The organism is Lentzea rhizosphaerae (assembly GCF_042649515.1).
Classification (GTDB): domain Bacteria; phylum Actinomycetota; class Actinomycetes; order Mycobacteriales; family Pseudonocardiaceae; genus Lentzea; species Lentzea aerocolonigenes.
Genome location: NZ_JBHRZI010000011.1, coordinates 1,277,838 through 1,333,652 on the forward strand (window position 1 = coordinate 1,277,838; position 55,815 = coordinate 1,333,652).

A 55,815-nucleotide genomic window follows, 5' to 3' on the forward strand; every position below is an offset into this window, starting at 1 on the left:
TCGACTTCACCGTCTCAGCCCCCTCCTGGGCAAGCCCCGGCTCGTGGTCCGCGGTGGTGAAGGTGGCAGCAGGCGACCTGGTCAGGACCAGTCCGCCGATCCGCATCGATGTCGCTCGTTAACATGGATCACCGTGACTGATCTGGTGCTGGCACTGGACTTCGGCGGCACCAAGATCGCCGTCGCCCTGGTGGACCCCACAGGCAACGTGGTGCGCTCCTCACGCGTGCCGACTCCTCCGGCTGATCCCTGGGACGCCGTGGAGTCCCTGCTGTCCTCAGTGGTCCAGGGTGCGACCATCGCGGGCGTCGGAATCGCCTCGGCGGGCCCGGTGGACACAGTCGCGGGCACCGTCTCCCCGATCAACGTCCCGTCGTGGCAAGCCTTCCCCTTGCGCTCAGCCGTCTCGTCGCTGTTCCCAGGCGTGCCGGTGGAACTGGCAGGTGACGGCGTCTGCATGGCCCTCGGCGAACACCGCCGAGGCGCAGGCCAGGGCAGCAAGTTCATGGTGGGCCTGGTCGTCTCGACGGGCGTAGGCGGCGGCCTGGTCCTGAACGGCCACCCCTTCGGCGGCCGAACGGGCAACGCGGGCCACATCGGGCACGTAGTCGTGGATCCCGACGGCCCACTCTGCACCTGCGGCGGCCGAGGCTGCGTGGAAACCATCGCAGGAGGCCCCCGAATGGTCGCCTGGGCCCGCCGAGCGGGCTGGCAAGCCCCAGACGACGCCGACGCCGCCGTACTGGCCGCCGCAGCCCTGGCCGGTGAGGAAATCCCGCTGGAAGCGTTCGACCGCGCAGGCCAAGCAGTGGGCATGGCCATCGCAGGCGCAGCAGCCGTGTGCGACCTGGACCTGGCAGTGATCGGCGGCGGCGTGGCCCAAGCAGGCGAGCTGCTGTTCGAGCCGGTGCGCCGCACGCTGAAGACCCACGCAGGCTTGTCGTACCTGGAGGGCCTGGAGGTGCGCGCAGCCGAGCTGGGCGGCGAGGCGGGCCTGGTAGGGGCAGCAGCGCTGATCCGATAGGCAGGCTCGCGCAGGCGTCCCCTTGGATTTGGAGTCCCCCGCAACCCAACGTACAAGGCGGGTCTGACAGTCCCGCGAGTTCGACAGGCGAGGCGACGCGGCGGCGCGGCGGGGCGAGGCGACGCGGCGAGGCGGGGCCAGGCGGCGAGGCGGGGCGAGGCCGCAGGCGAGCCGACGCGATGGCGAAGCCGAGCAGTCTTTGGCAAACAATGCTGGTGGGGTGGGTCCCGTCACGAGTCGTGCCCGATCGTTCGCCGCGCCCGAGAGGTCAGGTCAAGTCGACACGCTCTTCGTCGACTTGACCTGACCTCTCGGGTGTGGCTCGCTCCGGCGCGACTCGTGACGGGACCCACCCCACACGCCGAACACCTACGCAACAGCAAGCCGCCCAAAGCAACAGGCGTGCCATCAACCCGCGCGCGGCGCTGGTGGGTCTTTGATCAGATTGGCGGGGTCTGGGGCGGAGCTCCCAGAAATGAGGAAGCACGCAACGGGCACGGCAGCACGCAACAAGACCACCCCTCGGACGCGGAACAGGAAGCCGCCGACGCAACCGGGGGACGACCACGAAAACCCAAGCGTCACCCAGCCCGAGAATGCCGAAGCGGCGACTCAACCCGCCCCACCACAACCCCAGCCGCCTCCAAAGCAGCCCGAACCGACCGAGCGATCTCCACAGCATTCGGCGTATCCCCGTGAACACAGATGGAATCCGCCTGAACCCGCACCGGCCGCCCAGAAACGCTGCGAACCCACCCCTCAACAGCCAACTGCACACACCGAGCCGCAATCTCAGCCGGATCCCGCAGAACCGCCCCAGGCTCACCCCGAGGCACCAACGTCCCAGCAGCCGTATAAGCACGATCCGCAAAAGCCTCGTGCCAGACCCGCAACCCAGCCACAGCAGCCCGCTTCAACCACACAGCCCCAGGCGGCCCGAGCACAGCAAGCCCGGGATCGAACATCCGAACCGCATCCACCACCGCGTCAGCCTGGGCCTCATGCCGAACCAACGCGTTGTACAGAGCCCCATGCGGCTTCACGTAGGACACCCGAGTCCCAGCAGCCCGAGCAAACGCCGACAACGCCCCAAGCTGCCCAAGAACCTCATTGGTCAACGTGTCCGGAGCAACGTCGATGAACCGCCGCCCGAACCCAGCAAGATCCCGATACCCGACGTGCGCCCCCACAGCCACCCCAGCCGAAGCCGCCGCAGCACACACCGACCGCATCGTGTCGGCATCACCGGCGTGGTAGCCACAAGCAACGTTTGCGCTGGTCACGACCGACAGCAGCGCACGGTCGTCGCCCAGCGTCCAGTGGCCGAAGCCCTCACCGAGGTCCGCGTTCAGATCCATCGAAGCCCCCAACACACGCCGGTTTGTTGGATTGTGGGATTGTTGAACGATTCTACGATAGTGCAATCGGACGATCCTGCAAATAGACTTGGCAGGTGACCGAGACGTGGGTGTCGACGCTGGCGCAGGGCAAGGCCGACCTGGAGCGCGCTAGCACCGCGCAGAAGGTCGCCGACATGCTGCGAGAGCGGGTGCTCGACGGCGAACTGGCGCCTGGGCTGCGACTCAGCGAGGAGGCGATCGGCGGGGCGCTCGGAGTCAGCCGCAACACCCTCCGTGAGGCCTTCCGCCTGCTGACCCGCGACCGGCTGCTGGTCCACGAGCACAGCCGCGGAGTGTTCGTCCGCAGCCCGAGCGCCGACGACGTGCGCGACCTCTACGCCGCCCGGCGCGTGATCGAGTGCGGTGCGCTGCGGCTGTGGAACGACGTCACCGAGGCGCAGCGCGAGGCCGTGCGGGCGCCGGTGCGGCAGGCCGTCGCCAGGGCGGAGAAGAACGACTGGTCCAAGGCCGGTCAGGCCAACATCCAGTTCCACCGCGGCATCGTCGGGCTCGCGAGCAGCCCCCGCCTCAGCGAGGAGTCGGACCGCCTGTTCGCCGAGCTCATGCTCGCGTTCCGGGTGGCCCAGGAGATCAACGACTTCCACCAGACGTACGTGCCGTGGAATCGTAGGATCGTTGAATTGTTGAACAATGGTGCGGTGGACCAGGCCGTGAGCCAGCTGCTGGAGTACTTCGATACCGCTGAACAGGATCTTGTCGGACGCCTTGAGGCTGAATAGTCCAAAGAGAACGTTAAGCGAAGTGCAACGATTCCGATCACCAGGCTGACGACACGTCCTATCAGGCCTAACATCCGCGCAACACCGCGTTCACGGAGGGCCACCATGCCGTCGGATCACAAGACCGGCTTGCGCTGGAGCAACTGGAACCTGTTGCTGGTAGTTCCGCTGCTCATGCTCATCACGCCGTGGTTCAACCAGGACGAGCCCCGACTCTTCGGGATGCCGTTCTTCTACTGGTACCAGTTCGCGTTCGTGCCGCTCGGAGTCCTGGCCGTGGGCATCGTCTACGTCAAGACGAAGGACAAGCCGGTGGTCACCGGCAAGCCGGACAAGCTCGGCGTCGACGACCTGGACGAGGGAGCCAAGTGATGCAGTGGACTGAGCTGATCGTTTTCAGCGCCCTCTTCCTTCTCGTCACGGTCATGGGCTTCGTGGCCGCGCGGTGGCAGAAGGGCGAGACCCTGGAGCACCTGGACGAGTGGGGCCTCGGCGGACGGAAGTTCGGCAGCTGGATCACGTGGTTCCTGGTCGGCGGCGACCTCTACACCGCGTACACGTTCGTGGCGGTGCCGGCGCTGATGTTCGGCGCGGGCGCGACCGGCTTCTTCGCCCTGCCGTACACGGTGATCCTCTACCCGATCGTGTTCCTGCCGCTGGTCCGGATGTGGTCGGTGAGCCGCGTGCACGGCTACGTCACGCCCGCCGACTTCGTGAAGGGCCGCTACGGCTCGCACTGGCTGGCGCTGCTCGTCGCGATCACCGGCATCGTCGCGACCATGCCGTACATCGCGCTGCAGCTCGTCGGCCTCGAAGCCGTGCTGCGCAGCATGGGCCTCAACGGTGGCGGCATCCTCGGCCACCTGCCGCTGTTCATCGCGTTCGTGATCCTCGCGCTCTACACGTACCAGTCGGGTCTGCGGGCGCCGGCGCTGATCGCGTTCGTGAAGGACATCCTGATCTACATCGTCATCCTGGTGGCGATCGTCTACCTGCCGTCGAAGTTCGGCGGCTGGGGCGAGATCTTCAACGACGCGCAGGCCAAGTTCGACGCCACGCCGGCCAAGACCGACGGCATCCTGCTCAACAGCAACAACCAGCTCCAGTACGCGACGCTGGCACTGGGCAGCGCGCTCGCGCTGTTCATCTACCCGCACTCGCTGACCGGCATCCTGGCCAGCCGCGGCCGCAACGTCATCAAGCGCAACATGGTCGCGCTGCCGGCGTACTCGCTGGTGCTCGGCCTCCTGGCGCTGCTCGGCTACGTCGCGATCAGCGCGGGCACCAAGCCGATCGTCAACCAGGCGACCGGCCGTCCCGACACCAACACGATCGTGCCCGAGCTCTTCGGCGCGAACTTCCCGTCGTGGTTCGCGGGCATCGCGTTCGCGGCCATCGGCATCGGCGCGCTGGTGCCGGCGGCGATCATGTCGATCGCGGCGGCGAACCTGTGGACGCGCAACGTCTACAAGGAGTACATCAAGAAGCACGCCACGCCCGCGGAGGAGGCCAAGCAGGCCAAGCTCGCGAGCCTCGTCGTGAAGTTCGGCGCGGTCGCGTTCATCGTGTTCGTCGACCCGCAGTTCTCCATCGACCTGCAGCTCATCGGCGGCGTCATGATCCTGCAGACGCTGCCGGCGGTCGCGATCGCGTTGTACACGCGCTGGTTCCACGTGTACGGCCTGGTGGCGGGCTGGATCGGCGGCATGGGCTACGGCATGTGGCTGCTCTACAACATCGGCAACCCGGCCATCAACAAGGCGCACTTCGCCGGTTCGGCATTGCCGCTCGGCAAGCTGTCGATCTTCGGCTGGCACCCGTTCGGCGCGTCGACCGTGCAGATCTACGTGGGCATCGTCGCGCTGACGGTCAACCTGCTGGTCGCGGTGGTCGTCACGCTGATCGCCAAGAAGGCCAAGGTCTTCAACGGCACGGACCAGACGGACCCGTCGGACTACCACGTCGACGAGGACAGCCCGAGGGTCAAGCCGGTCGCGGCGCACTGAGACGCGGCAGTTAACGCCAAGGGCCACCCGTCGGTTACGGCGGGTGGCCCTTTCCGTTGAGATCGAAGGCGTGAAAACCATCGCCGGACTTGTCGGACTGACCGCGATCGCACTCACCCTGAGTCCTGCCGTCGCCCAGGCGCAGGACGCGAACTGCTACGACACCGCCGTCCCGCTGACCGTCGAGGAGCAGCGGCTCGACGACACGCTCGTCACCGGCGGCCCCGCCGTGGGGCCCGCGCTGGTGAAGCTCGCCGGCTTCGACGGCCGTGTCACGGACTTCACCGCCAGACTCTGCCGCCAGACCGTGCCGAGGCAGGCGCAGCAGTTCGTGGAACGCGAAGGCAACGCGCTGTGGAAGGCGGCGGTCGCCCGTGCGCAGAGCACGACGCCCCTGGCGCACGACGCCTATGACGACCGCCCTCTCTACTGGGCGCGACTGCAGCTCAGCAGCGCGCTCCGCCAGTGGAAGCCGCGGTTCGCGATCTCGCCGAACGAGCGCGCGAAGCTCATCCAGCAGTTCGACTGGGCCTCACGCGGCCTGAGCGACTCGGCGTTCCCCGCGAAGCCCGGCGTGCGCAGGGTCGCCGTGACCGGCTTCGACCCGTTCCAGCTCACCGGGACGAACGTGCGGCGCGCCAACCCCGCAGGAGCGGCGGCGTTGCAGCTCGACGGCCGCGAGATCACCACGCCGAACGGCAAGGTCGTGCTGCAGGCCGCGGTGCTGCCGGTGCTGTGGGGCGGGTTCGACGAGGGGATCGTCGAGCAGTTCTACGGAACCGCGCTGAAGCAGCAGAAGCCCGACGCGTTCGTGACGATCAGCCAGGGCAGGCCGGGCCGCTTCGACGTCGAGCGGTGGGCGGCGCGCTGGCGCGGTGGCTTCGCGGACAACAACAACGTCGGATCCACCGGCAGCGTCCCGGACGCGGCGGGCTGGCCGCAGCCGGCCGCCGAGTTCATCGAGACCACGCTGCCGTTCCAGAAGATGATCGACGCGGGCACCGGGCCGTTCGCCGTGAACTACAACCGGAGCTTCTGCGAGTGGGTCGTCGTCGGCTCCCAGCAGTCGTGCCGCACGGACGAGCCGACGCCGGGCAGGGTCGCGGCCAGCGGTGGCGGCGGCGACTACCTCTCCAACGAGAGCATGTACCGGGCCAACCGCGTGCGAATCGGTTACGGCGCAACGAATGTCCTCGGTGGACATCTGCACACGCCGGTGCTCGGACAGCCCGCCGACCCGGCCGCGTTGACGGATGCAACCTTCGAAAGTCAGCGTCGGGCCATCGCCGATCAGGTCAAGGCCCTAGTCTCTGTGGTGTGACTCGTGTGCGGCTGGCGGTGGCAATCTTCCTGAGCGCGTGGGCGCTGTCCGCGTGCGCGATTCAGGTCGGAGGGCAAGCGGTCCCAGGACCCATGCCGTCCACGGCCTCCGCCTCCGCACCCACGCTGCCCAAGGCCGGGCAGTGCATGAACGCCTACGAGCTGAAGGTGCTGCAGTGCACCGACTCGCACGAGGCCGAAGTCATGAGCGTGGGCGAGCTCGCCGGTCTGCCGTCGACCTATCCGGACACCCAGGCGCTGCGCAAGGCCGCGCTCCCGCCGTGCCGTCAGGTGCTCACCGACTACCTGGGCAGCGCGGACGCGGACTCCACGCGCCTGCGCGTCTGGGCGTTCTGGCCCAACGAGCAGGGCTGGAAGGACGGCCAGCGCTGGCGGCTGTGCACCGTCGTGGAGATCAGCCCGGACGAGAAGCCGCTGGCGCGCAAGGGTTCCGTGAAGGACGCGCTCAAGGGCAACGGCTTCGGCACGTTCCAGACCTGCACGCAGAGTTCGCCGTCCAAGGACCAGGAGGTCAAGGTCGTCGCCTGCAACACCTCTCACCTGGCGGAGGCGGTGCCCGGTGGTGTCGTGTCGCTCGGCAAGTCGACCGACCCCGCTCCGTCCAAGGAGCAGATGAACGCCATCGCGAACGACAAGTGCACCAAGGCCGTGCACGACTACCTGGGCTCGTCCAAGCGCACCGACGTGTTTCCGGCGTGGCGGAACCCCGGTTCGCAGGCCTGGTCAGAGGGTTGGACCAACGCCGTCTGCTACGCGGAGGCCACCAAGGCCTTCAGCAGCACTCTCCTCGGCATCCGGGACAACCCGCTCCCGAACTGATCCCGCGATCACGACCATCAGCACGGCGGCCAGGGACAGCACCAGCATCGCGATTCCTGCGATCCCCACGGCACACCTCCCCTTCCGCCTTGGTGGCGATCTTTGTGACCGCCATCACGTACTTAAGACGTTCCCGGAAGGTGCCAGGTTCATTCCTGGAGCAAGACCGTTTTTGCGAACCTGTGGAGAAGTCCCCAGCGCTGTCCACAGCCGTCCACAACATGTGCACAAGTCCGTCCACACCTGTGGACAACTTCGTCTCAAGTGGACCATGAGCTGCGCTGACTCAGAGAAAATTGCTGCACAGAACGACGCCGGCAGCGGTGCCGATCGCTAAACCGAGCACGAAGACCAGGGTGTAGCGCCACCACGGCGTGCGGGCCGGTGGGGCGGGTGGCACCGGGTAGTAGCGCACGATGCCCGTCGTCGGGCCGACCTCGACATCGCGCTTCGAGCCGTCGTAGTGGAGTCCGCCGAGGAAGTCCTCGTCCTGCATCACACGTCAGTGATACCTCACTCGTACACCCCAGTCACACACCGCACTTGCTTGGAATGCACGCGGGGGCCCCGCGTTCCCTCCAGGGAAACGTAGGGCCCCCGCGTGCCGAAAAATCAGCCCAGGCGCTGCTTCAGGGCCTCCAGCTCGTCGCGGAGCGTGGTCGGGACCTTGTCACCGATCTTGGCGAACCACTCCTCGACCAGCGGGATCTCGGCACGCCACTCGTCGGCGTTGAACTCGAGCGCGGCCTCGATGTCCGCGATCGGCGTGTCCAGGCCCTCGAGGTCCAGGTCAGCGGCCGTCGGGACGTGACCGATGGGGGTTTCGGTAGCGGCGGCCTTGCCCTCGATGCGCTCGATGGCCCACTTCAGCACGCGCGAGTTCTCGCCAAACCCGGGCCACAGGAAGCGCTTGTCCTCACCGCGGCGGAACCAGTTCACGTAGAAGATCTTCGGCAGCTTGTCGGCGTCGGCGCGCTTGCCGAGGTCGACCCAGTGCTGGAAGTAGTCGCCGGCGTTGTAGCCGATGAACGGCAGCATCGCCATCGGGTCGCGACGGACGACGCCGGTCTTGCCGACCGCGGCGGCCGTGGTCTCCGACGACAGCGTGGCGCCCATGTAGGTGCCGTGCTGCCAGTCGCGCGACTCGGTGACCAGCGGGATCGTCGTGGCGCGGCGGCCACCGAAGAAGATCGCCGAGATCGGCACGCCCTTGGGGTCGTCCCACTCCGGCGCCTTGATGTCGCACTGCTCGATCGGCGTGCAGTAGCGCGAGTTCGGGTGCGAGGAGAGCTCCTCGCTGTCCGGCGTCCAGTCCTGGTGCTTCCACGAGGTGAGGTGGGCAGGGGGCTCGCCCATGCCCTCCCACCAGATGTCGCCGTCGTCGGTCAGCGCGACGTTCGTGAACAGCGAGTTGCCCTTGGCGATGGTGCGCATCGCGTTCGGGTTGGTGTGGTAGTCCGTGCCGGGCGCGACGCCGAAGAAGCCGTTCTCCGGGTTCACCGCGTACAGGCGGCCGTCCTCACCGAAGCGCATCCACGCGATGTCGTCGCCGAGCGTCTCGACCTTCCAGCCGGGGATGGTCGGCTCGAGCATCGCGAGGTTGGTCTTGCCGCAGGCCGACGGGAACGCGGCCGCGATGTAGTACGCCTTGTTCTCCGGCGAGGTGAGCTTGAGGATCAGCATGTGCTCGGCGAGCCAGCCCTCGTCACGCGCCATCACGGACGCGATGCGCAGCGAGTAGCACTTCTTGCCGAGCAGGGCGTTGCCGCCGTAGCCCGAACCGAAACTCCAGATCTCGCGGGTCTCCGGGAAGTGCGAGATGTACTTGGTCTCGTTGCACGGCCACTGCACGTCTTCCTGGCCGGGCTCGAGCGGCGCGCCGAGCGAGTGCAGCGCCGGGACGAAGTCGGCGTCCTCACCGAACAGCGCGAGGGCCTTGGAGCCCATGCGGGTCATGATGTGCATCGAGACGACGACGTACTCCGAGTCGGTGATCTCGACACCGAGCATCGGCTTCTCCGCGTCCAGCGGGCCCATGCAGAACGGGATGACGTACATCGTGCGGCCGCGCATGCAGCCCCGGTAGAGCTCGGTCATGATGGCCTTCATCTCGGAAGGGTCCATCCAGTTGTTGGTCGCGCCCGCGTCCTGCTCGCGCACCGAACAGATGTAGGTCCGCTCTTCCACACGAGCCACATCGCTCGGGTCCGAGGCCGCCCAGAACGAGTTGGGCTTCTTCTTCAGGGGCACGAAGGTGCCGGCGTCGACGAGCTTCTTCGTGAGACGGTCCCATTCGCCCTGAGACCCGTCAGCCCAAACAACCTCGTCCGGGCAGGTCAGCTCAGCGACTTCCTGAACCCATGCGAGCAAGCGCGCGTGGTTGGTAGGTGCCTGTTCGAGACCGGGAATGGTCACTGCCGTCATCTCGTCTCGTCTCCTGACTGAACGCCTCGGCCGCCCGAGGACGTGGTGGTCCGGTGCAGGACTTCGTCGTCCTCGGGAATAGCTCCAGACGCCCGGTGGGGCCGGGCGTACGTGGAAGGGGATGGATCGAGGTTAGCCCGGTTAATGGTGGGTAAAGCACCCCCAGCCTGTCGCTTCCCTCACAAAACCGATTCTGGAATCGATTCAGCACTCGGACGGCGTTAAGGCGCGCTTGAGGTGGGAAAAACACAAGAGGCCTCGGTGCGGTTCTCACCACACCGAGGCCTGTGACCTGCGCTTCAGTTCAGACGTCAGTTCGGGCTGATCCACTGCCCGGTCGTGGAATCGATTCGGACGACACCCTCGAACCGTTCTTCCTCGAACCAGTCGTCCGACTCGTCCAGAATGCCGCTCTTGGAGTCGGTGACGTACCGGCCGTCGGAGTCGATGTGCCCGTGCTCGACCTCGACCCAGTCGTCACCTCGGTGTTCCTGCATCGTGACCTCGCCGGATCGTGTGATCTCGGTCGCCACGTCGGCCCGTCCGTCACCGTTCTTGTCGGTGAACAGCCAGGTGTCACCGTCGTCGTCGCGCACCACCGCGGTGTCGGCCTTGCCGTCCCCGTCGGTGTCCTCGGTCGCCTGCCCGACGTTTCGGTCGCCTTCATCGGTGTCCACGACAATCGCCTGCTTGGGCGAAGAATTTGTTTTTTCTTGTTGGGAGTCGTTCGGGTCGACGGCAACCCACTCACCGGAATTCTCCTCGAACCGCGCCTGGCTCAGGAGATTGCCGTCCTTGTCGAACGTGCTCATCAGATCGGCGTCACCATCGCCGTTCGTGTCGGTGAACGCGAGGTGACCACCGTCGTCGGTCTCGACCACGGCGGAGTCGTTCACGCCGTCGTCGTTGAGGTCGAAGGTGACGTCGGCGGTGTACTCCTCGTCCTCGACGGTCACCTTCAGCTCGGCGTCGGCCGCACCGTTCTCGTCGATGTACACCGGGACACACCTCCTACTGCTCATGTACCGGTATGACCCACGTTATGCCGGTTCGGTTCCGTCGCCAACCGCCTGGCCCGGTTCGGATGACCTTCGACGGCGGTAGGCGGCCTGGCGGCAGGCGTCGGAGCAGTACTTGCGTCTGCGGCCGTACTGGCGGAAGGCCAGCGCACAGGGACAGCCGACGCAACGGGCCACGTCTGGTCCCGACTCACTCCAGCCGTGACGATCGCAGTGAACGAGTGGACCAGGCTCGGTGCTGAGAGCTCCCAGCAGCTCTGCGCGCACATGCCCGGGAAGCTCGACGAACTCGCCGTCCAGGAAGTCACGCAAGACCATTGATCGTAACGGGTGGCGCAGCTTGGACATGACCTTCGACTCGATGAAACGAGCACGGCTGCGGTCGATCCCGTAGATCCGGCCGATTTCGTCCAGAGTGCGCGGGCGACCGTCCAGCAGTCCGAACCTGTGCACGATCACGCCTGCTTCCCGTTCGCTGAGGCTGTCCAGCACCCCGCGAAGCAGCCGCACGTAGGCATCCGCGCCACCGCGCTTCCCGGTCGGATCGACGAAGCCGAGCTGCCGACGCGTCATGCCTCCTCCTCGTTCCGTCGGCTCCTCATCGCTCGGGTGCGGGGGAGCCGGTGGACCAGCGACTTGAACACGTTGACACAGTCGGAAAGCACGATGGGCACGTCGTCGCGATTGGCCCGGCAAAGAGCAACGACCACCACGACGCCGAAGACCAGCACCAGCAGCGCGAGCAGGGCGGCGAGGGCTAGCACCACCAACACGGACAGGGACATCGGCGGCCTCCGGGTACGACGAAAAGCCCCTGGAGCGGGAGCACCGGGGGCTGGCGGTCTGGAAACGAAAAAAGCCCCCGGTGAGATGACCGGAGGCGTGTCGTGGGCACGGATGTCCGCGACCTGACCACCATGAGACCACGGCGAGATCGCCTGGTCAAGACATGTTCGCGCTGGTCAGGCCTCAGGTGGTATGGGGCGCCGAGTTTCGTAACGCTTCAGGCTCTGTCGCGGACGGACCGGATCCGGCCCAGCAGCTCCTCCGCCTTCGCCCGCCCCGACTCCACCTCGGCCAGCTGACGCGTCACGGACTGCAGCTCGCGGCCCCGTTCGCCGGCCTCCATCCGCAACGCGCGGTCGACCTCGCGCAGCTCAGCCTCGATGGCCTCGATCCGCTTGGCCAGGGCCTCGTCCAACGCCAACGAGAGGGCCTGCTCAGCTTCGATGAGCTGCTCGGCGGCGATCTGGTCCACTGTGGACCGTGCATCGGCGATGGCGTCGGAGAGCCACTGCTTGACGTGCTGTTTCTCGGCGGTGTGGGTGCGGGTGCGGGCCATCCACCAGCCCGCGCCGAGGCCCAGGGCGATCGTGACGGGCAGGACGATCGGGTTCAGGGCGGCTATGCCCAGGCCTGCCAGGGGCATGACGGCCAGTTTGCCCGCGCCCAGGCCGCCGGAGACTCCCATGAACACCAGGAGTTTGTCCTCGGCTGTCGGTGGGCGCTTTTCCTTGGGGCGCAACACGACCGGTGGTTGCTCGCCGCGGGCGAACTGGCCTCGGATCAGGGTCAGTTCTTCCGGGGAGAACAGGGTGGCCAGGACTGCGTCCGTCACCTGGGCCAGGCGGACGGACAGTGCGGTGGAGATTCGGCCGGAGACCACCTGCAGTGCTGTGTCGACCTGTTGGGGCAGGGTGGCCAGGGCGGTGCGGTCGGCGGCGTCGATGGCCTGGCGGTACCAGGTCTGCAGGTCACGCATCTGGCGGGAGATCTCGTGCGAGTTCTCGACGCGGGCACGTTGGATCTCGCCCCGCAGGCGGACCTGCCAGCCTCGGGTCGAGGAACGGCGTTCGGTTTGCAGTTCTTCGCGGCGGGCCCTCAGAACAACGGCTTCGTCTTCGCCCACTGACAGAGCGCGCTTCTCGTGTTCAAGGCGCACAACGAGTTCGTCGAGCACTGTTGAGAGGGCGCGCAGGGCGTTGGCTTCGGCGAGCATTCCGGCGCGCCCTGCGACGAGTTCCTGCAGTGCGGTCTGCAGAGCGGCCACGCCCGACCTTTCGCGGAGCATCGCGGCGGCATCCGGGTTCGGGGCTTGGGCGGCCATGCCGAACATGCGGGACGACACCGGGTAGAAGGTCGCGTCGGCGAAGCGCGGGGCGTGCTCGGCCAGCAGGGCGCGGTCGGCGTCCAGGACCTGGCGCCAGCCGCGGTACTGGTCGGTCTTCGTCAGGGCGAAGACGACGGTTTCGACGCGGTCGCCGACCCGTTTGAGGAAGTCGAGCTCGCCGCGGGTGAACGGGGCCGAGGCGTCAACGACGAAGACCAGGGCCGTGGCCGAGGTGACGGCTTCCAGGGCCAGCTCGCCGTGCACCGACTCGAGGCCGCCGACACCCGGAGTGTCCACAACGGACATGCGTTCCAGCAACGGGATCGGAGCGTCGACCTCGACGTAGCGCGGGGGCAGCTCGCCCTCGGGCAGTTCGTGGGCGGCGGAGACCCAGTTGATCAGCGCGGGCAGCGGGAAGCTGACGGGCGCGAGCAGGCCGGGGTAGCAGGCGCGGGCCGCCCAGGACGGGCCGTGCTGGAAGACGAGGTACGTCGAGGTGGCGACGTCGGCGTCGACAGGGGACAGGCCTGGCGTGGCCAGCAGGGCGTTGACCAGCGAGGACTTGCCGCGGTTGGTCTCGCCGACGATCACCACCGACGAGACTTCTGGTGCCGCCCTGCGCGCCACCCAGTCGGCCATGGACGGGTCGAGCTCGCGCACGAGAGAGGTGAGACGTTCGCGCGTCTGCCGGACTGTCTGGGAGAGGTTGCTCATCGGGCCGTGTAGACCGTCACGATCGGGGCTCGCAGAACACGTCCGCGATCGCAGAAGCCGGGTACCTCGGTCTCAGCGACCAGGCCTTGCAACGACAGGTCGTCCGTCGGCACGGTGCCGCCCGCTTCGTGCAGCGACGGGTCGAAGCGCTCACCGTCGGCCCGCAGCGCCACGACGCCTATGGACGACAGGCCCTCCTCGATGCGCTCGACGACGCCGGCACTGGCGCGGTCCAGCGCGTACAGGCACAGCTGCACCAGTGCGCGGCGTTCGGCCAGCGCCTGGTCGAGCAGCTCGTCGGCAATGGTCTCCACACCGTCGTCCGACGCCACTCCGGTCGGATCGGTTCCGTTCACGCTCATCGGTGCCCCCCAGCACGTAGTTGCTGCCAGATGAGGAAATACGCCCGGTGGACGACGTGCGCCACTCGAGCCTGGGCCGGCGTGGCGCCGAACGACGCGAACGAACGCCACCAGCCGGCACGTTCCAGCGAGTACGCGACCAGTTCCTCGGCGGGACGGCCACGAAGCCCCAGCTGACCCGCCACGTCCGGGGTGCTGCCGACGCGCAGCACCTCGTCGGTCAGGTCCTGGGCCAGTGTGACCGCGCCGGACGACACCAGCGTGAGCGCCTCCAGCAGCCGCAGCTGGTGCGCCTCCGGCCTGGCCAGCAGGACCTCGATCGCGTCGTGCACGCGCTGCCGTTCACCCGGATCGACCGAGGCCAGCGAGGTGACCGATGCGAGCGCGGCCGCGGCCTTGATGCCGTCGGCCCGCGCACGGAACACCGCGTCCAGGCGTCCTCGGACGGCGGCGAACCCGGAGGCGTCGAACAGCACCCGCCGCAACGCCCCCGCCGTCAGGCCCGGCTCGGCGTCCAGGGCCTCCAGCGCGCGGCCGATGCCGTAGAGGTCGAGCTTTTCCAGCAACCGCGAGCGCACGCCGGACGCGACGTCGCAGTCCCACGACGTGAAGAGGTCGCCGGACATCAGCATCATCGTGCGGGTGTCCGCGTCCAGCGCCGCGAGCTGCCGCAACGCCTCAGCGTCCGCCGACGTGAACTCACCGGTCTCCGCGGACTCGGCGAGCAGGCTGATCACCGGCAGCACGTCGGCCACCCGCGGCCGCAGCAGCTGGGCCTGCTTCGACGCCAGGATCTCCGCCGCCCGCCACACCTCACCGTCCGAGCCCTCAACGGTTTCCGGTGCGACGGCGTCGACCTTGTTCAACGCGGCGATGGCGTTGACCGGCCCGGCGTCACGAGACGCGGTCGCGGCGGTGAAGGCCGCGATGGTGGAGTGGTCGTCCGCACGCACGCCCTGCGTCACGACGTAGAGAACGGCTTCGGCGCCCGCGACCGCGTTGCGCGACACGGGATCCAGCAGTTCCTCGGTGCGTGCGACCGATGCCGCGTCCAGCGAACCGAGTCCAGGAGTGTCGATGACGGTGAAGTCGCGCAGCACGGCGTTCGTCAGGTACGCCTCGATGTGCGAAACGCCTTCCACGCCCAGAGAAGCGGGAATCATGCCGTTCGCGTCGAACGGCAGCACCTGCCGCCGTCCGTCCTGGAGCACGACTTCGATGCGGTCGACTGTTCCGTACTGATAGCGCGTGACCAGCCGTGTGCACTCACCGACGTCGGTGGGCGCGACCCGCCGACCGATCAACGCGTTGACCAGTGTCGACTTCCCGGACTTGATCCGACCGGCCACCGCGACCTGCAACGGCGCGTGCAGACGGCGCAGCACCTCCTGGAAACCGGCGGCGGTCTGCTGGGAGACCTGTGGTTGCAGGGCAACGCACAAATGGGCCACCGCAGCACACAGCGGTCCGGCCAGTTGTTGTCCCTGCAACGCCGTCACGAGCACTGATCGTGCCACGGTTTGTACGCGTGCGTGCGCGGGTAGCCACAGCTCATGGGTGACAGCTACGTGACGTTCCTAGTGCTGGGGATCGTCCTGGTCGTGGTCGACGGCCAGCTGATCTACCACAGCGGCAAGGGATACTTGAGGCGTGCCGCTGCGTACGACGACGAGCAGGTCGGCGGGATGATGAAGCTCACCGCCGTGCTGTTCCACCTCGTCGTGCTCGGCCTGTTGGCGCTGGTGTCGATCATCAACGTCGAGACCGGCGACCCGGTGAAGAACGTGGTCGTGAAGCTGGGCATCGTGCTGCTGCTACTGGCACTGGCCCACGGCGTCACGATGGCGATCCTGGCCAGGATTCGGGATCGCCAGCTCCAGCAGCAGCTCGCGGACCAGATGGCCGAGGAGCACCGCATCTACGAGGAACGCCACGCGCACGTAGGCGAACCGCGACCCGCGCCCAAGATCGAGTCGCCTTACTCAGCCCCGTAAAGGGCACGCACGGCGTTCAGTGCCTCCCCCTCACTGGCGCCGAGCGACCGAGCGACGGCGACGAACTCCGCCGCGGCGGCGGAGAGCGGGTCCGGTGCATGCGAAGGCAGGGCAGCCACCACGGTGCCCTGCCTTCGTCCTGTCGTGAGGACCCCCGAGGTCTCCAGCTCCCGATACGCCCGCGCGACCGTCCCCGCCGCGAGCCCGAGGTCCGCGGCGAGTTGCCGGATGGTCGGCAGCCGGGATCCGACGGGCAGCACACCACCGCTGATCAGCAGGACCAGCTGGTCGCGAACCTGACGCCAGGGTGCGACGCCGTTGTCGACGTCGACGACGATGCGGGGACCGGTCACTGGTTGATCTTCGTCGGCCGCGGCTTGGTGTGAGCCATCGCGATCCACACCAGGATCCCGAAGAACCCGTACTTCCCCGGTATCAGCACGGCGGCCACCGCCGCTCCGAGACCGGCCGAGACGTGCACGCTGCGAGTGCGCAACGCCATGTCGACGCGCTCATCGCCAGTGGCTGGACGGGCGACCGCCGCCCAGGTGATCACCGCGACCGCCGCCGCGGACGCTCCGAGCCACAACATTCGTTGCCATTCCTGCTGGATGCCGAGGTGGACCAGAACGCCGATGACGATCACGGCGTACGAGAGCAACACGGCCTTCGACGCGATGTCGAAGAGCCCGCGCGGGACGAGTGACGCCACCCGCTGGGCACTGCGAGACGGCCGCAACGCGATCAACTCGGCCAGCAGCGCACCACCGAGCACGATGATCACGAGGTGGGTCATCTGGTCGTCGAAGTCCGGGCCCAACCCACCCGCCAGGTAGATCCAGGGGTAGAGCAGCCGACGTTTCCGCAGGTATCGCACAGCGTCCGTGACCTGCGCCTCCGTGGGATCAGTCACTTCCCACTTCTTCAGCAGACGCTTGCCCGTCGACGGCGTCGGCCAGAGCATCATCGTCAGCACCAGGCCGGCGACACCCATGATCACAGCGGTCAAAGCCCACTCGCGCATCGAGCCCCCAAAGCTTTGTATCAACCCCTCGACACAATAACTCACACTCAGGTAGTACGGTGCGTCAACCCGTGGCGCGACGCGCAGAAGTTCGACCCGCACCTAACCTTGTCCGGTGCGGCGGTTCAGCCTGTGGATGAAGGCTCACCCGGCGTTCGGGGACTCCCTGATCGCCGGGATTTTGCTGATCTTCGACATGGGTATCGCGGTCACCACCGTCGACCAGGGCGTGTCGTTCTCCGCGTACCTCGCGGTGACGTTGCTGATGCTCGGACCGCTGCCTTTTCGCAGGTACCACCCGCTCGGCACCAGCTACCTGACCCTCACGGGCGGATTCCTGCAACTCTTCACGCACGGGGGCATCGACGGCATCCCGGTGCGCATGTCGGACTTCGCGCTGGCCATAGCGCTGTACACACTCGTCGCGTACACGAACCGCAAGACCGCGTTGATCTACACGGGCTGGCTGCTGGCCGGCACGCTGCTCTGGGCGATCTTCCAGGTGGGCGACATCCAGGCCGTGTTCCTGGTGTTCATGGTCTTCGTGATCTTCGGCTTCAGCTGGGCCATGGGCGAGTTCGTAGGAGCCCGCCGCGCCTACCAGAGCGAGCTGGAACAGCGTCTCAAGCTCCTGGAGACCGAACGCGACCAGCAAGCCAAGATCGCAGTGGGCGAGGAACGCTCCAGAATCGCCCGCGAACTCCACGACGTAGTGGCCCACGCGGTGAGCGTGATGATCGTCCACGCCGACGGCGCCGCCTACACCATCAGGTCCCAGCCCGAGGTAGCCGAAAACGCAGTCCGCACGATCGCCGAAACCGGCCGCCTGGCCCTGACCGAGATGCGCCGCCTCCTCGGCGTCCTGCGCAGCGAGGACGCAGAAACCCAGTGGGCCCCGCAACCAGACGCCCGAGGCGTGGTCGAACTGGCCGAGAACACCCGCGCAGCAGGCGTCCCGGTCCGCCTGGAGATCAGCGGCGACGTGGACGACCTCCCAGCAGGCGTGGGCCTGAGCATCTACCGCATAGTGCAGGAAGCACTGACCAACACCATCAAGCACGCCGGAGCCGGCACCACAGCGATGGTCAAACTGGCCCGAACACCAGAAGAACTCCGACTGGAAGTCATCGACAACGGCTTCGGCACACCACACGACGTAGTGAAAGTCTCCGGCGGCAACGGCCTGATCGGCATGAGGGAAAGGGCAGCGGTCCTGGGCGGAGAGTTCGAGGCAGGCCCCAACCCAGGCGGTGGCTGGCGTGTCCGCGCAATCTTCCCCCTGGCCGCATAGGGTGATCGAGTGATTCGGGTGCTGCTGGTCGACGACCAGGAACTCATGCGCATGGGCTTCCGCATGGTCCTGGGAGCCCAAGAGGACATCGACGTGATCGGCGAAGCAGCCGACGGCCTGGACGCCGTCCAAATGGCAGACAAACTCCGCCCGGACGTGGTCCTCATGGACGTCCGCATGCCCGTCCTGGACGGCGTGGAAGCAACCAAACGCATCACCGAGGCCGACACGGCCAAGGTCCTCGTCATGACCACCTTCGACATGGACGAGTACGCCCTCTCGGCCCTCCGCAACGGTGCCAGCGGCTTCCTCCTGAAGGACACCCCACCGTCAGACCTGGTCTCCGCCCTCCGCGCAGTGGCTTCCGGCGACGCAGTGGTCTCCCCGTCCGTGACCAAGCGACTGCTCGGCCGCTTCCTGGGCGACGGCGGCGGCGAACTGCGAGACGCCACCGTCCTGGACGTTCTGACCGAGCGTGAGCGAGAGGTGCTCGTGCTCATCGCGAAGGGTCTGTCCAACACGGAGATCGCAAGGAAGCTCTTCCTGTCCGAGGCGACGGTGAAGACCCACGTCGGACGGATCTTGGCGAAGCTGGAGCTGCGAGACCGCGTGCAGGCCGTGGTGCTGGCCTACGAGACCGGTCTCGTCCGCCCCGGAGACGCCTAGCGGTACTGCTCGGGATCCGCGTCCACGATCGTCCCGGCGATCCGCGGCTTCACGACATCGTCCCACCAGCGACCCCAGTCGGGCTGCGAGCCGTCCAGATCGGTGAACCCGTACTCCCGCTTGAGCCGCCAAGAGGACAGGCACTGCCCGGCGAACCGCCGGCGATCAGGATCCGCAGCCAGGTGGGCGAGCCCACGACCCAGGTAGTGCGGCGTCTCTGACAACGCGTAATCCGGCACCTTCTCGATCGCATCCCGCCAGTTCGCCTCGGTGACCCCGAACGTCTCCAACATCTGCTCAGACCGCAGAAACCCAGGCGTAGCAGCCACAGCCGTCACATTCGGAACGTCGCGAAGATCTTTGGCGAGCACCTCACCGAACCGCCGCACAGAATTCTTCACAGCGTCGTAGGAGAGGTTGACGAAGTAAGCCTCCCCGTCCTCGCCATCAGTAACCTCAACCACCAGCCCGTCCTCAGACTGGACAACCAGCGGCATCAACCGGTGCAGCGCAACGAGATGCGACTCGACCCCGTTCCGCCACATCCGCAGTTGCCGCTCAAGATCGTGCTCCCAGAACTTCCCCCACTCAACGAGGCTCTCTCCACCCCAAGCGTTGTCCACAAAGATGTCGAGCCGATCAATCCGCGCCGCGAGTGCGTCCACATCGGACGGAACCGTGAAGTCGCACCGGACAGCAATCCCCTTGCCACCCGCGGCATCCACCAGTTCCGCAGTCTCCTCGATCGTCTCGGCCCGCCCAACCTCGGACTGCTGCGAGCGCGTGGTCCTGCCGGCGACGAACACAGTCGCCCCAGCCGCCCCCAACTCCACCGCGATCGCCCGCCCAGCGCCACGCGTGGCCCCGGTGACCACAGCGACCTTCCCGCTCAAATCGGGTTCACTTCTTGACGACACTCCGCGTCCCCCTCCCCTCGTGCCAGGACAGAACAACCATCCCGTCCCCTTCGACGGTCAGCTGCACGACCTCGGTGACGTCGAACCGGAACAGGTCGAGCTCCCCACCGTCCGGCATCCACCCGGTCCGCTCGTACAGGTCCTTCAGGTAGTCCGTCTTGTCGGTCCAGAACTCGGCAGTCCCGCTGATCTTCGCGTCCCCCGCTTCCGTCACCGACGCGGTCGTGCTCATGCAGTGCAACGCGAACCGCGGATCCCGCCGCAGGTCCCGTGACTTCAGCGAGTCGAGCATCATTCCCGCCCACAGCTCACCGCGCGTGAAGTCCGGTTCCACGCCGCTGATCCGCGGTGAGCCGTCCTTGCGCAGCGTCGCGATCAGCGCGTGCCGGTCCGCAGCGAACCTGCCCTGCACGAACGCAGCCATGTCGGGCTGTTCCGCCGCGAACTCCGCCCAGGTTGCCATCAGCGCATCCCCTTCAACACCAGATCGATGTCCTCCGTCATGCGTTTCACCAGCTCGCCCCGCGGCCGGACCGACCAGTCCATCGCGGTCCCGTACACCAGCGCGGCGAGGACGCGGGCCGCGTTCGGCGGCAGGTCCTCGGCCGCGCACAGGGTCTCGAGCTCCGACTCCAGCACCGCGTAGTGCCTGGCCAGCAACGCGCGCAGTTCCGGGTCGATCAGGTCGACCCCGAGCTGCGCCAGGTTGTTGGTCGCCACCACCGGATCCGCCAGCCGGTCGAACCAGGTCAGCAACGCCTCGCGGACGGTGCCTGCCTCGCGCATCCGGCGCGTGACCTCTTCCGTGCCCGCCCTCGTCAACGCCTGCAACAGCCCGCTCTTGGAGCCGAACCGCTTCGCCACCGCGCCGACGGACACCCCCGCCTCCGCCGCCACGTCCGCGACGGTGAACTCGGGTCCGCGACGGTCGATGACCGCGGCCACGGCGGCCAGGATCCGTTCGTCGGTGATCGTGCGAGGTCGTGCCACGTTATTAGTGAACCATAATTCACTAACCTTCGCATAGGGTCGTGACAGTGAACTGGAGACCGCACCTGGTCGCGTTGGACATCGACGGAACCCTGACCCCTGTCGGCTCGAACGACATCGCACCCGCCGTGAAAGCGGCGATCACGCGCGTGACGGAACACGGCTCGCACGTCGTGCTGTGCACCGGCCGCAGCCTGATCGGCACGACCCCGATCGCCGCGCAGCTGCCCGCCTCGTTCGCCGTGTGCTCGAACGGCGCCGTGTGGTGGGACCCGGTGAAGAACGAGGTCACCAAGCGCACGACGTTCGATCCCGGCCCGACGGTCAAGACGTTGCAGGCATTGCTGCCCGGCGCCGTGTTCGCGGTCGAGCAGACCGGTGTCGGCAACCTCTCGCTCGGCGACTTCCTGCCCGGCGACCTGTGGGGCGTGACGAGCAACGCGACGTTCGACGAGATCGCCGCGACCCCGACGCCGCGGCTCGTCATGCGCTGGCTCGACCGCACGCCAGCCGAGCTGTCGTTCGCGGTGAAGGACCTGGAGCTGCCCGGCATCGAGTGGTCCGTCGACCACACCGAGGCGTGGCTGACCGCGGTGCCGCAGAACGTCACGAAGGGCTCAGCGCTCGACGAACTCACGCGGGAGCTCGGCATCAGTGCGGAGGACGCGCTCGCGATCGGCGACGGGTCCAACGACGTCGAGATGCTGAAGTGGGCGGGTCTGGGCATCGCGATGGGACAGGCGCCCGCGCACGTCCAGTCGGAGGCGGACTCGGTCGCACCCACCGTGCTGGAGGACGGTGCGGCACAGGTGCTGGAGCGGTTCTTCCCCGCCTAGACGCAGGCCTGGATCGTCTCGCGCAGCCAGCGCTGGGCGGCGGCAGAGAAGAAGGGGAGTCCTGTCCGTTCCTGTTCCTGATTGGCGCGAAAAGCACGTTCGGGCGATCTATCGGCCCCAACGTGCTTTTCGCGCCAAACCGGGCAGCGAGGGTTACGGACAAGACCTCTGGCCAGGTGCTCAGTCGGACACGTTCGTCTTCGCGACGATCTTGTCGATCTTGACCCGGACCACCATCTCGCCGGGCACGCCGTTGCGTTCGGCGTAGTGGTCGGCCTGGTCGGCGCCCATGTAGCGGGCGGCGGTGCGACCGGCCCAGTACTTGAGCTGCTCCGGGTCCTCGTCCACCTGCGCGCGGCCGGTGATGGTCACGAAGTTGAACGGCGGCGTCTCGTCGTCGAAGCACAGGGCCACCCGGCCGTCGCGCAGGATCGACTTGCCCTTGATCGTCTCGCGCGAGGTCAGGAAGACGAGATCGGGACCGTCGAGGTCCACCCACACCGGTGCGACGTGCGGCGAGCCGTCCTTGCGGGTGACGGCGAGTTTTCCGGTGCGCGCGGGCGTGGCGAGGACGAACTCGCGCCACCAGCCTTCGGGAGCTTCCGTGTATCCCATGCGGCTCATTCAACTACGACGGAGGTAGCACCACAGAACAACGGAAGTTGACGGGTTCGCAGACCGCAGAGCGATGTGCCCGACCCCCTCGGAGCAGGACAGTTGTCCCATCACCGAGAGGGGAAAGCTGATGATCGAGGCGATCGGCCTCACCAAGAGATACGGCAGGACGGTCGCGGTCGACGACCTGTCGTTCACCGTCCAACCTGGACGGGTGACCGGATTCCTCGGTCCGAACGGCGCCGGCAAGTCCACCACCATGCGGATGATCCTGGGGCTCGACCGTCCGACGGCAGGCCGCGTGCTGATCGACGGCAAGCCCTACACCGAGCTCGACCGTCCACTGCGGACGGTCGGTGCGCTCCTCGACGCCAAGTGGGTGCACCCCAACCGTTCCGCCCGCGCTCACCTGCGCTGGCTCGCCAAGTCCAACGGACTGCCGGACAACCGCGTGGACGCGGTGCTCGAAGCCGTCGGTCTCACCCAGGTCGCGGGCAAGAACGCGGGCGGGTTCTCGCTCGGCATGTCGCAGCGGCTGGGGATCGCCGCGGCACTGCTCGGCGACCCGAAGGTGCTGCTGTTCGACGAGCCGGTCAACGGCCTGGACCCCGAGGGCATCCTCTGGATCCGCACGTTCATGCAGAACCTCGCCGCGGAGGGCCGCACGGTCCTGGTCTCGAGCCACCTGCTGTCGGAGATGGCGCTGACGGCGAGCGAGCTCATCGTGATCGGCAGGGGGAAGCTGATCACCCAGAGCAGCACGGCGGAGTTCATCGACCGCTCAACGGGCAACTCGGTTCTCGTGCGCAGTCCTCAGCTGTTCAAGCTCGGCCCCCTGCTCGTCGACAAGGGCTTCACGGTTCGTGACGGCGACGACGGCGCGTTGTCCGTATCGGGTGCCACGAGTGACCAGATCGGTGACATCGCGGCAGCGAACGGTGTCGTCCTGCACGAGCTCAGCCCGCAGCGCGGTTCGCTCGAAGAGGCGTTCATGCAGCTGACCGGTGATGCTGTCGAGTACCACGCAGAGATCGGGAAGTGAGTGCGATGACCCTGTTGGCAGTTGAGAGAATCAAGCTCTTCTCGACCCGTTCGCCCTACTGGTGCACGGCGCTCGCCCTGGTCCTGGGTGTCGGTCTCACCGCGATCATCACGGGGACGTCGGAAACGGGCCAGATGTCCATCGGCCTGACGCAGCTCGGCAGCAGCCAGCTCGCGCTCGCCGTCGTGCTGGTGATGTCGGCGCTCGCGGTCACCACCGAGTACCGCTTCAACACGATCCGCGCCACGTTCCTCGCGGTGCCGGGCCGGACGTCCGCGCTCGTCGCCAAGACCGTCGTGGTGGCGCTCATCGCCGGTGTTCTCGGCGAGATCATCGCGTTCGGTTCGTGGGGCCTCGCCAAGGTGATGTCCCCGACCTCCGACCTCGCGATCAACACGGGCGCCGAGTGGCGGCACGTCGCGGGCGTCGGGCTGCTGTACGCGGTCGGCGCGGTCCTCGCGATCGCGGTCGGCATCCTGGTCCGCCAGACCGCCGGTGCCGTCGCGATCCTGTTGGTCTGGAACATGCTGCTCGAAGGCCTGATCGGGATCATCCCGAAGGTCGGCATCAAGATCCAGGCGTGGCTGCCGTTCCAGAACGCCAACCACTTCCTCGCCCTCGGCGGCGGGGACGCGGCCGAGCAGCCGGGCGCGGGCATCGACTTCAAGCTGAGCCAGTGGGGATCGCTGGCCTACTTCGCCGGCATCGCGGTCGCACTGCTGGTGGTCGCGCTGATCGTCGCCAAGCGCCGGGACGCGTGACCGGTCCGGAAAAAAGGGGGAGCGGGACGCAGGTCATCCATCGGGGGGATGACCTGCGTCCCGGTCGGTTCTTCTAGCGAACGGGAGAGGCCATGATCCAGGCAGTGCGGTTGCGCAAGCACTACGGCAGGACGAAGGCGGTCGACGACCTGTCGTTCACCGTCAAGCCCGGCCGCGTCACGGGCTTCCTCGGCCCGAACGGCGCCGGCAAGTCCACGACCATGCGGATGATCCTCGGCCTCGACACCCCCACCGGTGGCGACGTCACGATCGACGGGAAGTACTACTCCGAGCTCAAGCAGCCGCTGCGCAAGGTCGGCGCGTTGCTCGACGCGAAGTGGGTGCACCCCAACCGTTCCGCGCGTGCACACCTCAAGTGGATGGCGGTTTCGAACAAGATCCCGACCAGCCGCGTCGACGAGGTGCTCGAGATCGTCGGACTCACCGAGGTCGCGCACAAGAAGGCCGGCGGGTTCTCGCTCGGCATGTCGCAGCGGCTCGGCATCGCGGGCGCGTTGCTCGGCGACCCCGAGGTGCTGCTGTTCGACGAGCCGGTCAACGGTCTCGACCCCGAGGGCATCCTGTGGATCAGGCAGTTCATGCACCGGCTCGCGGACGAGGGCCGCACGGTGTTCGTGTCGAGCCACCTGCTCTCGGAGATGGCGCAGACCGCCCAGGACCTCATCGTGATCGGCAAGGGCCAGCTGATCTCGCAGACCACCACCGAGCAGTTCATCAGCGACGCCACCCAGGACCACGTCCGCGTGCGGTCACCTCACGCCGTGAAGCTGCGCGAGATCCTCGCGGCCAACGCGACGGTCACCGAGGACGCGGTCGACGGAGCCCTTGTGGTGCACGGCGTTCCGGCACCACAGATCGGTGAGATCGCGGCGGAGAACCAGATCGTGCTGCACGAGCTCAGCCCTCAGCGCGGGTCGCTGGAGGAGGCCTTCATGCAGCTCACCAAGGAGTCGGTGGAGTATCACGCGCACTAGCGGGCCCGTCACCCACAGGAGCCCCTCCCGCCTCATTTTCGCGCACGCGGGGACCCCACGTTTCCTTGGACGGTACGTAGGGTCCCCGCGTGCCGTCCGGGAACGGTGGGGTGGTTGCTCTGCGTGAGCGGAGGGCCGGTAGCGCGATCAGGAGCCCGGTCATCACCGCGGTCCCGCCCGCGACGGCGGCGACGAACGGCAGCCGGGCGGAGATCTTCGCGGCCGGCTGCACGGCACGTTGCTCGGCGCGGGTCGGGGTCGGTTGCGCGGTCGACGGTTTCGGGGGCGGCAGCAGCGGGTTGCGTTCCACCGCTGGCAACTGCGCGGTGAGCGCGCCCATCGGGTTGACCAGTCCGAACCCGGTCGTCGCGTCGCGGCCGGGCTCTGCCACGTCCTGCGCGGTCTTGATCAACGCGTTGACGACGTCCTTGGCCGGCATCTCGGGGTGCTTGGCGCGCACCAGCGCCGCGACCCCGGACACGATCGCCGACGCCGCGCTCGTGCCGTCCATCTCGGCGTAACCGCTGGAGTAGACGCTTTGCGGCGCGGTGGTGACGATGCCCTGCGCCGGTGCCGCGAGCACGGTGTCCGCACCGACGTTGGACGACTTCCACGGCTTGCCCTCGCGGGTCGTGCCCGAGACCGCGATCACGCCACCGATGTTGGCGGGCGCGGAGACCTCCTTGCCCTCGTTGCCGGTGGCGGAGACGAGGACGACGTCCTTCTCGATGGCGTAGTTCACGGCCTTGACCAGCGACGGTGTCATCGTGCTCGAGAAGCCCAACGACATGTTCACGACCTTGGCGCCGTGGTCGGCCGCCCACCTGATGCTCTGCGCGACGACGTCGAGCGAGAACTGTTCCTTCTCCGCGCTCGCGATCGGGAGGATCTTGGCGGCGGGCGCGATGCCGAGCGCACCGCCGTTGCGGCCGGTCGCGGCGATGATCCCGGCCATCCCGGTGCCGTGACCGTCGGTGTCGGTCGTGCCGTCCGTGCCCTTGGAGCTGCCGAAGCCGGTCCCGGGTAAGACCTGCCCCGCGAGGTCGGGGTGCTTGGCGTCGACCCCGGAGTCGATCACCGCGACGACCACGCCGTCACCGCGCGCCTGGTCCTGCGCCGAGTAGACGTCGAGCGCGTCGAGGTGCCACTCCTGCTCCTCGATCGTCTGCGCGGCGAGCAACAACGGCAGCGCAACGGCGAGCGCGGGAAGCAGGGCCACGTCAGCTACATCGTGTTTCCACGTCACCGCGCAACGTGCCTGGCGTCACACGTTGCGTAATAGTGTTGTTAACAAGCCGTGAAACACCACTTTCTGGACATCTTAGGCGTTTGGCTTCCCGTTCAATGGGGATATCCCCGCTGCGGAGGTGGCCAGTGGTCCGTGTCGAAGCAATGCTCGGCCTCGAGTGGGCAAGCGCGCTCGAGGCTCCCAACCCTGCCGAAATCGCCCTCACCCCTGCAGAGGCGCGCCGCTCCTGGGTGAACCGCGCCGACGAGACCGAAGTTCTCGCGATGTACCGCGCGGTGCGCTCCGCCGAGGACGCTCCCGCGCCGTGGTGGCTGCGCGCGCTCGATCGCGGCCGCCTGCGCTCCCGTACCGAAGGTCACGCCGTCGAGGACGCCGTGACCGAGTTGCTCTCGTCACGTCCCGGCTGGGTGTTCGTGCCCTGGGTCGACCTCGGCGAGGTCGGGTACTGGGAGTACGTCCCCTCCGAAAGCGGTGTCTACGGGCCGGCGACGCCCACGACGGTGCAGTTCACCGACTCGCACCGCGGGTTCGTGCACCTGGTGCCGGCGCACCACGGGCCCGGCCAGGCCCAGCCCATCGACTTCACTGTCGCTGACCTGCGTGCTCAGATCGAGGACATCGAACTGATTGCGTAGGCTGTCGGGTCGTGACCCGGCCTGAGTTCCACCGTTCCATCGTCAGCTTCGTCCAGCGCGGCGAGCGCATGACCGTGGGACAGGAGCGTGCCTGGGACACGTACTGGGAGAAGATGGGCAACGACGTGAAGTCCTTGCCCGAGGGCACGCTGGACTTCACGTCGTGGTTCGGCCGTTCCGCGCCCGTGCTGCTGGAGATCGGTTCCGGCATGGGCGAGACCACCTCGCAGCTCGTGGCCGCCGCGCCCGAGCTGAACTACGTGGCCGTCGAGGTCTACAAGCCGGGACTCGCCCAGCTGCTGCTGCGCGCCGAGCACCTCGGCGGGCTGGACAACCTGCGCGTGCTGCGCGGTGACGCCGTCGACCTGCTGACCGACCACATCGCTCCCGCGTCGCTGCACGGCGTGCGGATCTTCTTCCCGGACCCGTGGCCGAAGAAGAAGCACCACAAGCGCCGGCTCGTGCAGCCGGAGTTCGTGGCGCTACTCGCGTCGCGGCTGGAGCCCGGTGGCGTGCTGCACCTCGCGACGGACTGGGAGCACTACGCGGAGCAGATGCTCGAGGTGTGTTCCGGCGAGCGGCTGCTGACCAACATGTACGACGGCTGGGCGCCTCGTCCCGACTGGCGGCCCGTCACGAAGTTCGAGCAGCGGGCTGTGAACGAGGGCCGCGTTTCGCACGACCTGATGTTCAAGCGGAACGACCTCACCTGATAGAGATCTCAAGCTGAACGTTCGGCCACTACGGGTCTAGGTCTCACCCGTTCGGGTGGCGGCTGTTGATCACCCGAAATGCCCCGAGTGGCAGTGACGCGTGAAGCCGTTCCGGCCTTAGGTTTCCGCTCCGTGACCCCCGACGTCCTCCCCGTCGCGGAGGAGTTCGTCCGCATGTTCCACGCGGCGCACTCCGACGCAGGCTCCCTGTCCGCCCGCATCGCCCAGGTGCGCGCCGAGATCGCCGAGACCGGAACCTACCGGCACACCACCAACGAACTCGCGTACGGCGCGCGGATCGCGTTGCGAGATTCCGGCTGGTGCACCTCGGGTGTGCCGTGGCGCCGGCTCAAGGTCCGCGATCTGCGTGGCTACCGCAACGCCGCCGCCGTCGCCGGAGAGTGCGTCGAGCACCTGCGGCTCGCGACCAACGGTGGCGAGATCCGGCCGCTGGTAACGGTTTTCGCGCCGGACGCGCCCGGCTCGCCCGGCCCGGTGATCTGGAACGAGCAGCTGATCCGGTACGCCGGGTACGCCGACGGGGTGGGGGACCGCCGGTACGCCCAGTTCACGGAAACCATGCAGGGCATGGGATGGCGTCCGCCCGTGCGACGGTCACGCTTCGACCTGCTGCCGTTGGTGGTGGAGACCCAGCACGAAGGACCGCGGCTGTTCACGCTGCCGTCCGAGGTCGTGCACGAGGTTCCGCTGGAGCACCCGACCCTGCCGTGGTTCGGCGAGATGGGCCTGCGCTGGCACGCGGTCCCGGTCATCTCGAACATGCGACTGTCCATCGGCGGCGTGAACTACCCCGCCGCGCCGTTCAACTCCTGGTTCGTGGGCGCCGAGATCGGCACCCGTTCCCTGGCGGAAGAAGGCGCTTACGGCGTGGCGCGCCAAGTCGCTGAAGCGTTGGGTTTGGACACGACGTCCGAACGCACGCTGTGGCGGGACTTTGCGACCGTTCACCTGAACGCTGCAGTGCTGCACTCGTTCGACAAGGCGGCCGTCACCATCACGGACCACCACGCGGAAGCGTTGCACCGCCTCGCGTGGTTGCGCTCTCGCCAACGTCCGTCGGCCGCGCGTCCCGCGTTCAGGTTGGACACCGCCGCCGCGGCGCGCGCACGGACCGGTGCTCCGGCGCGCTTCACGGCCGCGTTGGACGAGACCCGTCCTCAACCGACGAGCAGGCTGGCGGAGTTGCTCCGCCAGCAGAACTCCCTGACCAGCGTCTGACTTCCCCATCACACGCTGGTCTGCCCTGTGTGGCCCTAGCGCTGGGAGTCGATCATGACTCCCGACAGGGCCATCAGCGCAAGGACCAACAGGCCGACCACAGCGGCGGCCCAAGTGAACACAACTGACAACATGGCGTCCTCCGTTTCCCCGACTTCCGCTCCTCCAGAGTCCGTGACCGGGGCGTGATCCGGCATCCGCCGTGAGGGTATTTCCGCAGGTCGCCCACTCAGCCTTCTGGCTGATGGTGGGTGAGCCTCCGGTCGGACGCGGGGTAGCACTTCCGGCTTTACTGTGTGTCGGGTGGAGAGCACGGACTTGAACTGGCGGTTGCTCGCCAAACGCCAGTGGCCGCTGGCGCTCTCGCTCACCGGCATCGTCATCGCGGAGGCCGGCGCGGTCAGCGGGCTCGGCTGGTGGCAGGTCCCCGGCGTGCTGGTGATCTGCGCGATCTCGGTGCTCGCACCCCGCCGCCCGTTCGACGCGGCGCTGGCAGTGGCGTTCGCGATCGTCTGCGTGGCGGTCTACATGCGGTTTCTCGGTGTCGCGATCGAGCCGCACTTCTTCATCAGCGGTGCCAACGTGTCGATGGCCGGTGCGGCGATGGCGACCATCTCGGTGCTCGTGCGAGACGACGCCCGCTGGCGGGCGGTGATCGGCACGGTGCTGGTGTTGGCCGCGATGGTGTCCGCCGAGGTCCTCGGGTGGCCGATCGTCGCACCGGTCGAGTACGACGAGTGGGCACCGGATACCACGTCCTACCTGTTCGGCGCGGTACTGCTGCTCATCCTGTCGGTGGGCAGCGGACTGTACTTCCGGGCACGGGACAACGAACGCGCGTCCCAGCTGGCGGCTTCCGTCGCGGCGGCCCAGAACGCCGAGCGGATGGCGTTGGCGCGCGAGCTGCACGACGTGGTGGCGCACTACGTGACGGCGATCGTGGTGCACGCACAGGCAGGTCAGCTCAACCGCGAGGTCGACGTGCTGCCGGCCATCGCCACGTCCGGCACCGAGGCGCTGACCGCGATGCGCCGTCTCGTGGGGACCATGCGGGACGGCACGTCGGCGGGACCTGCCGCGTCCTCGTCCCTGATGGACGACGTGCGGGAGCTGGCCGCGGAGTCCGGTCTGCCGGTGCGGCTGTCGTTCGAGCTGGAGGACGCGGTGCCGCAGGAGCTGGCGCGCTCGGTGCTGCGGCTGGTGCAGGAATCGCTGACGAACACCCAGAAGCACGCGGCTTCGGTGTCCTCAGTGGACGTGGCACTGTCCTCGAGCGACGGCGTACTGCGACTCGCCGTCGACGACGACGGCATCGCCTCGGGAGTTCCCGTTGGCGGCTCTGGAGGTTACGGGCTCGTCGGCATGCGCGAGCGCGTGGCACTGCTGGGCGGAACGTTCTCCGCAGGCCGACGCGAACCGGCTGGGTGGACGGTCCGCGCCGAACTGCCTCTGGCGTAGCTCAGCGCTCGTCGCGAATGACGTCGAACTCCTGCGTCATCTCGACATCGCTGAACTGGTCGTCGTTCTGTGGGTCGATGTCGGCCACTGATGCCTCCGCGTGATCACGCCCGTACCGTGCGGTGGTGATCATGCCAACTCAGCGGCGAGTCGGCGGCTTGGGGGTGGCGGGCTTCTGCGCGCGGCGGAACGATCCACTGGAAGTGCACGGCTTCTTCGACATGATCTTGTGACGTCCCTGGTCTCGTGAAGGTTGCCCGGGAAGCACAAAGGGCCCGCCGGTTCGTGCCTGGCGAGCCCCTTGGTCAGGGAGAAGTTTTGGCCGGGGCGCGGACCCTGGGGGTCGGCCCGCGCCCGACAGAGCGAGGATTCCCGCGTGTTCCGGATCCATGCATGCTTGTGATCGGCATCACAGTGGCAGGATTCTCCGCATGTCACTGCGCCTGCACGCCCCGGTGGTCCTGCCCTGCGACGAGTCCTGCTCCGTGCTGCGGGACGCGGTCGTGGACGTCGTCGACGGCCGGATCACCTACGTGGGTGAACTCGCGTCCGCGCCGGCGTTCGACGGCGAGGTCCGGCGGCTCTCCGGAATTCTGCTGCCCGGCCTCGTGAACACCCACGCCCACAGCCCGATGACGGTGCTGCGCGGCCTGGGTTCGGACCTGCCGCTGCTGCGCTGGCTGCAGGAGCAGATGTGGCCGAACGAGGCCAGGATGACCGCGGCCGACGTCGGCACGGGCATGCTGCTGGGCGCGGTCGAGATGCTGCGGCACGGCGTCACGACGTCGGCCGAGATGTACTTCCACGGCCCGGAGCTGGTGTCCTCGGTGCTCGCAGCCGGGTCACGGGTGGTGTTCGGCGGGGCGATCCTCGACGTGCCGGGCATGGACTGGCGAGCGCTGACCGACGACATCTCGGCGTGGATCGACGCCGACGGGATGCGCTTCGGCCCCGGTGAGCGGATCGAGCTCGCGTACGGCCCGCACTCCGCCTACACCCTGTCGGCCTCCCAGCTGACCGCGGTGGCCGTCGAGGCACGGGCCCGCGGCGCGCTGCTGATGGTGCACGTCGCCGAGTCGCCGTTCGAGGACGAGGCGCAGCGAGCGGAGTTCGGTTCGGTGCCCGCGTTGCTGAAGGCCTCGGACGTGCTGGGCGGCCGCGTGCTGTCCGCGCACTCCGTCCACCTCTCCGACGACGACATCGCGCTGTACGCGTCGTTCGGCGTCGGCGTGGCGCACTGCCCCGGCTCCAACGCGAAGCTCGCCTCGGGCATCGCACGCGTGCCGGAGATGCTGGCCGCGGGAGTCTCCGTCGGACTCGGCACCGACGGACCGGCGTCCAACGACGACCTGGACCTGTTCGAAGAGGCACGACTGGCAGGGCTGTTCGCACGCGTGTCCAAGATGGACGCCACGGTGCTCGGCGCCGCGCAGGCGTTGCTGATGGCGACCCGTGGCGGCGCCGCGGCCCTGGGACGTGACGACATCGGGGCGCTGGAGGCCGGGCGGTGGGCCGACGTCGTGCACGTCGACGCGGACGACCCCGCCTTCGCCACCGGCCTGGACGCGCCGGACCCGCAGCTGCTCGCGAACCTGGTGTGGGCCTCCGGGGCTCGCCGGGTCACCGACGTCTGGGTGGCCGGTGACCACGTCGTCTCCGGTGGGGAGTCGACGCGGGTCGACCGGCGGGAGGCCCAGGCCGGAGTGACCGCGGTGGCTCAGCGGTTGCGGAACGCCTGATCAGCGCGGCCGAGGCCGCACCACGACCTCGGTGATGTGCGCGTCCGGCGTCGCCAGCACGGCCGACGCCACGGCGCGCCCCACCGAGGCCGGGTCCAGGTACTGGGTGGCGTCGTACTCGCCGCCCTCCTGGCGCCGCACCTCGTGCTGCATCGGCGTGTCCGTCCGGCCGGGGAACACCGAGGTCACGCGCAACGACGGCTCGTCTGCGCGCAGGGAGTCCGCGTAGGCCCGCAGCGCGAACTTCGAGGCCGCGTACACGCCCCAGCCGGGGTTCGCGTTCTTGCCGGCGCCCGAGTTGATCAGCACCACGTGGCCCGAGGCTGCTCGCAACGCCGGGAGCAGCAGCTTGGTCAGTGACGCGACGGCGAAGACGTTCACCTCGAACGTCCTGCGCCAGTCCTCGTCGGTGGCCTCGCCCAGCGGTCCGAGCAGGGCCACTCCCGCGCTGTGCACGACGACGTCCAGGCGCGACACCGTGCTCAGGTCTGCCGACGCGACGTCCGTGAGGTCGAACGGCCAGGCCTGGGAGCCGGGGAGCTCGGCGGCGAGCACGGAGAGGGACGTTTCGTCACGTCCGCCTAGCAGCAGATCGTGAGTCGGGGCCAGACTTCGGGCGATGGCCGAGCCGATTCCACTGGATGCCCCGGTGACGAGGGCGACCGGACGATCACTCATGGGGGAACCGTAACGTGCCGAAGAAGTTGATCCTCCCGTATCTGTGCCTGCTCTACTTCATCAACTACCTCGACCGCGTGAACATCGGGTTCGCCGGGCCGAACGGCATGTCGGAGGAGCTGAAGCTCTCGGCGACCGTGTTCGGGTTCGCCTCGGGGGTGTTCTTCATCGGGTATCTGCTGCTGGAGGTGCCCAGCAACCTCGCGCTGCACCGGTTCGGGGCGCGGAAGTGGATCGCCCGGATCATGATCAGCTGGGGGATCGTCGCCACCGCAATGGCGTTCGTGCCCAACGGGACCGTGCTGGTCGCGCTGCGGTTCCTGCTGGGCGTGGCGGAGGCCGGGTTCTTCCCCGGGATCATCCTCTACCTGACGTACTGGTACCCGGAGAAGGAACGGGCGCGGATCGTCGCGCTGTTCATGGTCGCCGTGCCGATCTCGACGGCGCTCGGGGCCACGTTCAGCGGGTTGCTGATCCAGTGGACCGACTGGCGCACGATGTTCCTGATCGAGGGCCTGCCGGCGATCGCGCTGGCGTTCGTGACGTGGTTCTGGCTGCCGGACCGGCCTGCGGAGGCGATCGAGGAGCCGGAGAAGGAGCACTGGCCGTTGCGCAAGGCCCTCACGCACCCGCGCGTTCTGGCGTTGAGCTTCGTGTACTTCGGGATCGTGTACGGGTTGTACACGCTCGGGTTCTTCCTGCCGACGATCATCAAGGAACTCGCGCCGGGAGCGGGAATCGTCCAACGTGGACTGATCAACGCGATCCCGTACGCGCTCGGCGCGGTCGCCATGGTCCTGTGGGCCAGGCACGGCGACCGCACCGGGGAACGGAAGTGGCACGTTGCCGCGCCGATGTTGCTCGGTGGAGCGGCCATTCCGGTGGCGCTCTACCTCGAGAACCCCGTCGCGGCGATGGTCGCGGTCTCGGTCTGCGCGATCGGTGTTTGTGCCGCCCTGCCCACGTTCTGGGCGCTTCCCACGGGTTTTCTGGGCGGCACGGCTGCTGCGGGCGGAATCGCTTTGATCAACTCACTGGGCAACGTGAGCGGGTTCGCCGCTCCCTACGTCACCGGGTGGCTGCGCGACCTCACCGGGACCCAGAAGACCGGCCTCTGGGTCGTCGGCATCACGATGGTCAGCGCGGCCGTGGTGGCGCTGGTTCAGCGCGCGGGTGCCGAGAAGGTGTAGAGCGCCTCGTAGTGCACGGACGTCTGGGTGCCTTCGGTGCATCCGCCTGCCGGTGCGACACCACCCTTGGTGGCGAGGCGCTGGACGTAGCTGATGCCGGCGAACACACCGGAACCCCTGGTGGACTTGGTTTTCAGCAGGAGCTCGGGAACCGCTCCTGCAATTTCGTTGCGGGCACCGTCCACAGGGGCGGCCTCGACGGCGCTCCCGTCGACAGTGGACACCCAGATCGGGCCGCGCGTGTGCAGCGCGACCGCCCTGCCGAGCCGGTCCGCCAGGGTGGCGGCGGGTTCCAGCAGCTTCCACGCCCCGGTCGTGCAGGTGTAGGTCTGCACGCCCTTGGCGTAGAACTTGCCGACGAGCTTGTTGCCGGGTGGAACCTTCACAGCGGATGCGACCTGTGCGTCAGGCCCGTTCATGGCCTCTGGGGTCGGTGCGGCGGTGGAGGCGGCGCCACCTGCCGCGAGGCCTAGTAGAGCTGTAGCGACGAACACGAGCCGAGCTCGTTTCATGACTCACTCCTATGTGGACAGACAGTGCGACGTGTCTTCGTTGTCCGCGGTGCAGCCATCAGGGCATACGGCCTGATGGCCGCACCGGTTCAAACGACTCCGAGGAGTGAGCGAGCGGGCGCTGTCAGTCGCAGATCTTGCGACGGTCCTTGCGCCACACCACCGCGACGGACGGACGCGGCTGCGAGGTGCCGCCGTCCGGCCAGTGCGAGGCCGGGTTGTTCGCCGACGCGCCGTCGATCTCACCGGGGTGCTGCACGGACACCAGCACGAAGTCCTCGGTGATGACCGGGCCGCAGGTCTCCGCGCCCTTGGGCACGGTGAGGAACTGCTTCACCTGGCCGCGGCGCTTGCCTGCGACGGGCACCGCGAACAGGCCGTCGTTGGATCCCAGGGCGTTGCCGTCCGTGGAGATCCACAGGTTGCCGTGCGAGTCGAACGCGACGTTGTCCGGGCACGAGATCGGGCTGACCTGCGACTTGTCGAAGCCGCCGAAGTACGTGCCGGGGTCCTTCGGGTCACCGCAGAGCAGCAGCAGCTTCCACGAGAACGTGGTCGCCGTGTTGTCGCTGCGGCGCTCCTCGATCTCCAGGACGTGGCCGTGCTTGTTGCCGTTGCGCGGGTTGGGCTCGGTCGGGCCTTCCTTGCCCGCCTTGCCGCGGTCGGTGTTGTTGGTCAGCGCGGCGTAGATCCGGCGGTTGTGCAGCGAGGGTTCGACGTCCTCCGGGCGGTCCATCTTCGTGGCGCCCATCTTGTCGGCGGCCAGGCGCGTGAAGACGTAGACCTCTTCCGCGGTGAAGCCCGGCACGAACGACTTGTCGTTGTGCGCCAGTGCGATCCACTCGCCGCTGCCGTCGAACTCGCCGTCCTTCGGCAGCGCGCCGTCACCGGTGATCTCGGCGGCAGGGCTGTCGCCGGTGAACTTGGCGACGTAGAGCGTGCCCTTGTCCAGCAGGCGCTTGTTGTGCTCGCGGGCGCGCTTCGAGCTGCCCTTCATGTACCGCTCGTCGGTGACGAACTTGTACATGTAGTCGAAGCGTTCGTCGTCACCCATGTACGCGACGACCCGGCCGTCCTTGGCGACGATGACGTTCGCGCCCTCGTGCTTGAAGCGGCCGAGCGCGGTGTGCTTGACCGGCGTCGACTTCGGGTCGAGCGGGTCGATCTCGACGATCCAGCCGAAGCGGTTGGCCTCGTTCGGCTCCTGCAGCAGGTCGAAGCGCTTGTCGAACTTCTCCCACTTGCGCGTCGTCGCGCCACCGGACATGCCGTAGCGTGCCAGCTTGGCCTTGGTGTCGGCGTCGGCGACCTGGCCGCCGTTCGCGAAGTACTGGTTGAAGTTCTCCTCGCCGGACAGGATCGTGCCCCACGGCGTGACGCCACCGGCACAGTTGTTCTGCGTGCCCAGCACGACCTTGCCGGACGGGTCGGCGGAGGTCTTGAGGTACTTCGAACCGGCAGCGGGACCGCGCACCTCGAACGGCGTGGTGAGCGTGATCCGGCGGTTGTACTTCTCCATGTCGTCCGGGCAGACGAACAGCTTGCCGGTGCGGGGGTCGCGGTCGACCATCACGATCGACAGGCCGTGCGCGGCCCACGCGATCTTGGCGTGCTTCTCGGTGACCTTGTCCGCGGCCCAGTCCTTGAACATGAACGACTCGGACGTGTACTCGTGGTTGCTCACCATGAGCCAGCTGTCGTGGTAGCCGGGCACCGGGACGAGGCCGCAGAAGTCGTTGTTGAAACCGAACTGCTTGGCCTGCGCCTCAGGGGTCTGGTTGTCGAAGTCGAACTTCGGCGCGTCCGGCAGCACGGGGTCGCCCCAGCGGATCACGACGTCCTGCTGGAAGTCCTTCGGCACCACGAGCTCGTCGAGGGTGTTGGGCTGCACCGGCTCGAAGTTCAGGCCGCCGGGGTCGCGGCTGGAGCCGAGGTTCAGGTCGACGTCGACGTTCACCGGAGCAGCGGCGGCCGCACCGGAGAACGCGAGCGCACCGGCACCCGCGACCGCGACGACAGCGCCGGCCTTGAGCATGCCGCGGCGGCTCACGACCTCCTTGACGACGTCACCGAAGTACGCGTTCTGCGTGGTGTTGGGCGCCTCGTGCGCACACGCGTTGCCACAGCGGAACTCGCAGGTGACGGCCTGACGCCCGAGCGGGTGGTTCGTCGGGAGCAGGGGCAGCAGGCGGCGGCCCCGATCGGTGGATGAGGACACGCAGGCCTCCGGGATCGGTCAGTGTGGGAACTGGCCGAACGTAAGAGCCCAACGAGATCGCCTGCCGTCCAAGAGATGAACGGCAGGCGAACACGTACTACTCCCGGGCGATCACGGCACGCAGTGTGATCAACCGATTTCACCCAGCTGACGACGGCCCTTGCGCCACACCGCGACGACCGACGGCCGGGGTTGTGACGTGCCGCCGTCCGGCCAGTGCGAGACAGGCTTGTCCGCGGTCGCACCGTCGACCTCGCCGGGGTGCTGCACGCACACCGTGATGACCCTCTCGCCGATCACCGGCCCGCACGTCTCGCCGCCGCGCGGCACCGTGAGGAAGAGCTTCAGGTGCCCGCGTTCCGGTCCCTCCAGCGGCACGCCGTAGAGGCCGTCGTTGAGCCCGTCGAGCTTGCCGTCCGCGTCCGTGGAGATCCACAGGTTGCCGTGGCGGTCGAACGCCACGTTGTCCGGACTGGAGATGGGGCTGACCTGCGACTTGTCGTAGCCGCCGAAGTAGGTGTTCGGATCGTCCGGGAAGCCGCAGACGAGGAAGAGGCCCCAGTTGAACGTCAGCGCGAGCGCGTCGCCGCGCCGTTCGGTCAGCTCCAGCACCTGGCCGTGGCGGTTGTTGATGCGCGGGTTCGGCTCGGTCGGGCCTTCCTTGCCCGCGACGACGCCGCGTTCGACGTTGTTGCTGAGTGCGCAGTAGACCGTGCCGGTGCGGGGGTGGCACTCGATGTCCTCGGGACGGTCCATTTTGGTCGCGCCGACCTTGTCCGCGGCGAGGCGAGTGAAGACGTACACCTCTTCGGCGGTCATGCCCGGCACGAACGACTTCTTGCCCGCTGCCAACGGAATCCACTCGCCGGTGCCGTCGAACTTCCCGTCGCTGGGCAGCTTTCCGGTGCCGTCGATCTCGGACGCGGGGCTGTCGCCCTTGAAGCGCGCGACGTAGAGCGTGCCGTCGTCGAGCAGCGTCATGTTGTGGCGGCGCGCGGCTTTGCTGTTGCCGTGCTTCATCTTGCCGTTGGAGATGAACTTGTAGATGTACTCGAACCGCTCGTCGTCACCGGAGTACGCGACGATGCGGCCGTCGTCGGCGACGCGGATGTTCGCGGTCTCGTGCTTGAACCGGCCGAGGTGCGTGTGCTTGACGGGGGTCGAGTCCGGGTCGTGCGGGTCGAGCTCGATGACCCACCCGAACCTGTTGACCTCGTTGGGTTCCTGCGCGAGGTCCCAGCGCTTGTCGAAGCGCTCCCACTTGCGCGTGGTGGCGTTGCCGACGACGCCGTAGCGGGTCAGACGCGGGTCGTTGCGGCCGGCGGCGTTGGCGAAGTACTGGTTGAAGTTCTCCTCGCCGGACAGGATCGTGCCCCACGGCGTGACGCCGCCGGAGCAGTTGTTGATGGTGCCGAAGACCTTCTTGCCCGTGGGGTCGACGGACGTCTTCAGCAGGTCGCTGCCCGCGGCCGGACCGCGCACCTCGAAGGCCGTGTTGAGGGTGATCCGGCGGTTGTACCTGCTGAACCTGGGCCGGTAGTGGCCGGAGAACAGCGAGCGCTTGATCATGAACACCGACAGGCCGTGCGCGGCCCAGCCGATCTTCGCCTGCTCCTCGGTGGGGTTGTTCGGGTCGTAACCGCGGAACATCAACCTCTCGGTCGTGTACTCGTGGTTTGTGATCATGAGACCCGTGAGCTCCAGCGGGTCGAGCGGCAGGATGGCGGCGAAGTCGCAGTTGTAGCCGAACTGCTTCTCCTGCTTCGCGGCCGTCTGGTGGTCGAAGTCGAACTCGGGAACGCCGGGGAAGAGCGGATCGCCCCAGCGGATCACGACCCCCTGCTCGTACCCCTCGGGGATGACGACCTCGTCCTTGGTGTTGACCTGGACGGGCTTGAAGTCGAGCCCCCTTGCAGGGCGCCCCTTGGCCTCGGGCTCGGCAGCGGCGGCGGTCGCCGGCATCGACACGGTGGCGGCGGCCGCGACGACCGCACCGGCCTTGAGCGCGGTGCGGCGGCTGACCAGGTCGCCGAAGTAGGGGTTGTCCGACGTGTTCGGGACGTCGTGGAAGCACGCGTCCCCGCAGCGGTACTCGCAGGTCATCGCTGCTCTGCCGATCCGGTGGTTGACGAGCGGCAGGGGGATCATGGTGGTGGCCTCCTACGGTCGGTGCGGGAACCGCCACCGACCGTATGCGGCCGTTCATGCTTTGTTAACCCACAAGTTGTTCACCCGCGAGGACAGCTTCGGACGGAACGTCTCTTGTGTCCGTCCGGCTGAGCGTCAACAGTCCCGCTGCGACCAGGCAGAGGATCGCCGCCACGACGAACGGCTGCGCGAGGTGGCTGACGAACGTCGCAGCCAGCGCGCCACCGAGCCAGCGGAGGAAGTTGTACCCGGCGCTGGCGACCGGCCGCGGCGCGGCGCTGACGCTCATCGCGGTGCCGGTGAAGAGCGTGTTGAGCAGACCCGAGACGAGGCCGCTGACGACCACGGCGACCACCAGCAACGGCTTGCTCGGCACCGCCATCAGCAGCATGAGCACGGCAAACGCCAGCACAGATCCGATGATTGCCCTCTTCTCGCCGACCCGGTCCGCGAGCCGCGGCGCGAGGAACACGCTGGAGACCGCGACGCACACACCCCAGCCGAAGAAGATCAGTCCGATCTCGACGGCGCCCCACTGCAGGACGAACGGCGACCAGGCGAGAACCGTGAAGAAGGCGGCCGTGTAGAGCGCGGCACCGATCGAGGTGCGCAGCAGGACCGGGTGCCGAAGCGCCTTGAGCGGGTCGAGCAGACGAATCCTCGGACGTTCCTCGTGCGAGTCCTTGGCCAGGAACGTTGCACAAAGGATCAGTGCGACGGCCATCAGGATCGCGGTGCCGAGGAACGGCCCGCGCCACGAGAAGCTGCCGAGCAACGCGCCGAGCAGCGGTCCGACGCTCAGCCCGAGACCGAGCGCGGCCTCGTAGAGCAGGATCGCGCCCTTCTGGCCACCGCTCGCCGCACCGACGATGACGCTGAGGGCCGTGGCGATGAAGAACGCGTTGCCGAGTCCCCAGACGGCCCGCAGGCCGACCAGCTGGCCGATGCTCCCCGCCGCCGAGCACGCCAGCGTGGCGACGACGATCAGCGCGAGCCCGCCGACGAGCGTGCGCTTGGCCCCGAACCTCGCCGTGGCGGCGCCCGTGAAGAGCATCGCGACGACCTGGACGCCCAGGTAGGAGGAGAAGAGGAGGGTGACCTGCGCGGGTGTTGCGTGCAGACCCTCCGCGATGGACAACAGGATCGGGTCCACGAGCCCGATCCCCATGAAGGCGATGACCGCGGCGAACGCCGTGATCCACACCTGCTTGGGCTGAGCTTTGAAATTCACTTAGCTAACCTAACAGATTTTGATTAGCATGGCGAAGTATCGTGCGCCACAGGTACGGTTCAGGGGTGGAAGCGGTGATCTTCGACCTCGACGGCGTGCTGATCGACTCCGAGCAGGTGTGGGACGAGGTGCGCCAGTCGTTCGCGGCGTCGCACGGCGGTGTGTGGACTCCCGAGGCGACCCGCGCGATGCAGGGCATGTCGACGCCGGAGTGGGGCGCGTACCTGGTCGAGGCCGTCGGCGTGCAGCTGACCCCGGCGGAGGCGTCGGCCGGTGTGATCGCGGAGATGGAGAAGGCGTACGCCGCTCATCTGCCGGTGATTCCGGGTGCTGTGGACGCGGTTCGTGCCGTGGCCGAACGGTTCCCGGTGGCGATCGCGTCCTCCGCACCGGCCGTGCTGATCAAGGTGTTCCTCGACGTGACCGGGTTGCCGGTGCCCGTCGCGGTGTCCTCGGAGGAGTGCGCCGCCGGCAAGCCGTCACCGGACGTCTACCTGCTGGCGGCGTCACGGCTCGGGGTTGTTCCCACCTCTTGTTACGCCGTCGAGGACTCCACGAACGGGCTTCGAGCAGCCCTGGCGGCCGGGATGACCGTGCTGGCCGTGCCGAACCCGCACTTCCCGCCCGCTCCCGACGTGCTGGCTCAGGTGCGGGTGCTGCCCTCGATCGCCGACCTGCCGGACGCGCTGGCGTAACTGGTCGCGGCCATGCCGATGGCGATGCACGTGCAGGCGATGACGCCCTTCGGCCAGTAGATGTGGCTGTCCAGGAACAGGAAGCTGCCGAGGAGCAGGAAGGCGGCTCCCGGAATCGCCTTGAGCTTGTGCTTGAGCAGCACGCACACCGAGATCGCGATGCTGGCAGCGAAGAACGACCACGACCCGACGTACCCGAGCTGGTTGCCGATCTTGAAGATGGGCGCGTCGGCGTCACTGCGCCCACCGTTCGCCAGCGTCATCGCGCCGCCGCCGATGCCGGCCAACGCGTCCAGTGCGCCGTAGAAGACGACGAAGCTGAACGTGGCGAGCCTGGCGGGGTAGCGCACGAGCTTCGGGGTGTCGTCCAGCAGAACCCATTGCGCGGCACCGAGCAGCGGGAAGACCGCCGCCAGGATGATGTGCATGTTCTGCCACCACTGCGCGGTGGACGCGTCGAGGTGGTGCGGGTGGGTGAACCCGATGGCGGCGAGGACCAGGCCGGGGAGGGCGACCAGCAGCGTGCGCACCGCGCGACGCTAGCGTTGATCGCGGCTTTTCCGACTAGACTCGCCCACTTTCAGGCGATTCGGCCCAGCGCGTCGAACCTCTGTTCGATAGGATGTGACCGTGGTGAACCGGCGCGAACAGGCGGCGCTGCTGCTCGCACTGCGCGACAGCGAGCGCGGCTGGGCCGACGTCACGAACGCGGTGGAAGATGCCGGTTCCGCCCTGGCAGTGCTGGACTCGCTGCTCACCCCGGACCAGCCCACGCTGGACCACGTCGCCCCCGACCTGGCCGGTCGGCTGGAGTTGGCGGAAAAGGAGATCGAGTCCTGGGAGGACGAGGGCATCCACCTCGTCACCGTTCTAGACGAGCAGTACCCGGTTCAGCTGCTCATGGTTCACCAGCGGCCCCCCTTCCTGACCTGCAAGGGTTTTCTCGACCCCGCAGACCAGTTCGGCGTCGCGGTCGTCGGAAGCAGGCACGCGAGCGCACGCGGACTCCACATCACCCGCGAGATCGCGACAACGCTGACCAAGCACGACATCACGGTCTACAGCGGACTGGCGGCAGGCGTCGACACGGCAGCGCATCGAGCCGTCGTGGACGCCGGAGGCCGGACGGTGTCAGTGGTCGGTACCGGCCTGCGCCGCTGCTACCCGGCGGAGAACGCCGAGTTGCAGCAGGAGATCGCCAGGACAGGCGCGGTGCTGTCGCAGTTCTGGCCTGATGCCGGTCCCGCGAAGCACCACTTTCCGATGCGCAACGCCGTGATGAGCGGCTGCAGCGTCGCGACCGTCGTCGTGGAGGCGGGCGAGCACAGCGGTACCCGGATCCAGGCACGACTCGCGCTGGAGCACGGCCGGCACGTCTTCCTGCTGCCCGAGGTCGCGTCGAGCACGACGTGGGGCCGTGAGATGGCTCTGCGTCCCAACACCACCGTCCTGGAAGGCCCCGACCACCTGCTGCACGTGCTGGACGAGCTGCGCGCCGGAGTCCCGGACCTGATCGATCTGTGACGTGAGCCCGCTCAGCCGCATCCTCGAGCGGTACCTGAACATCCTCGTCGCGCCGCCTGCTCGTGGTCCGAACGTGTGCATCACCTGTTTCCGCCCCACTGACGGGTATGCGCGTTGCTCGCAGTGCAACAGCCACTTCCGCGAGTTCGGCGCGAACCTCGCCGACGCCGTCGTGATCATCTCGATGGCGGGCAAAGGCGGGCAGCTGGCTCACGTGCTGGCGAAGTACAAGTACGGCGAGCGCCCCGAGATGCGCAAGCAGTTCACCGACGAGCTGGCGTACGTGCTCGCCACGTTTCTGGCGAAGCACCGTCAATGCATCGGAGAGTTCGATGTCGTGGCTGCCGTACCGAGCACGAAGCAACGCGCGACGACCCACCCGCTGATCGACATCCTCAGCCGGCGTCTCAACATCACCCGCTACCGCTTCGCCGAGGCGCTGCACACCACGAGCTCGAACACCCGGCAGCTGCGACCGGACGAATACACCGTCCACACGAACGTCGCCGGCAAACGGGTGTTGCTGGTCGACGATCAGTGGACATCGGGTGCCAGCCTGCAGTCGTCGGCGATCGCACTCAAGCGGGAAGGAGCGGCACGAGTCGTCGGCCTGATCATCGGACGGCGAGTCGACACACAGCCGTCCGGAGCGTTCGACTGGGACACGTGTGCCGTCTGCCAGTAAAAGACACGTGCTCAGCACCAGAACCGCACGCCCTGACTCCCGCTGAGCACTGTTGGTGCCTAGCGTGGCGACCATGACGCAACGAGTTGCTGTGGTCACCGGCACGGCGCAGGGCATGGGACTGCGGATCGCCGACGTGCTGCGCGAGGACGGGTTCGCCGTCGTCGGGTTCGACCTGCAGGAGAGCAAGGACGGGATCGTCGGCAACGTCGCCAGCGCCGAGGACGTGCGGCGGCTTACCGACCACGTCGTGGACACCCACGGGCGGGTCGACGTGCTGGTCAACAACGCGGGGATCGCCGGCATCGTGCCGTTCGAGGAGACGACGCTCGACCAGTGGGAACGGATCATGGCGGTCAACCTGACCGGGCCGTTCCTGCTCACCCAGGCGCTCGGCAAGGTCATGCTCGAGCAGGGCAGCGGCTGCGTCGTCAACATCGCGTCGGTCGCCGGGCTGCAGGGCGTGGCGGACCGGGCCGCCTACAACACGACCAAGCACGGGCTGATCGGGCTCACCCGCACGCTCGCCGTCGAGTGGGGCGGGCGCGGGATCAGGGTCAACGCGGTGTGTCCCGGCTGGGTCAAGACCGAGATGGACGTCGAGTCGCAGGCCGGCGGCTACTACGTCGACCAGGACATCACCGACCACGTGCCCATGGGCCGGTTCGCGGCGCCGGACGACATCGCCCAGGCCGTGCGGTTCCTGGCGAGCGACAACGCGCGGTACGTCAACGGCGTCGCGCTGCCCGTCGACGGCGGGTGGACCGCGGACGGCAGCTGGCAGAAGCTGCGCCTCTCGAAGCGCTGACCGGTTTTGGCGCGAAAAGCACGTTCGGGCCGATAGATGGCCCGGACGTGCTTTTCGCGCCGATCAACTCAGGCCTCGCCGCGGATGAACGCCTCGACGGCCTCGTGGGCCTCGGAGTCCGAGTACTGCACGGGCGGGGACTTCATGAAGTAGGACGACGCCGAGAGGATCGGGCCGCCGATGCCCCGGTCGAGGGCGATCTTCGCCGCGCGGACCGCGTCGATGATGATGCCCGCCGAGTTCGGGGAGTCCCAGACCTCCAGCTTGTACTCGAGGTTCAGCGGCACGTCACCGAACGCGCGGCCCTCCAGGCGCACGTAGGCCCACTTGCGGTCGTCGAGCCACGCCACGTAGTCCGACGGGCCGATGTGGACGTTGCGCTTGCCCATCTCGCGGTCGACCTGGGAGGTGACGGCCTGGGTCTTGGAGACCTTCTTGGACTCCAGTCGCTCCAGTTCCTTCATGTTCAGGAAGTCCATGTTGCCGCCGACGTTCAGCTGCATGGTGCGGTCGAGCTGGACACCGCGGTCCTCGAAGAGCTTCGCCAGCACGCGGTGCGTGATGGTGGCGCCGACCTGGGACTTGATGTCGTCACCGACGATCGGCACGCCGGCCGCGCGGAACTTCTCCGCCCACTCCGGGTCCGACGCGATGAAGACCGGCAGAGCGTTGACGAACGCCACACCGGCGTCGATGGCGCACTGGGCGTAGAAGCGGTCGGCCTCTTCGGAACCCACCGGCAGGTACGACACGAGCACGTCGACCTCGGCCTCGCGCAGCGCCGCGACGACGTCGACCGGCTCGAAGTCCGACTCCTCGATCGTCTCGCGGTAGAACCGGCCGAGACCGTCGAAGGTGTGACCACGCTGCACGACGACGCCCAGCGGGGGCACGTCCGCGATCTTGATCGTGTTGTTCTCGCTGGCCACGATCGCTTCGGCCAGGTCGACACCGACCTTCTTCGCGTCGACGTCGAACGCTGCGACGAACTCGACATCGCGCACGTGGTAGTCACCGAACTGCACGTGCATCAGGCCGGGCACGCGGGTGCTCGGGTCGGCGTCACGGTAGTAGTGGACGCCCTGCACCAGCGACGCCGCGCAGTTGCCAACCCCGACGATGGCCACTCGAACGGTGCGGCGGTTTTCGCCCATTGCCGAGTCCTCCTTGATCAAAGATGAGTACTACTCGTCCTGCTCGGACTGTTCGTGCGCGATGAGCTCGTTGAGCCACCGCACCTCGCGCTCCGTGCTCTCGAGCCCCTGCCTGTGCAGCTCGCGGGTGTAGCGGTCGATCTGCTCACCCGTCTTCGCGAGCCGCTCGCGGAGTCCCTCCCTGCGTTCCTCGACACACCGCCTCCTGCCTTCCAGGATTCGCATCCTGATCTCGGCCGGTGTGCGCGAGAAGAACGCCAGGTGGACTCCGAACGAGTCGTCGTCCCAGGTCTGCGGCCCCGCGTTGGCCAGGAGGTCGGCGAACCGCTCCTTGCCCTCGGGAGTCAGCTTGTAGACCTTGCGAGCCCGACGTCCCCAAGAAAGAGCCGACTCCTCCGGCCCTTCCTCCACGATCAGGCCCGCACGTTGGAGTCGCCGCAATGTTGGGTACAGCGATCCGTAGGAGAACGCGCGAAACGCTCCGAGCAGGTCGTGCAAGCGCTTGCGCAGCTCGTAGCCGTGCATCGGCGCCTCGTGCAGCAGGCCGAGCAGCGCGAACTCGAACACGAGTCACCTCCTCGCACCTGCACCGATAGGTGAGGTGATTATATCGCCGCGATACATCGTTGGCTCCTTCTCACTGTGGGATGTGGCACACCGTCATATCGCGCCGGACGTTGCTGCCCTGAACGGCCCATCATCGGAAAGCGGTCGGCACGTACTCTGGTCACGTGTTGACCCAACGGCAGGTGGTGGACTACTCGCTGCAGCGGCGTGCGCTGCTGGCGGAGGTCTATGCCGGCCGCACGGGCACCATGGAGGTCTGCGACGCGTCCCCGTACCTGCTGCGAGCTGCGAAGTTCCACGGAACGGCGACCGAAGTGCCGTGCCCGGTGTGCCGGAAAGAACCCCTCACGAACGTGTCGTGGGTGTACGGCGACGAGCTCAAGCACGCGACCGGCTCAGCGCGCACGCCTGAAGAACTGGTGAAGATGGCAACCCTCTTCGACGAGTTCACGGTGTACGTCGTTGAAGTTTGTCGCACGTGCAGTTGGAACCACCTGGTGCAGTCATACGTCCTGGGGAAGCGTGGGCTGGAAAAGCCACGCAGGAGGACTGCGGCGGAATGACCGACAGGTGACACTGCTCCGAACGAAGTACGACCACCGAACCGCGTGCTGATGCACGCCGGTCTGGGAGGCCTTTTCACGTGAACGACCAGCATGATGACCGGCAGCGCGGAGGCGAGCCGCAGTGGCCGACCGGGGACGACCCGGACGGCGGCGGCACGAGGCGCGATGTCCCGAATCAGCCACGACCGGGCACTCCACCCGGCGGTTTTGCACGCCCTCCCCAGGGTGGCACGCCACCCGGTGGTTTCCCACAGCAGCAGCCCCCAGGCCGCCCGAACGGACCAGGCGGTCCCCAGGGCGCTCCCGGTGGCGGTCAGGGCGGCCCAGGGCGTCCGCAGGGGCCCGTGAACGGTCCCGGCGGACCGGGTGGGCCGGGTAACCGGCCCCCGACACCGCCCGGTGGCATGCCGATGGCACCGCCTCCCGGTGGTCGTCGCCCCGGTGGCCCGAACGGTCCCGGAGGCGCCCCGCAGGGCGGTCCCGGCCGCCCCGGCGTGCCCCCGCGCAGGCCGGGTGAGGAGCGGACCACGCAGCTGCCACCGGTCAACCGGCCGCCGCAGCGCGAACCCGACCTCCTGACGCACCGCGAGCCCGAGGACGAGTTCCTGCTCGCGGGCGGCGTCGACGACGAGGACGAGTACTACGACGACGAGCCGGAGCTCACCGAAGAGGAGGAGCGTCGTCTGAGGAAGAAGAAGATCTGGAAGCGCGTCCGCATCGGCGCGTTCGTCGCGCTCGGACTGATGCTCCTCGGCCCGGTGATCGCGGTCGCGATCGCGTACCCGCTCGTCGACTGGCCCAAGCCCGAGGAGATCGCGGCCGACCAGAACAAGACGATCACGCTGCAGTACGCCGACAACAGCGAGATGACCAAGATCACCGCGCCCGGCGAGAACCGCACGATGCTGACGTACGAGGAGATCCCCGAGACCGTCAAGCACGCGGTGCTGGCAGCCGAGGACGCGGACTTCTACGAGAACCCCGGCTTCGACGCCAAGGCCATCCTCCGCGCGGCGTGGTTCCAGGTGACCAGCGGTTCCGGTGGTGGTTCAGGTCTGACGCAGCAGTACATCAAGAAGGCCACCGGCAAGGAGGACCCGACTCTCACCCGCAAGTTCACGGAGGTCGTCAAGGCCTTCAAGATGAGCAACGAGTCGGACCACAACACGATCCTCACGGCCTACCTCAACACCGTGTACTTCGGACGCGGCGCGAACGGCTTCAAGGCCGCGGCGCAGGTCTACTACAAGAAGGACATGAAGGACCTCACTCCTTCCGAGGCGGCGCTGATCGCGGCGATGATCCAGACGCCCTCCTGGTCCGAGGACAAGGAGCACTCGCAGAAGCAGTGGAAGTACGTCATGGGTCAGATGCTCCAGAAGAACTGGATCGACCAGGCGTACTACGACGCGCAGCAGTGGCCGACGCCGCTGCCGTTCGCCGAGACGCAGCCGAAGTCGCTCGACGGCCCGCGCGGCCTGATCGTCGACCAGATCCAGGCGGCTCTCGAGGAGGAGAAGACCGGCGTCACGTTCGAGCAGGCGCAGAAGACCGGCGTCACGATCCAGACGTCGATCGACCCGAAGATGCAGGCCGCGGCCGAGGAGGCCGTGGACGAGATCATGGTCAAGGGTGGCCAGCCGGAGGCGTTGAAGACGTCGCTCACGGCCATCGACCCGACCTCGGGAGCGGTCCGCGCCTACTGGGGCGGCCGTGACGGCCGAGGCAGCTTCGACTACGCGAAGGGCACGCTCCAGGAGCCCGGCTCGTCGTTCAAGGCGTTCGACCTCGTCGCGGCGCTGCAGAACGGCAAGGGCCTCGGCACGACCTACGACGGCACGTCGCCACGCAAGTTCCCCGGCGTCGCGACGCCGATCCGCAACTCCGGCAACGACAACTCGTGCGGCAAGGAGTGCCCGGTCCGCACGGCGATGATCAAATCGTTGAACACCGTGTTCTACGACATGGTCGTCAACGACGTCGGCGTCGCGAAGACGGTCAAGGCCGCGCACCAGGCCGGTATCCCGGACCAGGTCAACATCGGCAACGGCCCGAAGAAGCTGCTGGTCGGTGAGGACGGCGGCACCCCGAACGGTGGTATCTCCCTCGGTGGTGACCAGGCGGTCGTCCGGCCGTTCGACATGGCGTCGGCGTACGCGACGTTCGCCGCCCGCGGTGTCTACCGCGCGCCGTTCTTCATCGTGAAGATCACCGGCCCGGACGGTGCCGTGCTCTACCAGCACGCGGACCAGCCGATCTCGGCGTTCGACCCGGACCAGTCGAAGAGCCAGGACATCGCCGACAACGTCACCGACGTGCTGAAGGAGATTCCGAAGAGCTCGAACATCCCGTGTGCGGGCGGTCGTGAGTGCGCCGGCAAGACCGGTACCCACGAACTCTCCGAGAGCGCGGGTCAGGGTGCGGGCCTCAACTCGAAGGCGTGGATGGTCGGCTACACGCCGTCCATCTCGGCCGCCGTGTGGGTCGGTCGCAACGAGGGCAACCTGCCCATCCGCGACAAGTCCGGTTCCAACATCTTCGGTTCCGGTGTGCCCGGCAAGATCTGGCAGGCGTTCATGAACAAGGCGCTGGCCGGCACGCAGATGGAGCGGTTCGCGAAGGCCAAGCCGCTGAACCAGTACAACCCGCCGGCGAAGTCGAACCCGCCGTCGTCGAGCCAGCCGGCCAACAACCAGCCGACGCAGCCCACGGACGACCCGACGAGGCCGACGCAGCCCAGGACGACGGACCCGAACGAGCCGTGCACCGGCTTCCTGTGCCCGCCGACGACGGGTGGCCGGACCACGACGACGACCCCCAAACCGAAACCCGGTGATCCGCCTCCCGGTGACGGGACGAGTCCATGAGTGAAGGGGCCCTGGTGCGATGTGCACCAGGGCCCCTTCGCTTCGTCCAGGGATGTTGACCACGACGAAACGGTCTTGGCCGTAACATCCGCCACGTGCCCAGCAGCCCTGCCGAGGTTCCCGCAGAGTCGTCAACCGCAGAGTCGTCAACCACAGCGTCGTCAACCACAGCGTCGTCGACCGCGGACCTCTCCGAGGACACCGACTCGCTCACTCACGAGGAGCGGGTCGCGCCGACCTGGACCGAGTCGCTCGCACGCTCCCTCAGCAGACCCTTCGGCGGCCCGCTCGGCGAGCACGCGCAGGTCGGCAGGAACTACTTCTGGACGGCCGCGCGGGTGATCCTGCTGCTGGCCGTGCTGACCTTGCTGGCGGGTTGGGTGCAGAAGTCGCCTTGCATCCAGCAGTACGTGGACGACAAGGGTGTCGTGCAGCTGGACTGGCGCGGCAGCAGGCAGTTCACCGCTCTCTGCTACTCCGACACCGTGCCGCTCTACACCGCGGAACGGCTCGACCAGCGCGGTGCCTTCCCGTACATCACGTCGTGGAAGGACGACGAGGGCAAGCCGACCGAGCACATCAGGTACATGGAGTACCCGGTCGTGACCGGGCTGTTCATGTGGCTCAACGCGCGGGTGGCGCAGGGGCTCGTGGCGCTCGTGCCGGGGCTGCCGATGACGGTGATCGTGTTCTTCAACGTCACGGCGTTCTGGCTGGCCGTGGCGTGGCTCGTGACGGTGTTCTCGGTCGCCCGGATCGCGCGGCGGCGGATGTGGGACGCGGCGTTGGTCGCGGTGTCGCCGTTGGTCATCGTCCACGCGTTCACCAACTTCGACACGATCGCCACAGCGTTCGCCACGGCTGGTCTGCTGGCGTGGGCGCGGAAGAAACCTGCGCTCGCCGGTGTGATGCTGGGGCTCGGTGGTGCGGCGAAGCTCTACCCGTTGTTCCTGCTCGGGCCTTTGCTGTTGTTGTGTTGGCGTTCCAACCGGATGAAGGCAGGACTCACCACCACTGCGTCGGCCATCGGCGCGTGGGCGCTCGTCAACGCGCCGATCGCCCTGAACCCGGCCTCGCAGACGGGGTGGAGAGAGTTCTTCCGCCTCAACACCGAGCGCAACGCGGACCCGGACACGCTCTACAACGTGCTGGTGCAGTGGACGGGGTGGCCTGGCTTCGACCCCGGACTTCAGCAGGGGCAGCCGCCGACGGTGCTCAACACGGTCAGCATGGTGCTGTTCCTCGTCTGTTGCGCCGGCATCGCGTACGTGGCGCTCTCGGCTCCGACGCGGCCTCGGCTCGCTCAGCTCGGGTTCCTCGTCGTGGCGGCGTTCCTGCTGACGAACAAGGTGTGGAGCCCGCAGTACTCGTTGTGGCTGGTGCCTCTGGCCGTGCTGGCGTTGCCGCGCTGGAAGCTGCTGCTGGCGTGGATGACCGTCGACGCGCTCGTGTGGGTGCCGCGGATGTACTTCTACCTCGGCACGGACAACAAGGGGCTGCCGATCGACTGGTTCCTCGGTGCCGTGCTGCTGCGGGACGCCGCCGTCATCCTGTTGTGCGTGATCATCCTGAAGGAGATCTACCACCCGGAGCGCGACCTCGTGCGCATGACGGGCGAGGACCCGTTGGCCGGCGTTCTGGCCGATGCACCGGACCGGCAGGTCGTCACACCCGCACGAGGCGAGCCATCGCATCGAATGCGGCCGCGTTCGGATGCAGGTGATCACCGGAGTCGAACTCCGGACGCAGTCTGAGCGGATCGGCGGGGTCGCGCACCGCGGCGTCGAAGTCGAAGGCACCGGGGAAGGTGGCGCGGATCCACGCGTTCACCTTCTGCCGCTGCTGCTCCCTCTCCTCGGTCCAGTTGACCCAGCCCCGCCACGGCGTGATGGTGCCGACGAAGAACTGCGCGTTCTCCTTCTCGCACCGCAGCTGGATGGTGCGGATGCCCGCGATGACGTTCTCCGCGCTGACGCCGCTCTGGATGTCGTTGATGCCGCCGAGCAGCACGACCTTGCGCACCTCGTCGCTGAACAGGACGTCCCGGTGCACGCGGGTGATCATCGGCGCGTCGCCGAGCACCACGCCGTTGCCGTTGATGCCGGCGTTGAGCATCGCGTGGTCGGTCTGGACGAGCGACGGCCAGTTGTCCTCGTAGAACCCCTCGGTGATCGAGTCGCCGAACGCCACGACCGCGCCCGGTGCCGTGAAGCCCGCGACCTCGACCGCCGAGACGAGGCAGATCTGCTCCCGCGTCGACGTGATCGTGCGGTGTGCGCGTGCCTGGCACGGCGTGCCGGCCGGGGCGTAGGTGCTGATCTCCAGCGTCTTCGTGACGGTCAGCTGCACCGCGTCGCTGCGGACCTCGTCGCGGGCCGGGATCGTGACGCCGCGGGAACGTCCGAACGTCAGCTGCCGCGTCTGGCCGTTCGCCGTCACGCTGACCTGCTCGACGCGGACCGGCCTGATGCCCATCAGATTCGACAGGCGCACGCGGACCGACGTTCCGCCCGCGCCGAGGTCGACCGTCGTCCGCACGCTCTGGTCCGGCACCGACGCGGACAGGGTCGGCACCGCCTGCCACACGGGCAGCCAGCGGATCACCGCCGACGGCTCGTGCACGCCGGAGGCACCGCAGGCCAGCAGCAGCGCCAGCACGATGATCACCCTCACGGGGTGAGTCTGCGGCTGGTCAGCTCTTCGCGGCTACGGCCCCGCGGATGAACTTCAGATCTTCGTGGTCGTCCTCGGTGACGTCTCTGGCCTTGAGGAACGCCACGAACAACGCGACGAGCAGCGCCGCACGGCCCCACACGCCGATCATCACGGCCTGCGCGGAGAAGCTGTCGTAGATCCCGGCGGGCTGCCCGAACTCGATCGCCCAGAACCAGCGGAAGATCCCGATCCCCATGGCGAGGTCGACCGCGAAGTAGGCGAAAGCCCACATCAGCCGCACGCGCAGCAGCACCAGGAACGGCACCAGCCACAGCGTGTACTGCGGCGAGTGGACCTTGTGCAGCAGCATGAAGCCGCACAGCATCGCGCCGGACACCGCGATCCACGGGTACGTGCCCTCGCGCCGGAACCGCAGCCAGCCGTAGCCCGCCGCGATCGCGAACGACACCAGGATCGTGATCGGCGAGACGACGCCGACCAGCGACTGCATCGCGTCGTCGCCGATGAACGGGCGCAGGCCCCAGTACCAGATGGAGTTCGTGGTGATGTCGACCCGGCGCAGCTGCTGGAACTCGAACGACGCGAGCCAGCCGTCGTAGCCTGCGATCGCGAACGGCAGGTTGACCAGCACGACCGTGATGATCGAGGCGATTCCGACCTTGAGCGCGCCGACGACGTCGACCTTCTTGCCCTCCGGCAGCTCGTGGCCGCGCCAGCCGCCGGTGGCGACGAAGAGCATCAACGGCAGCACGAACGCCGCCGGGTACACCTTGAACGCGAACCCGAGCCCGAGCAGGACCGACGCGACAGTCGCCCGTTCGACCAGGGGCCGGTTCCAGCGGTGCACCACGTAGACCGCGGCGGCCGAGCACAGCACGACCGGCAGGTCCCAGTTGTGGAACGCGTAGAGGATCAGCGGTGGCCCGATCGCCCACAGCAACGCGCGCCAGCGGGCGAGCTTGCCGAGCAACCAGCCCGTGAGCAGGCCGAACGGTGCCATCAGCAGCGACGAGTAGAGCAGGTACTCCGCGTCGTTGTGCGCGAAGATCGCGCCCGCCCAGATGATCAGGCCGGAGAGCACCGGGTACTCGACCGAGCCGCCGACGAGGACGCCCTTGTCGTTGATGCCGCCGTCGACGTACGGGAAGACGTGCCGGTCGATGTCGCGCCCGATCCAGAGGTGCTGGATGTCGGAGTAGCAGACGTCTTCCTTGTTGCGCTCGTCGTAGTCGGGCTGCGTGCGGCCCCACTGGTCGAACGCGGGACCGGTGCAGCGGTCCTTGTTGATGAAGCCCAGCAGCAGCGTGAGCCCGCACAGCAGCACGAGCACGGCAGCGGCGGACCTGCCGAAGCGGTTCACGACACGCCCGGCGTCGCCTCGCTCGGGCGTCACGCTCACCACCTCGTGCACGGTGTTCACCGGCCGGCGCGGTCGCGCAGGAAGGTGATGTCGTCGGCCTGACCCTCGTCCGGTGTCTCCACCACGACGGGGCATCCGGCGCCGGCGGCCACGGCCACCAGCTGATCGGCGTCGATCGTGCCAGTCTTGATGTTGTCGTGCCGGTCGCGCGAGGAGCCGAACTCGTCGCGCGAGCTGTTGAGGTGCACGAGGTCGATCCTGCCGGTGATCGCTTTCACCCGATCGACGATGCCGACGAGGTCCTCACCGGCGGCGAACGCGTGGCAGGTGTCGAGGCAGAAGCCCGCGCCGAACTCGCCGACCGCGTCCCAGAGCAGCTTGAGGGAGTCGAACGAGCGGGCCATGGCGTTGTCGCCGCCCGCGGTGTTCTCGATCAGGATCGGGACCGCGAAGCCGCCCTCCGCGACCTGGCGCTCGAAGAACTTGCGCCAGTTCGCGAAGCCCTCCGCGGGGTCCTCGCCCTTCGTGACGTGCCCGCCGTGGACGATCAGGCCCTTCGCGCCCACCGTCGCGGCGGCCTCCGCGTGCTGGATCACGTTCTTCCTGGACGGAATTCGGATCTTGTTGTTCAGCGACGCAATGTTGATCATGTACGGGGCGTGGATGAACACCTCGAGCTCGGACGCGAGCAGGGCATCCGTCTGCGGATGAGGTTTGGGCTTCTTCCAGCCCTGGGGATCCGACAGGAAGAACTGGACGACGTCGGCCCCGCGTTCGGCCGCGGCGCCGACCGGGTCGTCGTCGCGTACATGGGCCCCGATGCGCATGAACAGGAGGGTAGTCGGCGTCCATAACGCCATCGCAGCCGCCGCCGATAGGAGTAATTGAAAAAACTGGGGATGGTCTACGTCACGACCAGGACCTACGGTCGTTACTACTAGGGAGTAGGAAAGGAGTTCACATGCGACTGCTGAGCGTCACCGCCGCGACGCTGCTGGCGCTGGTCTCCGCTTCCACGGGCGCGATGCCGGCCACCGCCGCAGAGCCGATCGTGGTGGGCAGCTGTGCCACTTCGGTGCAGGGCACGCCTGGGACTCCCGTCTCTCTCAGCCCCGGCGCGGTCACCCAGCCCATCACGGACCTGGTGCGCGCCGTCCCGGTGCTCGGCCCTGGGCTCGCCGAGCCGTTCAGGTCGGCGTTCTCGCAGCTCCCACCCATTCCGATCGGCGCTGTGCAAGCCGGCACGACGACCATCACCGGTGGCACGATCGCGAACGCCGTGGCGGCGGAACTGCAGAAGATCCCGCTGCTCGGCCCGATCCTCGGCACGCTCGACAAGACCGTGCGCACAACGCTGACCCGCACGTGCGGGGTCACCGTGACCGGCGTGAACCAGGTCGCCGCGCCGATCCAGGACACCAGCAAGGGGCTCGCGGACAAGTCTGCGCAGCTGCCCGGCCAGCCGAAGCCGCCAGTGGGTCAGCCGCAGCCGCAGCCGCAGCCGGGCACCAACCCCGGAACGCAGCCCGGCACGTCCCCCGGCCTCCCCGGCACGGGTGCGGGCGCGCCGAGCAACCGCGACTTCTCGCTCTACCCGCTGGGCACGAACTTCGGCCGGGTGCCGCTGTTCACCTACGGCTCGCTGCCGTTCGCGATGCCCGGCACGTACTCGCCGTCACCCGGCGTGCGCTACGGCTCGCAGGTGCCGCGCGCGTCCAACGGCAACGGTCTCGAGGGCGACTCGGTGCAGGCGGCCGGTCGTGCGACGGCGCTGCCCAGGCTGGGCGGCCCCGGTGGCGTCGGCGCTCCGGTGCTGGTCGCGGTGCTGATGCTCGCGCTGGTGACGGGCGCGCTGGTGCGGACCTGGGTGCTCCGCCGCACCCCTGCGTAGTCGCCGGACGCGCTCTGTTAACCTTCTTCAGTTGCTGACGCGACGACCCTCCTGCCACGGAAAGCCCGTGGCCGCGAGTCCACAGGAGGTGAGTGGTCCTCATGCGTCATTACGAAGTGATGGTCATCCTCGACCCCAGCCTTGACGAGCGCACGATCGCGCCGTCTCTCGACACGTTCCTCAACGTCATCCGCACCACGGGCGGCAACGTTGAGAAGGTCGAGGTGTGGGGCAAGCGCCGGCTGAGCTTTGAGATCAACAAGAACACCGAGGGTATCTACGCGGTGCTCGACCTGACCTCGACTCCCGACGCGGTGAAGGAACTGGACCGCCAGCTCGGTCTGCAGGAGACGGTGCTCCGGACGAAGGTCCTGCGCCGCGAGCCCGCCAAGTCGGCCGTCAAGGCCTGACGAACCTCGATTAGGGGAGCTCCCAAGACATGGCTGGTGAGACGACGATCACGGTGGTCGGGAACCTGACCGCCGACCCGGAACTCCGCTTCACCCAGAGCGGTGCCGCGGTGGCGTCCTTCACGGTCGCCTCCACGCCCCGCACCTTCGACCGCCAGTCCGGCGAGTGGAAGGACGGCGAAGCGCTGTTCCTGCGGTGCAACGTGTGGCGGCAGGTCGCCGAGAACGTGGCCGAGTCGCTCACCCGCGGTTCGCGAGTGCTCGTCTCCGGACGGTTGCGCCAGCGTTCCTTCGAGACGAAGGAAGGCGAGAAGCGCACTGTCGTGGAGCTGGAGGTCGACGAGATCGGCCCCTCGCTGCGCTACGCGACCGCGAAGGTCAACAAGGTCAGCCGTGGAGACGGCGGTGGCGGCGGCTTCGGCGGCGGCGGCCAGCAGTCTCGCGGCGGTGGCGGTGGTGCGCCCGCAGACGACCCGTGGGGTTCCGCCCCGCCGGCCGGCTCGGGTGGTTTC

At 67.8% G+C, this 55,815-nt stretch carries 57 protein-coding genes and 1 pseudogene (2 of these 58 running past the window's edge); 30 read left to right on the forward strand and 28 right to left on the reverse strand.

Features of this window, described 5'->3' with window-relative positions:
• Both ACFOWZ_RS13875 and ACFOWZ_RS13880 read left to right on the forward strand, forming a co-directional pair.
• Positions 1-122, forward strand: the 3' portion of a protein-coding gene (locus ACFOWZ_RS13875) for an NEW3 domain-containing protein (protein WP_382372267.1). It extends 2,047 nt beyond the left edge of the window; only the last 122 of its 2,169 coding nucleotides appear in the window; its start codon lies off the left edge, out of view; its stop codon occupies positions 120-122.
• An 11-nt stretch (positions 123-133) separates the two neighbouring features.
• A complete protein-coding gene (locus ACFOWZ_RS13880) occupies positions 134-1,024 on the forward strand; it encodes an ROK family protein (protein WP_382372268.1) in 891 nt (296 codons plus the stop codon).
• A gap of 581 nt (positions 1,025-1,605) precedes the next feature.
• On the opposite strand, the gene ACFOWZ_RS13885 is transcribed toward ACFOWZ_RS13880, so the two are convergent.
• The gene (locus ACFOWZ_RS13885; protein WP_382372269.1) at positions 1,606-2,382 is read right to left on the reverse strand and encodes a LamB/YcsF family protein; all 777 of its coding nucleotides are present in this window, start codon (positions 2,380-2,382) and stop codon (positions 1,606-1,608) included.
• Between the two features lie 95 nt (positions 2,383-2,477).
• Here ACFOWZ_RS13885 and ACFOWZ_RS13890 point away from each other — a divergent pair, with 95 nt between their 5' ends.
• The 5 genes from ACFOWZ_RS13890 (at position 2,478) to ACFOWZ_RS13910 (ending at position 7,330) form a co-directional block, all read left to right on the forward strand.
• On the forward strand, positions 2,478-3,164 hold the full coding sequence (locus ACFOWZ_RS13890) for a GntR family transcriptional regulator (RefSeq protein ID WP_382372270.1): 687 nt from the start codon (positions 2,478-2,480) through the stop codon (positions 3,162-3,164).
• Positions 3,165-3,269: 105 nt separating this feature from the next.
• Positions 3,270-3,536, forward strand: coding sequence for a DUF3311 domain-containing protein (locus tag ACFOWZ_RS13895; protein WP_382372272.1), 267 nt, complete (start codon positions 3,270-3,272; stop codon positions 3,534-3,536).
• Complete coding sequence (gene mctP, locus ACFOWZ_RS13900) at positions 3,536-5,170, forward strand: monocarboxylate uptake permease MctP (RefSeq protein ID WP_382372274.1); 1,635 nt, start codon at positions 3,536-3,538, stop codon at positions 5,168-5,170. The genes ACFOWZ_RS13895 and mctP overlap by 1 nt, the downstream gene beginning before the upstream one ends.
• Before the next feature lie 70 nt (positions 5,171-5,240).
• A complete protein-coding gene (locus ACFOWZ_RS13905) occupies positions 5,241-6,491 on the forward strand; it encodes a hypothetical protein (RefSeq protein WP_382372276.1) in 1,251 nt (416 codons plus the stop codon).
• Complete coding sequence (locus ACFOWZ_RS13910) at positions 6,488-7,330, forward strand: septum formation family protein (RefSeq protein WP_382372278.1); 843 nt, start codon at positions 6,488-6,490, stop codon at positions 7,328-7,330. Before ACFOWZ_RS13905 ends, ACFOWZ_RS13910 begins: the two co-directional genes overlap by 4 nt.
• A 286-nt stretch (positions 7,331-7,616) precedes the next feature.
• On the opposite strand, the gene ACFOWZ_RS13915 is transcribed toward ACFOWZ_RS13910, so the two are convergent.
• The 8 genes and pseudogenes from ACFOWZ_RS13915 to ACFOWZ_RS13950 form a co-directional block, all read right to left on the reverse strand.
• Positions 7,617-7,829 (reverse strand): hypothetical protein, encoded by a 213-nt coding sequence (locus tag ACFOWZ_RS13915; protein ID WP_382372280.1) that lies wholly within the window; start codon positions 7,827-7,829, stop codon positions 7,617-7,619.
• Positions 7,830-7,942: 113 nt separating this feature from the next.
• A complete protein-coding gene (locus ACFOWZ_RS13920; protein ID WP_382372282.1) occupies positions 7,943-9,754 on the reverse strand; it encodes a phosphoenolpyruvate carboxykinase (GTP) in 1,812 nt (603 codons plus the stop codon).
• Positions 9,755-10,065: 311 nt separating this feature from the next.
• On the reverse strand, positions 10,066-10,752 hold the full coding sequence (locus ACFOWZ_RS13925; protein WP_382372284.1) for a hypothetical protein: 687 nt from the start codon (positions 10,750-10,752) through the stop codon (positions 10,066-10,068).
• A gap of 315 nt (positions 10,753-11,067) precedes the next feature.
• Positions 11,068-11,274: pseudogene (locus ACFOWZ_RS13930) on the reverse strand (sigma factor-like helix-turn-helix DNA-binding protein); the annotation flags it as partial.
• 68 nt (positions 11,275-11,342) lie between these two features.
• Positions 11,343-11,558 (reverse strand): hypothetical protein, encoded by a 216-nt coding sequence (locus ACFOWZ_RS13935; protein WP_382372286.1) that lies wholly within the window; start codon positions 11,556-11,558, stop codon positions 11,343-11,345.
• A 218-nt stretch (positions 11,559-11,776) separates the two neighbouring features.
• Complete coding sequence (locus ACFOWZ_RS13940; protein WP_382372288.1) at positions 11,777-13,597, reverse strand: dynamin family protein; 1,821 nt, start codon at positions 13,595-13,597, stop codon at positions 11,777-11,779.
• Positions 13,594-13,959 (reverse strand): nucleotide exchange factor GrpE, encoded by a 366-nt coding sequence (gene grpE / locus ACFOWZ_RS13945; RefSeq protein ID WP_382372290.1) that lies wholly within the window; start codon positions 13,957-13,959, stop codon positions 13,594-13,596. The genes ACFOWZ_RS13940 and grpE overlap by 4 nt, the downstream gene beginning before the upstream one ends.
• Positions 13,956-15,458 carry a dynamin family protein gene (locus tag ACFOWZ_RS13950; protein WP_382372686.1) on the reverse strand — a complete coding sequence of 501 codons (1,503 nt, stop codon included), beginning with the start codon at positions 15,456-15,458 and terminating at the stop codon, positions 13,956-13,958. The genes grpE and ACFOWZ_RS13950 overlap by 4 nt, the downstream gene beginning before the upstream one ends.
• Before the next feature lie 54 nt (positions 15,459-15,512).
• Between ACFOWZ_RS13950 and ACFOWZ_RS13955 the strand changes: the two genes are divergently transcribed.
• Positions 15,513-15,953, forward strand: a complete 441-nt coding sequence (locus tag ACFOWZ_RS13955) for a hypothetical protein (protein WP_382372292.1) — start codon at positions 15,513-15,515, stop codon at positions 15,951-15,953.
• Here the strand turns inward: ACFOWZ_RS13955 and ACFOWZ_RS13960 are convergent.
• Positions 15,938-16,306, reverse strand: a complete 369-nt coding sequence (locus ACFOWZ_RS13960; RefSeq protein WP_030465723.1) for a GntR family transcriptional regulator — start codon at positions 16,304-16,306, stop codon at positions 15,938-15,940. The genes ACFOWZ_RS13955 and ACFOWZ_RS13960 overlap by 16 nt on opposite strands.
• Positions 16,303-16,977 (reverse strand): hypothetical protein, encoded by a 675-nt coding sequence (locus tag ACFOWZ_RS13965; RefSeq protein WP_382372294.1) that lies wholly within the window; start codon positions 16,975-16,977, stop codon positions 16,303-16,305. Before ACFOWZ_RS13965 ends, ACFOWZ_RS13960 begins: the two co-directional genes overlap by 4 nt.
• Positions 16,978-17,092: 115 nt before the next feature.
• Between ACFOWZ_RS13965 and ACFOWZ_RS13970 the strand changes: the two genes are divergently transcribed.
• Both ACFOWZ_RS13970 and ACFOWZ_RS13975 read left to right on the forward strand, forming a co-directional pair.
• A complete protein-coding gene (locus ACFOWZ_RS13970) occupies positions 17,093-18,268 on the forward strand; it encodes a sensor histidine kinase (protein WP_382372296.1) in 1,176 nt (391 codons plus the stop codon).
• 9 nt (positions 18,269-18,277) lie between these two features.
• Positions 18,278-18,934 carry a response regulator gene (locus ACFOWZ_RS13975; RefSeq protein ID WP_030465720.1) on the forward strand — a complete coding sequence of 219 codons (657 nt, stop codon included), beginning with the start codon at positions 18,278-18,280 and terminating at the stop codon, positions 18,932-18,934.
• Here ACFOWZ_RS13975 and ACFOWZ_RS13980 read toward each other — a convergent pair.
• The 3 genes from ACFOWZ_RS13980 to ACFOWZ_RS13990 are packed head-to-tail and all read right to left on the reverse strand — an operon-like array spanning position 18,931 to position 20,841.
• Entirely contained in the window at positions 18,931-19,827 is an 897-nt protein-coding gene (locus ACFOWZ_RS13980) for an SDR family oxidoreductase (protein WP_382372298.1), read from the reverse strand. The two genes, ACFOWZ_RS13975 and ACFOWZ_RS13980, sit on opposite strands and share 4 nt — an antisense overlap.
• Positions 19,828-19,834: 7 nt before the next feature.
• A complete protein-coding gene (locus ACFOWZ_RS13985; protein ID WP_382372300.1) occupies positions 19,835-20,314 on the reverse strand; it encodes a pyridoxamine 5'-phosphate oxidase family protein in 480 nt (159 codons plus the stop codon).
• The gene (locus ACFOWZ_RS13990) at positions 20,314-20,841 is read right to left on the reverse strand and encodes a TetR/AcrR family transcriptional regulator (RefSeq protein ID WP_382372302.1); all 528 of its coding nucleotides are present in this window, start codon (positions 20,839-20,841) and stop codon (positions 20,314-20,316) included. Before ACFOWZ_RS13990 ends, ACFOWZ_RS13985 begins: the two co-directional genes overlap by 1 nt.
• A gap of 47 nt (positions 20,842-20,888) precedes the next feature.
• Here ACFOWZ_RS13990 and ACFOWZ_RS13995 point away from each other — a divergent pair, with 47 nt between their 5' ends.
• Positions 20,889-21,677 carry an HAD family hydrolase gene (locus ACFOWZ_RS13995; RefSeq protein WP_382372304.1) on the forward strand — a complete coding sequence of 263 codons (789 nt, stop codon included), beginning with the start codon at positions 20,889-20,891 and terminating at the stop codon, positions 21,675-21,677.
• A 180-nt stretch (positions 21,678-21,857) separates the two neighbouring features.
• Here ACFOWZ_RS13995 and ACFOWZ_RS14000 read toward each other — a convergent pair whose 3' ends face one another.
• A complete protein-coding gene (locus ACFOWZ_RS14000) occupies positions 21,858-22,292 on the reverse strand; it encodes a PPOX class F420-dependent oxidoreductase (protein ID WP_030465713.1) in 435 nt (144 codons plus the stop codon).
• 130 nt (positions 22,293-22,422) lie between these two features.
• On the opposite strand from ACFOWZ_RS14000, the gene ACFOWZ_RS14005 reads away from it, so the two are divergent.
• The 3 genes from ACFOWZ_RS14005 (at position 22,423) to ACFOWZ_RS14015 (ending at position 25,090) form a co-directional block, all read left to right on the forward strand.
• Positions 22,423-23,334: an ABC transporter ATP-binding protein gene (locus ACFOWZ_RS14005; protein ID WP_382372307.1), complete on the forward strand. Its 912-nt coding sequence runs from the start codon at positions 22,423-22,425 to the stop codon at positions 23,332-23,334.
• Positions 23,335-23,339: 5 nt separating this feature from the next.
• Positions 23,340-24,095, forward strand: coding sequence for a hypothetical protein (locus ACFOWZ_RS14010; RefSeq protein ID WP_382372309.1), 756 nt, complete (start codon positions 23,340-23,342; stop codon positions 24,093-24,095).
• A gap of 92 nt (positions 24,096-24,187) precedes the next feature.
• Positions 24,188-25,090: an ABC transporter ATP-binding protein gene (locus tag ACFOWZ_RS14015; protein ID WP_382372311.1), complete on the forward strand. Its 903-nt coding sequence runs from the start codon at positions 24,188-24,190 to the stop codon at positions 25,088-25,090.
• Here the strand turns inward: ACFOWZ_RS14015 and mycP are convergent.
• On the reverse strand, positions 25,056-26,309 hold the full coding sequence (mycP, locus tag ACFOWZ_RS14020; protein WP_382372313.1) for a type VII secretion-associated serine protease mycosin: 1,254 nt from the start codon (positions 26,307-26,309) through the stop codon (positions 25,056-25,058). The genes ACFOWZ_RS14015 and mycP overlap by 35 nt on opposite strands.
• 155 nt (positions 26,310-26,464) lie before the next feature.
• Between mycP and ACFOWZ_RS14025 the strand changes: the two genes are divergently transcribed.
• The 4 genes from ACFOWZ_RS14025 (at position 26,465) to ACFOWZ_RS14040 (ending at position 30,384) form a co-directional block, all read left to right on the forward strand.
• Complete coding sequence (locus tag ACFOWZ_RS14025) at positions 26,465-26,974, forward strand: hypothetical protein (protein ID WP_382372315.1); 510 nt, start codon at positions 26,465-26,467, stop codon at positions 26,972-26,974.
• Positions 26,975-27,042: 68 nt separating this feature from the next.
• Entirely contained in the window at positions 27,043-27,687 is a 645-nt protein-coding gene (gene trmB, locus ACFOWZ_RS14030; protein WP_382372688.1) for a tRNA (guanosine(46)-N7)-methyltransferase TrmB, read from the forward strand.
• Positions 27,688-27,819: 132 nt separating this feature from the next.
• Positions 27,820-28,926 (forward strand): nitric oxide synthase oxygenase, encoded by a 1,107-nt coding sequence (locus ACFOWZ_RS14035; protein WP_382372317.1) that lies wholly within the window; start codon positions 27,820-27,822, stop codon positions 28,924-28,926.
• Positions 28,927-29,229: 303 nt separating this feature from the next.
• Positions 29,230-30,384: a sensor histidine kinase gene (locus tag ACFOWZ_RS14040; RefSeq protein ID WP_382372319.1), complete on the forward strand. Its 1,155-nt coding sequence runs from the start codon at positions 29,230-29,232 to the stop codon at positions 30,382-30,384.
• Position 30,385: 1 nt separating this feature from the next.
• On the opposite strand, the gene ACFOWZ_RS14045 is transcribed toward ACFOWZ_RS14040, so the two are convergent.
• Positions 30,386-30,517, reverse strand: a complete 132-nt coding sequence (locus ACFOWZ_RS14045; RefSeq protein WP_269083623.1) for a hypothetical protein — start codon at positions 30,515-30,517, stop codon at positions 30,386-30,388.
• Positions 30,518-30,815: 298 nt separating this feature from the next.
• On the opposite strand from ACFOWZ_RS14045, the gene ACFOWZ_RS14050 reads away from it, so the two are divergent.
• On the forward strand, positions 30,816-32,123 hold the full coding sequence (locus ACFOWZ_RS14050; protein WP_382372322.1) for an amidohydrolase family protein: 1,308 nt from the start codon (positions 30,816-30,818) through the stop codon (positions 32,121-32,123).
• Here the strand turns inward: ACFOWZ_RS14050 and ACFOWZ_RS14055 are convergent, their stop codons facing one another.
• Positions 32,124-32,801 (reverse strand): SDR family oxidoreductase, encoded by a 678-nt coding sequence (locus ACFOWZ_RS14055; protein ID WP_382372323.1) that lies wholly within the window; start codon positions 32,799-32,801, stop codon positions 32,124-32,126.
• A gap of 14 nt (positions 32,802-32,815) precedes the next feature.
• On the opposite strand from ACFOWZ_RS14055, the gene ACFOWZ_RS14060 reads away from it, so the two are divergent.
• Positions 32,816-33,991 (forward strand): MFS transporter, encoded by a 1,176-nt coding sequence (locus ACFOWZ_RS14060; RefSeq protein ID WP_382372325.1) that lies wholly within the window; start codon positions 32,816-32,818, stop codon positions 33,989-33,991.
• Here ACFOWZ_RS14060 and ACFOWZ_RS14065 read toward each other — a convergent pair.
• From ACFOWZ_RS14065 to ACFOWZ_RS14080, 4 genes are all read right to left on the reverse strand, one after another.
• On the reverse strand, positions 33,964-34,503 hold the full coding sequence (locus tag ACFOWZ_RS14065) for a DUF3455 domain-containing protein (RefSeq protein WP_382372327.1): 540 nt from the start codon (positions 34,501-34,503) through the stop codon (positions 33,964-33,966). The genes ACFOWZ_RS14060 and ACFOWZ_RS14065 overlap by 28 nt on opposite strands.
• 124 nt (positions 34,504-34,627) lie before the next feature.
• Entirely contained in the window at positions 34,628-36,721 is a 2,094-nt protein-coding gene (locus ACFOWZ_RS14070) for a PhoX family protein (RefSeq protein ID WP_382372329.1), read from the reverse strand.
• A 129-nt stretch (positions 36,722-36,850) separates the two neighbouring features.
• A complete protein-coding gene (locus ACFOWZ_RS14075) occupies positions 36,851-38,869 on the reverse strand; it encodes a PhoX family protein (protein ID WP_382372331.1) in 2,019 nt (672 codons plus the stop codon).
• 64 nt (positions 38,870-38,933) lie between these two features.
• Positions 38,934-40,100 carry an MFS transporter gene (locus ACFOWZ_RS14080; protein WP_382372333.1) on the reverse strand — a complete coding sequence of 389 codons (1,167 nt, stop codon included), beginning with the start codon at positions 40,098-40,100 and terminating at the stop codon, positions 38,934-38,936.
• A 65-nt stretch (positions 40,101-40,165) separates the two neighbouring features.
• On the opposite strand from ACFOWZ_RS14080, the gene ACFOWZ_RS14085 reads away from it, so the two are divergent.
• A complete protein-coding gene (locus ACFOWZ_RS14085; RefSeq protein ID WP_382372335.1) occupies positions 40,166-40,795 on the forward strand; it encodes an HAD family hydrolase in 630 nt (209 codons plus the stop codon).
• Here ACFOWZ_RS14085 and ACFOWZ_RS14090 read toward each other — a convergent pair.
• Positions 40,744-41,325, reverse strand: coding sequence for a hypothetical protein (locus ACFOWZ_RS14090; RefSeq protein WP_382372337.1), 582 nt, complete (start codon positions 41,323-41,325; stop codon positions 40,744-40,746). The two genes, ACFOWZ_RS14085 and ACFOWZ_RS14090, sit on opposite strands and share 52 nt — an antisense overlap.
• A 100-nt stretch (positions 41,326-41,425) precedes the next feature.
• Here ACFOWZ_RS14090 and ACFOWZ_RS14095 point away from each other — a divergent pair, with 100 nt between their 5' ends.
• From ACFOWZ_RS14095 to ACFOWZ_RS14105, 3 genes are all read left to right on the forward strand, one after another.
• Entirely contained in the window at positions 41,426-42,319 is an 894-nt protein-coding gene (locus ACFOWZ_RS14095) for a DNA-processing protein DprA (protein WP_382372339.1), read from the forward strand.
• A gap of 1 nt (position 42,320) precedes the next feature.
• Entirely contained in the window at positions 42,321-43,004 is a 684-nt protein-coding gene (locus ACFOWZ_RS14100; protein ID WP_382372341.1) for a ComF family protein, read from the forward strand.
• Positions 43,005-43,077: 73 nt separating this feature from the next.
• Positions 43,078-43,812 (forward strand): SDR family NAD(P)-dependent oxidoreductase, encoded by a 735-nt coding sequence (locus tag ACFOWZ_RS14105; RefSeq protein WP_382372343.1) that lies wholly within the window; start codon positions 43,078-43,080, stop codon positions 43,810-43,812.
• Between the two features lie 68 nt (positions 43,813-43,880).
• Here ACFOWZ_RS14105 and ACFOWZ_RS14110 read toward each other — a convergent pair whose 3' ends face one another.
• Both ACFOWZ_RS14110 and ACFOWZ_RS14115 read right to left on the reverse strand, forming a co-directional pair.
• Positions 43,881-44,966 (reverse strand): inositol-3-phosphate synthase, encoded by a 1,086-nt coding sequence (locus ACFOWZ_RS14110; RefSeq protein ID WP_030465694.1) that lies wholly within the window; start codon positions 44,964-44,966, stop codon positions 43,881-43,883.
• A gap of 30 nt (positions 44,967-44,996) precedes the next feature.
• Positions 44,997-45,533: a PadR family transcriptional regulator gene (locus ACFOWZ_RS14115; protein ID WP_030465693.1), complete on the reverse strand. Its 537-nt coding sequence runs from the start codon at positions 45,531-45,533 to the stop codon at positions 44,997-44,999.
• Positions 45,534-45,697: 164 nt separating this feature from the next.
• On the opposite strand from ACFOWZ_RS14115, the gene ACFOWZ_RS14120 reads away from it, so the two are divergent.
• The 3 genes from ACFOWZ_RS14120 to ACFOWZ_RS14130 all read left to right on the forward strand — a co-directional run bounded on the left by ACFOWZ_RS14120 (position 45,698) and on the right by ACFOWZ_RS14130 (position 50,720).
• Positions 45,698-46,096 carry a DUF5318 domain-containing protein gene (locus ACFOWZ_RS14120; protein ID WP_382372346.1) on the forward strand — a complete coding sequence of 133 codons (399 nt, stop codon included), beginning with the start codon at positions 45,698-45,700 and terminating at the stop codon, positions 46,094-46,096.
• Between the two features lie 413 nt (positions 46,097-46,509).
• On the forward strand, positions 46,510-48,966 hold the full coding sequence (locus ACFOWZ_RS14125; protein ID WP_382372348.1) for a transglycosylase domain-containing protein: 2,457 nt from the start codon (positions 46,510-46,512) through the stop codon (positions 48,964-48,966).
• Between the two features lie 95 nt (positions 48,967-49,061).
• The gene (locus ACFOWZ_RS14130) at positions 49,062-50,720 is read left to right on the forward strand and encodes a glycosyltransferase family 87 protein (protein WP_382372350.1); all 1,659 of its coding nucleotides are present in this window, start codon (positions 49,062-49,064) and stop codon (positions 50,718-50,720) included.
• Here the strand turns inward: ACFOWZ_RS14130 and ACFOWZ_RS14135 are convergent.
• The 3 genes from ACFOWZ_RS14135 to ACFOWZ_RS14145 are packed head-to-tail and all read right to left on the reverse strand — an operon-like array spanning position 50,632 to position 53,829.
• Positions 50,632-51,639 (reverse strand): GDSL-type esterase/lipase family protein, encoded by a 1,008-nt coding sequence (locus ACFOWZ_RS14135; protein ID WP_382372352.1) that lies wholly within the window; start codon positions 51,637-51,639, stop codon positions 50,632-50,634. The two genes, ACFOWZ_RS14130 and ACFOWZ_RS14135, sit on opposite strands and share 89 nt — an antisense overlap.
• Before the next feature lie 19 nt (positions 51,640-51,658).
• Positions 51,659-53,035 (reverse strand): glycosyltransferase family 87 protein, encoded by a 1,377-nt coding sequence (locus tag ACFOWZ_RS14140; protein WP_382372354.1) that lies wholly within the window; start codon positions 53,033-53,035, stop codon positions 51,659-51,661.
• Positions 53,036-53,058: 23 nt separating this feature from the next.
• Complete coding sequence (locus ACFOWZ_RS14145; RefSeq protein ID WP_382372356.1) at positions 53,059-53,829, reverse strand: deoxyribonuclease IV; 771 nt, start codon at positions 53,827-53,829, stop codon at positions 53,059-53,061.
• Between the two features lie 134 nt (positions 53,830-53,963).
• On the opposite strand from ACFOWZ_RS14145, the gene ACFOWZ_RS14150 reads away from it, so the two are divergent.
• The 3 genes from ACFOWZ_RS14150 to ACFOWZ_RS14160 all read left to right on the forward strand — a co-directional run.
• Positions 53,964-54,893: a hypothetical protein gene (locus ACFOWZ_RS14150; RefSeq protein ID WP_382372358.1), complete on the forward strand. Its 930-nt coding sequence runs from the start codon at positions 53,964-53,966 to the stop codon at positions 54,891-54,893.
• Between the two features lie 101 nt (positions 54,894-54,994).
• Positions 54,995-55,303 carry a 30S ribosomal protein S6 gene (gene rpsF / locus ACFOWZ_RS14155; protein WP_081901884.1) on the forward strand — a complete coding sequence of 103 codons (309 nt, stop codon included), beginning with the start codon at positions 54,995-54,997 and terminating at the stop codon, positions 55,301-55,303.
• A gap of 29 nt (positions 55,304-55,332) precedes the next feature.
• Positions 55,333-55,815, forward strand: the 5' portion of a protein-coding gene (locus ACFOWZ_RS14160) for a single-stranded DNA-binding protein (protein WP_059362156.1). Its footprint extends 21 nt past the window's final position; 483 of the gene's 504 nt are visible here — the first part of the coding sequence; its start codon is at positions 55,333-55,335; the stop codon falls past the right edge of the window.

What these genes read in the sequence shown, in the direction of transcription:
- ACFOWZ_RS13885 (WP_382372269.1), bottom strand. Translation starts at nt 2,382, where the DNA reads ATGGATCTGAACGCGGACCTCGGTGAGGGCTTCGGCCACTGGACGCTG.
- ACFOWZ_RS13895 (WP_382372272.1), top strand. Translation starts at nt 3,270, where the DNA reads ATGCCGTCGGATCACAAGACCGGCTTGCGCTGGAGCAACTGGAACCTG.
- mctP (WP_382372274.1), top strand. Translation starts at nt 3,536, where the DNA reads ATGCAGTGGACTGAGCTGATCGTTTTCAGCGCCCTCTTCCTTCTCGTC.
- ACFOWZ_RS13920 (WP_382372282.1), bottom strand. Translation starts at nt 9,754, where the DNA reads ATGACGGCAGTGACCATTCCCGGTCTCGAACAGGCACCTACCAACCAC.
- ACFOWZ_RS13935 (WP_382372286.1), bottom strand. Translation starts at nt 11,558, where the DNA reads ATGTCCCTGTCCGTGTTGGTGGTGCTAGCCCTCGCCGCCCTGCTCGCG.
- ACFOWZ_RS13940 (WP_382372288.1), bottom strand. Translation starts at nt 13,597, where the DNA reads ATGAGCAACCTCTCCCAGACAGTCCGGCAGACGCGCGAACGTCTCACC.
- grpE (WP_382372290.1), bottom strand. Translation starts at nt 13,959, where the DNA reads ATGAGCGTGAACGGAACCGATCCGACCGGAGTGGCGTCGGACGACGGT.
- ACFOWZ_RS13955 (WP_382372292.1), top strand. Translation starts at nt 15,513, where the DNA reads ATGGGTGACAGCTACGTGACGTTCCTAGTGCTGGGGATCGTCCTGGTC.
- ACFOWZ_RS13965 (WP_382372294.1), bottom strand. Translation starts at nt 16,977, where the DNA reads ATGCGCGAGTGGGCTTTGACCGCTGTGATCATGGGTGTCGCCGGCCTG.
- ACFOWZ_RS13985 (WP_382372300.1), bottom strand. Translation starts at nt 20,314, where the DNA reads ATGGCAACCTGGGCGGAGTTCGCGGCGGAACAGCCCGACATGGCTGCG.
- ACFOWZ_RS14000 (WP_030465713.1), bottom strand. Translation starts at nt 22,292, where the DNA reads ATGGGATACACGGAAGCTCCCGAAGGCTGGTGGCGCGAGTTCGTCCTC.
- ACFOWZ_RS14005 (WP_382372307.1), top strand. Translation starts at nt 22,423, where the DNA reads ATGATCGAGGCGATCGGCCTCACCAAGAGATACGGCAGGACGGTCGCG.
- ACFOWZ_RS14010 (WP_382372309.1), top strand. Translation starts at nt 23,340, where the DNA reads ATGACCCTGTTGGCAGTTGAGAGAATCAAGCTCTTCTCGACCCGTTCG.
- ACFOWZ_RS14015 (WP_382372311.1), top strand. Translation starts at nt 24,188, where the DNA reads ATGATCCAGGCAGTGCGGTTGCGCAAGCACTACGGCAGGACGAAGGCG.
- trmB (WP_382372688.1), top strand. Translation starts at nt 27,043, where the DNA reads ATGACCGTGGGACAGGAGCGTGCCTGGGACACGTACTGGGAGAAGATG.
- ACFOWZ_RS14045 (WP_269083623.1), bottom strand. Translation starts at nt 30,517, where the DNA reads ATGATCACCACCGCACGGTACGGGCGTGATCACGCGGAGGCATCAGTG.
- ACFOWZ_RS14050 (WP_382372322.1), top strand. Translation starts at nt 30,816, where the DNA reads ATGTCACTGCGCCTGCACGCCCCGGTGGTCCTGCCCTGCGACGAGTCC.
- ACFOWZ_RS14055 (WP_382372323.1), bottom strand. Translation starts at nt 32,801, where the DNA reads ATGAGTGATCGTCCGGTCGCCCTCGTCACCGGGGCATCCAGTGGAATC.
- ACFOWZ_RS14065 (WP_382372327.1), bottom strand. Translation starts at nt 34,503, where the DNA reads ATGAAACGAGCTCGGCTCGTGTTCGTCGCTACAGCTCTACTAGGCCTC.
- ACFOWZ_RS14075 (WP_382372331.1), bottom strand. Translation starts at nt 38,869, where the DNA reads ATGATCCCCCTGCCGCTCGTCAACCACCGGATCGGCAGAGCAGCGATG.
- ACFOWZ_RS14105 (WP_382372343.1), top strand. Translation starts at nt 43,078, where the DNA reads ATGACGCAACGAGTTGCTGTGGTCACCGGCACGGCGCAGGGCATGGGA.
- ACFOWZ_RS14110 (WP_030465694.1), bottom strand. Translation starts at nt 44,966, where the DNA reads ATGGGCGAAAACCGCCGCACCGTTCGAGTGGCCATCGTCGGGGTTGGC.
- ACFOWZ_RS14125 (WP_382372348.1), top strand. Translation starts at nt 46,510, where the DNA reads ATGGCACCGCCTCCCGGTGGTCGTCGCCCCGGTGGCCCGAACGGTCCC.
- ACFOWZ_RS14145 (WP_382372356.1), bottom strand. Translation starts at nt 53,829, where the DNA reads ATGCGCATCGGGGCCCATGTACGCGACGACGACCCGGTCGGCGCCGCG.
- ACFOWZ_RS14150 (WP_382372358.1), top strand. Translation starts at nt 53,964, where the DNA reads ATGCGACTGCTGAGCGTCACCGCCGCGACGCTGCTGGCGCTGGTCTCC.
- rpsF (WP_081901884.1), top strand. Translation starts at nt 54,995, where the DNA reads ATGCGTCATTACGAAGTGATGGTCATCCTCGACCCCAGCCTTGACGAG.